Annotated in this window: 61 protein-coding genes and 1 tRNA gene (2 of these 62 running past the window's edge); 13 read left to right on the plus strand and 49 right to left on the minus strand. The window is 45.9% G+C overall.

The annotated features are described in order from the left end of the window. Positions 1-433, minus strand: partial view of a phosphoserine phosphatase SerB gene (serB, locus tag ITJ87_RS13495; protein ID WP_117599649.1) — the 5' portion only. Its footprint begins 797 nt before the window's first position; the window shows 433 of its 1230 coding nt (coding positions 1-433); it begins with the start codon at positions 431-433; its stop codon lies off the left edge, out of view. Between the two features lie 276 nt (positions 434-709). On the opposite strand from serB, the gene ITJ87_RS13500 reads away from it, so the two are divergent. Next, entirely contained in the window at positions 710-1210 is a 501-nt protein-coding gene (locus ITJ87_RS13500; RefSeq protein WP_117964585.1) for a thioredoxin-like domain-containing protein, read from the plus strand. 273 nt (positions 1211-1483) lie between these two features. On the opposite strand, the gene ITJ87_RS13505 is transcribed toward ITJ87_RS13500, so the two are convergent. The 3 genes from ITJ87_RS13505 to lon are packed head-to-tail and all read right to left on the minus strand — an operon-like array spanning position 1484 to position 6224. Beyond that, positions 1484-2620, minus strand: coding sequence for an LptF/LptG family permease (locus tag ITJ87_RS13505; RefSeq protein ID WP_117964622.1), 1137 nt, complete (start codon positions 2618-2620; stop codon positions 1484-1486). Continuing rightward, positions 2617-3747, minus strand: a complete 1131-nt coding sequence (tgt, locus tag ITJ87_RS13510) for a tRNA guanosine(34) transglycosylase Tgt (protein WP_005825470.1) — start codon at positions 3745-3747, stop codon at positions 2617-2619. Before tgt ends, ITJ87_RS13505 begins: the two co-directional genes overlap by 4 nt. After that, positions 3744-6224, minus strand: a complete 2481-nt coding sequence (gene lon, locus ITJ87_RS13515) for an endopeptidase La (protein WP_117964584.1) — start codon at positions 6222-6224, stop codon at positions 3744-3746. The genes tgt and lon overlap by 4 nt, the downstream gene beginning before the upstream one ends. A 170-nt stretch (positions 6225-6394) precedes the next feature. Here lon and ITJ87_RS13520 point away from each other — a divergent pair, with 170 nt between their 5' ends. The 3 genes from ITJ87_RS13520 to ITJ87_RS13530 all read left to right on the plus strand — a co-directional run bounded on the left by ITJ87_RS13520 (position 6395) and on the right by ITJ87_RS13530 (position 8602). Further along, positions 6395-7102 carry a tRNA1(Val) (adenine(37)-N6)-methyltransferase gene (locus ITJ87_RS13520; RefSeq protein ID WP_117964583.1) on the plus strand — a complete coding sequence of 236 codons (708 nt, stop codon included), beginning with the start codon at positions 6395-6397 and terminating at the stop codon, positions 7100-7102. An 86-nt stretch (positions 7103-7188) separates the two neighbouring features. After that, positions 7189-7263: transfer RNA gene (locus ITJ87_RS13525), tRNA-Pro, on the plus strand. A 130-nt stretch (positions 7264-7393) separates the two neighbouring features. Further along, positions 7394-8602, plus strand: coding sequence for a site-specific integrase (locus ITJ87_RS13530; protein WP_119992640.1), 1209 nt, complete (start codon positions 7394-7396; stop codon positions 8600-8602). Between the two features lie 50 nt (positions 8603-8652). On the opposite strand, the gene ITJ87_RS13535 is transcribed toward ITJ87_RS13530, so the two are convergent. From ITJ87_RS13535 to ITJ87_RS13560, 6 genes are all read right to left on the minus strand, one after another. Beyond that, positions 8653-8880 (minus strand): hypothetical protein, encoded by a 228-nt coding sequence (locus tag ITJ87_RS13535; RefSeq protein ID WP_119993390.1) that lies wholly within the window; start codon positions 8878-8880, stop codon positions 8653-8655. Between the two features lie 115 nt (positions 8881-8995). Beyond that, positions 8996-9493, minus strand: coding sequence for a hypothetical protein (locus ITJ87_RS13540; RefSeq protein WP_061411836.1), 498 nt, complete (start codon positions 9491-9493; stop codon positions 8996-8998). A 195-nt stretch (positions 9494-9688) separates the two neighbouring features. Next, a complete protein-coding gene (locus tag ITJ87_RS13545) occupies positions 9689-10150 on the minus strand; it encodes a DUF6808 domain-containing protein (RefSeq protein WP_119962310.1) in 462 nt (153 codons plus the stop codon). Beyond that, on the minus strand, positions 10147-10671 hold the full coding sequence (locus ITJ87_RS13550; protein WP_119962309.1) for a glycoside hydrolase family 108 protein: 525 nt from the start codon (positions 10669-10671) through the stop codon (positions 10147-10149). Before ITJ87_RS13550 ends, ITJ87_RS13545 begins: the two co-directional genes overlap by 4 nt. A 22-nt stretch (positions 10672-10693) precedes the next feature. Further along, complete coding sequence (locus ITJ87_RS13555; protein ID WP_119958097.1) at positions 10694-11035, minus strand: hypothetical protein; 342 nt, start codon at positions 11033-11035, stop codon at positions 10694-10696. 146 nt (positions 11036-11181) lie between these two features. After that, a complete protein-coding gene (locus ITJ87_RS13560; RefSeq protein WP_196096331.1) occupies positions 11182-11781 on the minus strand; it encodes a master DNA invertase Mpi family serine-type recombinase in 600 nt (199 codons plus the stop codon). Between the two features lie 72 nt (positions 11782-11853). Between ITJ87_RS13560 and ITJ87_RS13565 the strand changes: the two genes are divergently transcribed. The 6 genes from ITJ87_RS13565 to ITJ87_RS13590 all read left to right on the plus strand — a co-directional run bounded on the left by ITJ87_RS13565 (position 11854) and on the right by ITJ87_RS13590 (position 14772). Further along, the gene (locus tag ITJ87_RS13565; RefSeq protein ID WP_196096332.1) at positions 11854-12249 is read left to right on the plus strand and encodes a hypothetical protein; all 396 of its coding nucleotides are present in this window, start codon (positions 11854-11856) and stop codon (positions 12247-12249) included. Positions 12250-12410: 161 nt separating this feature from the next. Further along, positions 12411-12707: a hypothetical protein gene (locus ITJ87_RS13570; RefSeq protein WP_196096249.1), complete on the plus strand. Its 297-nt coding sequence runs from the start codon at positions 12411-12413 to the stop codon at positions 12705-12707. A gap of 73 nt (positions 12708-12780) precedes the next feature. Beyond that, positions 12781-13311, plus strand: coding sequence for a hypothetical protein (locus ITJ87_RS13575; RefSeq protein ID WP_117600618.1), 531 nt, complete (start codon positions 12781-12783; stop codon positions 13309-13311). A 74-nt stretch (positions 13312-13385) separates the two neighbouring features. Continuing rightward, the gene (locus ITJ87_RS13580; RefSeq protein WP_196096251.1) at positions 13386-13799 is read left to right on the plus strand and encodes a hypothetical protein; all 414 of its coding nucleotides are present in this window, start codon (positions 13386-13388) and stop codon (positions 13797-13799) included. Positions 13800-13871: 72 nt separating this feature from the next. Beyond that, on the plus strand, positions 13872-14303 hold the full coding sequence (locus tag ITJ87_RS13585; RefSeq protein ID WP_196096333.1) for a hypothetical protein: 432 nt from the start codon (positions 13872-13874) through the stop codon (positions 14301-14303). Between the two features lie 55 nt (positions 14304-14358). Then, positions 14359-14772, plus strand: a complete 414-nt coding sequence (locus tag ITJ87_RS13590) for a hypothetical protein (protein ID WP_196096253.1) — start codon at positions 14359-14361, stop codon at positions 14770-14772. Between the two features lie 89 nt (positions 14773-14861). Here ITJ87_RS13590 and ITJ87_RS13595 read toward each other — a convergent pair whose 3' ends face one another. From ITJ87_RS13595 to ITJ87_RS13645, 10 genes are all read right to left on the minus strand, one after another. Then, positions 14862-15239, minus strand: coding sequence for a pyocin knob domain-containing protein (locus tag ITJ87_RS13595; protein WP_117984029.1), 378 nt, complete (start codon positions 15237-15239; stop codon positions 14862-14864). Positions 15240-15328: 89 nt separating this feature from the next. Next, entirely contained in the window at positions 15329-15772 is a 444-nt protein-coding gene (locus tag ITJ87_RS13600) for a hypothetical protein (protein WP_196096255.1), read from the minus strand. A gap of 12 nt (positions 15773-15784) precedes the next feature. Continuing rightward, positions 15785-20986, minus strand: a complete 5202-nt coding sequence (locus ITJ87_RS18790) for a hypothetical protein (RefSeq protein WP_230391779.1) — start codon at positions 20984-20986, stop codon at positions 15785-15787. 73 nt (positions 20987-21059) lie between these two features. After that, positions 21060-23102, minus strand: coding sequence for a hypothetical protein (locus ITJ87_RS13615; RefSeq protein ID WP_196096257.1), 2043 nt, complete (start codon positions 23100-23102; stop codon positions 21060-21062). A gap of 9 nt (positions 23103-23111) precedes the next feature. Next, entirely contained in the window at positions 23112-26594 is a 3483-nt protein-coding gene (locus ITJ87_RS13620) for a hypothetical protein (protein ID WP_196096259.1), read from the minus strand. Positions 26595-26598: 4 nt separating this feature from the next. After that, a complete protein-coding gene (locus tag ITJ87_RS13625) occupies positions 26599-27018 on the minus strand; it encodes a hypothetical protein (protein WP_119993412.1) in 420 nt (139 codons plus the stop codon). A 111-nt stretch (positions 27019-27129) separates the two neighbouring features. Further along, positions 27130-27402 (minus strand): 5-formyltetrahydrofolate cyclo-ligase, encoded by a 273-nt coding sequence (locus tag ITJ87_RS13630; RefSeq protein WP_117599745.1) that lies wholly within the window; start codon positions 27400-27402, stop codon positions 27130-27132. Then, positions 27392-27604: a hypothetical protein gene (locus ITJ87_RS13635; protein ID WP_151882858.1), complete on the minus strand. Its 213-nt coding sequence runs from the start codon at positions 27602-27604 to the stop codon at positions 27392-27394. The genes ITJ87_RS13630 and ITJ87_RS13635 overlap by 11 nt, the downstream gene beginning before the upstream one ends. Continuing rightward, positions 27601-27876, minus strand: a complete 276-nt coding sequence (locus ITJ87_RS13640; RefSeq protein WP_196096260.1) for a hypothetical protein — start codon at positions 27874-27876, stop codon at positions 27601-27603. The genes ITJ87_RS13635 and ITJ87_RS13640 overlap by 4 nt, the downstream gene beginning before the upstream one ends. Before the next feature lie 496 nt (positions 27877-28372). Continuing rightward, the gene (locus ITJ87_RS13645; RefSeq protein WP_196096262.1) at positions 28373-28729 is read right to left on the minus strand and encodes a hypothetical protein; all 357 of its coding nucleotides are present in this window, start codon (positions 28727-28729) and stop codon (positions 28373-28375) included. A 496-nt stretch (positions 28730-29225) separates the two neighbouring features. Here ITJ87_RS13645 and ITJ87_RS13650 point away from each other — a divergent pair, with 496 nt between their 5' ends. After that, positions 29226-29423, plus strand: coding sequence for a hypothetical protein (locus ITJ87_RS13650; RefSeq protein ID WP_117599675.1), 198 nt, complete (start codon positions 29226-29228; stop codon positions 29421-29423). Between the two features lie 44 nt (positions 29424-29467). Next, complete coding sequence (locus ITJ87_RS13655; RefSeq protein WP_044467566.1) at positions 29468-29884, plus strand: DUF5053 domain-containing protein; 417 nt, start codon at positions 29468-29470, stop codon at positions 29882-29884. Positions 29885-30008: 124 nt separating this feature from the next. On the opposite strand, the gene ITJ87_RS13660 is transcribed toward ITJ87_RS13655, so the two are convergent. From ITJ87_RS13660 to ITJ87_RS13805, 29 genes are all read right to left on the minus strand, one after another. Beyond that, complete coding sequence (locus ITJ87_RS13660) at positions 30009-30242, minus strand: hypothetical protein (RefSeq protein WP_044467563.1); 234 nt, start codon at positions 30240-30242, stop codon at positions 30009-30011. A 1-nt stretch (position 30243) separates the two neighbouring features. Further along, positions 30244-31179 carry an amidoligase family protein gene (locus tag ITJ87_RS13665; protein ID WP_117652831.1) on the minus strand — a complete coding sequence of 312 codons (936 nt, stop codon included), beginning with the start codon at positions 31177-31179 and terminating at the stop codon, positions 30244-30246. A 260-nt stretch (positions 31180-31439) separates the two neighbouring features. Next, complete coding sequence (locus ITJ87_RS13670) at positions 31440-32000, minus strand: hypothetical protein (RefSeq protein WP_196096264.1); 561 nt, start codon at positions 31998-32000, stop codon at positions 31440-31442. Next, positions 31997-32965 (minus strand): hypothetical protein, encoded by a 969-nt coding sequence (locus ITJ87_RS13675; protein ID WP_196096265.1) that lies wholly within the window; start codon positions 32963-32965, stop codon positions 31997-31999. The genes ITJ87_RS13670 and ITJ87_RS13675 overlap by 4 nt, the downstream gene beginning before the upstream one ends. Next, positions 32959-33816: a hypothetical protein gene (locus ITJ87_RS13680; RefSeq protein ID WP_117599679.1), complete on the minus strand. Its 858-nt coding sequence runs from the start codon at positions 33814-33816 to the stop codon at positions 32959-32961. Before ITJ87_RS13680 ends, ITJ87_RS13675 begins: the two co-directional genes overlap by 7 nt. Next, positions 33813-35285 carry a hypothetical protein gene (locus ITJ87_RS13685; RefSeq protein ID WP_196096267.1) on the minus strand — a complete coding sequence of 491 codons (1473 nt, stop codon included), beginning with the start codon at positions 35283-35285 and terminating at the stop codon, positions 33813-33815. The genes ITJ87_RS13680 and ITJ87_RS13685 overlap by 4 nt, the downstream gene beginning before the upstream one ends. Next, positions 35282-35593 carry a hypothetical protein gene (locus tag ITJ87_RS13690; protein WP_196096269.1) on the minus strand — a complete coding sequence of 104 codons (312 nt, stop codon included), beginning with the start codon at positions 35591-35593 and terminating at the stop codon, positions 35282-35284. Before ITJ87_RS13690 ends, ITJ87_RS13685 begins: the two co-directional genes overlap by 4 nt. 252 nt (positions 35594-35845) lie before the next feature. Then, positions 35846-37600 carry a hypothetical protein gene (locus ITJ87_RS13695; protein ID WP_196096271.1) on the minus strand — a complete coding sequence of 585 codons (1755 nt, stop codon included), beginning with the start codon at positions 37598-37600 and terminating at the stop codon, positions 35846-35848. Between the two features lies 1 nt (position 37601). Next, positions 37602-38243 carry a hypothetical protein gene (locus ITJ87_RS13700; protein WP_044467555.1) on the minus strand — a complete coding sequence of 214 codons (642 nt, stop codon included), beginning with the start codon at positions 38241-38243 and terminating at the stop codon, positions 37602-37604. Next, entirely contained in the window at positions 38240-38590 is a 351-nt protein-coding gene (locus ITJ87_RS13705; protein WP_117652836.1) for a hypothetical protein, read from the minus strand. The genes ITJ87_RS13700 and ITJ87_RS13705 overlap by 4 nt, the downstream gene beginning before the upstream one ends. Next, on the minus strand, positions 38587-39897 hold the full coding sequence (locus tag ITJ87_RS13710) for a site-specific DNA-methyltransferase (protein WP_196096273.1): 1311 nt from the start codon (positions 39895-39897) through the stop codon (positions 38587-38589). Before ITJ87_RS13710 ends, ITJ87_RS13705 begins: the two co-directional genes overlap by 4 nt. A gap of 1 nt (position 39898) precedes the next feature. After that, positions 39899-40273, minus strand: coding sequence for a hypothetical protein (locus ITJ87_RS13715; RefSeq protein ID WP_044467552.1), 375 nt, complete (start codon positions 40271-40273; stop codon positions 39899-39901). Between the two features lie 41 nt (positions 40274-40314). Continuing rightward, the gene (locus ITJ87_RS13720) at positions 40315-40932 is read right to left on the minus strand and encodes a hypothetical protein (protein WP_119961571.1); all 618 of its coding nucleotides are present in this window, start codon (positions 40930-40932) and stop codon (positions 40315-40317) included. 77 nt (positions 40933-41009) lie between these two features. Then, entirely contained in the window at positions 41010-42011 is a 1002-nt protein-coding gene (locus ITJ87_RS13725) for a hypothetical protein (protein ID WP_119961570.1), read from the minus strand. A gap of 93 nt (positions 42012-42104) precedes the next feature. Beyond that, positions 42105-44135, minus strand: a complete 2031-nt coding sequence (locus ITJ87_RS13730; protein WP_196096275.1) for a hypothetical protein — start codon at positions 44133-44135, stop codon at positions 42105-42107. 17 nt (positions 44136-44152) lie between these two features. Next, positions 44153-45124 carry a S49 family peptidase gene (locus tag ITJ87_RS13735; protein WP_117652840.1) on the minus strand — a complete coding sequence of 324 codons (972 nt, stop codon included), beginning with the start codon at positions 45122-45124 and terminating at the stop codon, positions 44153-44155. A 51-nt stretch (positions 45125-45175) separates the two neighbouring features. Further along, positions 45176-45520, minus strand: a complete 345-nt coding sequence (locus ITJ87_RS13740; protein WP_196096277.1) for a hypothetical protein — start codon at positions 45518-45520, stop codon at positions 45176-45178. Between the two features lie 95 nt (positions 45521-45615). Next, the gene (locus tag ITJ87_RS13745) at positions 45616-46110 is read right to left on the minus strand and encodes a hypothetical protein (RefSeq protein WP_317133015.1); all 495 of its coding nucleotides are present in this window, start codon (positions 46108-46110) and stop codon (positions 45616-45618) included. Positions 46111-46672: 562 nt separating this feature from the next. Beyond that, on the minus strand, positions 46673-47053 hold the full coding sequence (locus ITJ87_RS13750; protein ID WP_196096279.1) for a hypothetical protein: 381 nt from the start codon (positions 47051-47053) through the stop codon (positions 46673-46675). Positions 47054-47324: 271 nt separating this feature from the next. Then, entirely contained in the window at positions 47325-47834 is a 510-nt protein-coding gene (locus ITJ87_RS13755; RefSeq protein WP_196096281.1) for a phage antirepressor N-terminal domain-containing protein, read from the minus strand. 37 nt (positions 47835-47871) lie between these two features. Continuing rightward, complete coding sequence (locus ITJ87_RS13760) at positions 47872-48444, minus strand: phage antirepressor N-terminal domain-containing protein (RefSeq protein ID WP_196096283.1); 573 nt, start codon at positions 48442-48444, stop codon at positions 47872-47874. A gap of 29 nt (positions 48445-48473) precedes the next feature. After that, positions 48474-52532 (minus strand): DNA primase, encoded by a 4059-nt coding sequence (gene dnaG, locus ITJ87_RS13765; RefSeq protein ID WP_196096285.1) that lies wholly within the window; start codon positions 52530-52532, stop codon positions 48474-48476. Beyond that, positions 52529-52918: a hypothetical protein gene (locus ITJ87_RS13770; protein ID WP_044467546.1), complete on the minus strand. Its 390-nt coding sequence runs from the start codon at positions 52916-52918 to the stop codon at positions 52529-52531. Before ITJ87_RS13770 ends, dnaG begins: the two co-directional genes overlap by 4 nt. Continuing rightward, complete coding sequence (locus tag ITJ87_RS13775; RefSeq protein ID WP_119957877.1) at positions 52890-53162, minus strand: hypothetical protein; 273 nt, start codon at positions 53160-53162, stop codon at positions 52890-52892. Before ITJ87_RS13775 ends, ITJ87_RS13770 begins: the two co-directional genes overlap by 29 nt. Before the next feature lie 47 nt (positions 53163-53209). Then, positions 53210-53569, minus strand: coding sequence for a hypothetical protein (locus ITJ87_RS13780; RefSeq protein ID WP_131225243.1), 360 nt, complete (start codon positions 53567-53569; stop codon positions 53210-53212). 264 nt (positions 53570-53833) lie between these two features. After that, positions 53834-54175 (minus strand): hypothetical protein, encoded by a 342-nt coding sequence (locus ITJ87_RS13790; RefSeq protein WP_131225245.1) that lies wholly within the window; start codon positions 54173-54175, stop codon positions 53834-53836. A 189-nt stretch (positions 54176-54364) separates the two neighbouring features. Then, positions 54365-54709: a hypothetical protein gene (locus ITJ87_RS13795; RefSeq protein ID WP_119961561.1), complete on the minus strand. Its 345-nt coding sequence runs from the start codon at positions 54707-54709 to the stop codon at positions 54365-54367. A 12-nt stretch (positions 54710-54721) separates the two neighbouring features. Beyond that, on the minus strand, positions 54722-55021 hold the full coding sequence (locus tag ITJ87_RS13800; RefSeq protein ID WP_119961560.1) for a hypothetical protein: 300 nt from the start codon (positions 55019-55021) through the stop codon (positions 54722-54724). 179 nt (positions 55022-55200) lie between these two features. Next, entirely contained in the window at positions 55201-55764 is a 564-nt protein-coding gene (locus tag ITJ87_RS13805) for a response regulator transcription factor (protein WP_119961559.1), read from the minus strand. Between the two features lie 90 nt (positions 55765-55854). On the opposite strand from ITJ87_RS13805, the gene ITJ87_RS18905 reads away from it, so the two are divergent. After that, positions 55855-55937, plus strand: partial view of a hypothetical protein gene (locus ITJ87_RS18905; RefSeq protein WP_255425192.1) — the 5' portion only. It continues 40 nt past the right edge of the window; only the first 83 of its 123 coding nucleotides appear in the window; its start codon is at positions 55855-55857; its stop codon lies beyond the right edge, outside the window.

Raw genomic sequence — 55937 nt, forward strand, 5'->3', positions numbered from 1 at the left:
CACATTCGTCCAGCGGAATACGTCCTGTAAGGCGCTTGATGGCATCGATATTCATGCCTTGCTCTGCAAGAATACGGGTCACAGCAGATATTTGACGGGCAGACAACTTGCGCCCCAATAAAGTAAGAATATAGCGGTTCTTTCCCTGCATATTCACCCAATCCTCGTACTCTTTGGCAGTAATAGGGTAAAAACGGACAGTCACTCCCAGGGAGGAAGCCTTGAAAAGCAGTTCCTTCATAATGAACCCCGAATGTTGTTCTTCCGTCTTGCATAAAATGCCCAATGAAAGAGTATTATGAATGTCTGCTTGACCAATATCAAGAATAGTAGCATCATATTTGGCCAGAATTTCCGTCACGGAAGCTGTCAGTCCCGGACGGTCTTCACCCGTAATACGTATCAGGATGAGTTCAGTGTTCAATGGTTGCATAAATCATCTTTTTGATAGAATAATAGGCTACAAAAGTAAGGAAAATTCCCGCTATTTATGCTAAATAACATAAAAATATGACTCTAAAAAGTGAGAAAAATGCTTGTTTATTTGGAAGTTTGTTTAAGAATTACTTACCTTTGCAGCCGATTTCAGAATTAAAAGCTTTGAATATCAATGGGTTTCTACTCATTTCAAGCTCTGAGAAGACGATGTTCCGGGAAGAAATCACTGTTGAAGGACAGTCCCGGATAGTATTAACCAAAACCGTGCCGCATGAAATATGCAAAATGGATTTTTGTTGTATTACTAATAAGTTCCTTGACTTCTTTTGTAGAAAAAGACAAACCTACCGGAGGTTTGAATGTGGGTGACATGGCCCCGGATTTCAAAATCCAATCCATGTCAGCAGAGCAATCCCAAACCGACCTTTCCGATTTGAAAGGAAAGTATGTGTTGCTCAGCTTTTGGGCAAGTTACGACGCGCAGTCCCGGATGCAGAACGCAAGTTTGAGCAATGCGCTTCGCTCTACTGCCCGCAACAATGTGAAGATGGTTTCAGTTTCATTCGATGAGTATCAGTCAATCTTTGAAGAAACCATCCGTAAGGACCAAATAGTTACGCCCACTTGTTTCGTGGAAACTAAAGGCGAATATTCCGGCCTCTTTAAAAAGTATCGCTTGGGCCGCGGATTCACTAACTATTTACTGGATGATAATGGTGTAATTATTGCCAAAAACATCTCTGCTGCAGAACTTTCCGCTTACTTGAATTAAGCTTGCTGATGCCCGGTGCATACAACAGCAACTTAAAGAACCAGTAAGACGAAAGTGAGGGTGTTCCCTGGAAACCGGCGTCTCTTTCCGGCAAAAAAGGGAACAAAACAAAAGAGGAAAATGAATACAACAAAAAGCCCCTCCCACACTTGTAGAACGCAAGAGTGGGAGGGGTTTCTTATTTTAATGGACTTCCGGAGACAAGCATCCTAAACCTCTACTTTAGTACGCCAAACCTCAACTTGAGCAGGCTGAAGTAGAGGTTTAGAATGCTTATTTCGGCGCTTTCCTATATAAATAGAATGCAATGAAGGCATACATTATATTCGGTATCCACACAGCTATGACTGGAGGCATGTTGCCGTTTACGGCAAATGTAGAAGCAATGGTCTGAAACAGAATATAAGAGAAACTCAATGCCAAGCCGATACCCAAATGCAATCCCATTCCGCCTTTCGTTTTCTTGGAAGACAAAGACACTCCTATCAACGTCAGGATAAAGGAGGCGAACGACATGGCAATGCGTTTGTGATACTCTATCTCAAATTCCTTAATATTGGCAAAGCCGCGTTGCCGCTGCCTGCTGATGTACTCGCTCAATTGAGGGCTGGTCAGCATCTCCTGCTGATTCTTCATAATCAGAAAGTCGGCAGGCTCCATGAACAGAGTGGTATCTATGCGACCTCCTTTTATGATACTCTCCTTCATGCCATCCATCTGACGAATCATATAATCCTTGATTTTCCACTTATGCACGGCCGTCGTGTCGTAGGTAATGGAACGGGCTGTAAGGTGGGAAACCAGTTGCTTGTCATTGAACTTGTCCAAAGAAAAACGATAACCGGTCTTGCTGTAGTCTTCAAAACGTTCGATATAGGCAATTACTCCCGAATCCACTTCCAGCTGGATGTTCCGTGCCGTATTCGCCTTACGAGGTTTGTAGTACTTGTCCTCAAAATTAATACGTGTCACACTACCTTTGGGGATGACATAAGATCCGAGGCAGAACGTCACTACCGCAATGATTGCCGCAGACACCATGTAAGGACGCAGCATACGCTTGAAACTCATTCCCGTAGAGAACATGGCGATGATTTCCGAGTTCTCTGCCAGTTTGGAAGTAAAGAAGATTACAGCGATAAACACAAACAGCGGACTGAACAGATTGGCAAAGTAGGGGATGAAGTTCAGATAATAATCAAAGACAATCGCATTCCACGGCGCTTCATGAGACATGAAGCGGTCCATCTTCTCGTTGAAGTCGAACACCACTGCAATGGAGATAATCAATGCAATGGCAAAGACATACGTACCTAAGAACTTCTTAATGATGTACCAGTCCAGCCGCTTCAAGAATTTACCTCTCGGCAGCTTTATATTCTTCCATATCCTCCAGTCCATTTTTCTCATAATCTTGTCGATACGCGTTTCACCATCATCGGTTTCCAAGTTGCAAAGTCGCCTGCAATGATATGCTTACGTGCTTCGCCCGCCAGCCACAAGTAGAAAGCCAAGTTGTGGATAGATGCTATCTGCATGGCAAGCAGCTCCTGTGCGTGGAACAGATGGCGCAAGTATGCCTTGCTGTACATGGTATCCACGTAAGAGGCGCCATCCGCTTCAATGGGAGAGAAATCCATTTCCCATTTTTTGTTGCGCATGTTCATGATGCCGTCCTTGGTAAACAGCATGCCATTGCGTCCGTTTCGGGTAGGCATCACGCAATCGAACATATCGACACCGCGTTCAATGCCTTCCAGGATATTTACCGGAGTCCCGACTCCCATCAGATAGCGAGGCTTGTCTTTGGGAAGAATCCCGTTCACCAACTCAATCATCTCGTACATCTTGTCTACAGGCTCGCCCACAGCCAGACCACCAATGGCATTACCGTCAGCACCTTTAGAGGCAACAAACTCTGCTGACTGCTCGCGGAGGTCGCGATAGACACACCCCTGCACAATGGGAAATAAGGATTGCTGATAACCGTACTTCGGTTCTGTTTCGTTGAAACGCTTGATACAGCGGTCCAGCCAGCGATGTGTCAATCCCAGTGATTTTTTGGCATATTCGTAGTCCGAATCCCCCGGAGGACATTCATCAAAGGCCATCATGATGTCTGCACCGATAGTCCGTTCTATATCCATCACCTTCTCCGGTGTAAAGATATGCTTGCTACCATCGATGTGTGAACGGAATTCCGCACCTTCTTCGCGCAACTTGCGGATACCGGACAACGAAAATACCTGGAAGCCGCCACTATCTGTCAGCATAGGACGGTCAAAGCCGTTGAACTTATGCAGTCCACCGGCTTTCTCTATCACTTCCAGTCCCGGACGCAGATAAAGATGATAGGTATTACCCAATATTATCTGCGCCTTTATGTCCTCTTTCAATTCGGGCAGATGCACGCCTTTCACTGTTCCCACTGTACCTACCGGCATAAAGATAGGTGTCTCAATCTGCCCGTGGTCAGTAGTAATCAGTCCGGCACGTGCATTGGTCTTGCTGTCTGTATATTGTAACTCGAATGTCATTCTTCTTTCTTTTCAGTCTTTTCTTTCTTTACGGACAAGTCGATGGCATCGGCTACTTTTTCATCAGTCAGCGCAATGGCAAACACCTCCTTAATATCTTTCACATAGTGGAAAGTCAGTCCTTTCAGATATATATCCTGTATCTCTTCTATATTCTTGCGGTTCTCATCGCTCAAGATAATCTCCTTGATACCGGCACGCTTGGCAGCCAGTATCTTCTCCTTGATGCCTCCTACCGGAAGTACCTTACCGCGAAGTGTTATCTCTCCCGTCATAGCAAGATTAGCCTTCACCTTTTTCTGGGTGAGGGCAGAAGCGAGGGAGGTAGCCATCGTGATACCGGCAGACGGACCGTCTTTCGGAATGGCGCCTTCGGGCACATGGACATGGATGTTCCAGTTATCAAAAATCTCTTCGTCAAGATTCAGCAGGGAGGCATGCGCCTTGATGTATTCCAATGCCAGCATGGCCGACTCTTTCATTACATCACCCAAATTGCCGGTCAATGTCAAACGTCCGCCCTTGCCACGGCTCAGGCTGGTTTCCACGAAAAGTATTTCACCACCTACGGCAGTCCACGCCAGACCGGTCACTACTCCTGCGTACTCATTACCCTGATACTTGTCCCGGGTATATTCGGGTGCCCCCAGAAATTCATACAAGTCTCCCGGTTTTATTTCGGTCTTCGCAAAATAACCGTCCGTAGCATATTGGCGTGCAGATTTACGGAGTATCTTTCCGATTTTCTTTTCCAGTTCGCGCACACCGCTCTCACGAGTATAATTCTCTATAATGGCTTCCAGCGTGTTCTTCGGAATCTTGATATCATTCTTTTTCATACCGTTTGCCTCCAATTCCTTCGGAACCAGATGGCGGCGAGCAATTTCAATCTTTTCTTCCGTGATATAGCCGCTTACCTCAATCAGCTCCATACGGTCCAACAACGGTCCGGGGATGGTATTCAGATTATTGGCAGTAGCGATGAACATCACTTTAGACAAATCATAGTCCACATCCAGAAAGTTATCATGGAATGTAGTATTCTGTTCCGGGTCGAGCACTTCGAGGAGGGCAGAGGAGGGGTCTCCTTGGCGGTCGGCACTCACCTTATCTATTTCATCCAGAATAAATACCGGATTGGAGGAACCTGCCTTTATCAGATTCTTGATAATCCGTCCCGGCATGGCACCGATATATGTCTTGCGGTGACCGCGAATCTCGGCTTCATCATGCACGCCACCCAGCGACATACGGATATACTTACGCTTCAAGGCAGCCGCAATGGAACGTCCCAAAGAGGTTTTTCCCACACCCGGAGGGCCATACAGACAGATGATGGGGGATTTCATATCGCCCTTCAGCTTCAATACGGCAAGATGTTCCAAAATACGTTCTTTCACCTTCTCCAAACCATAATGGTCTTTGTTCAATGTCTTTTCTGCATTGACAAGGCTCAGATTATCCGTCGTATAAATGCCCCACGGCAAACTAAGCATCGTCTGCAGATAGTTCAGCTGCACGCTATAGTCGGGAGACTGGGGATGGGTGCGTTCCAACTTATCCACCTCTTTTAGGAACGTAGCCTTCACCTCATCATTCCATTTGATGGTCTCCGCCTTCTTACGCATTTCCTCTATTTCCTGCTCTTGACCGCCGCCACCCAGCTCATCCTGAATGGTTTTAATCTGCTGCTGCAGGAAATACTCACGCTGCTGCTGGTCTATATCCTCGCGTGCACGCATCTGGATAGATTCTTTGATTTCGGCAAGCTGCACTTCACGATTCAGAATTTCGAGCAGGCGGTAAGTACGCGCCCGCAAAGAGTCGATACGGAGCAGTTCTATCTTTTCGTCTTTCTTGAGTGGCAGGTTCGTACAGATAAAGTCTACCAAAAACATTGGATTGGTAATGTTCTTGATGGCAAATGCCGAATCCTGCGGAAACATATCGGATGACTTGATGTAGCGTACTGTCAAGTCTTTACACGCCTCTACCAATGCATGGAATTCCTTGTCATTCTTCTCCGGAAGTTCTTCATTCAGCGTAACTATCCGTCCCTTCAGATAAGGAGTCGTATCCGTAATCTCCTTCAGTTCCATACGTTTGGAGCCTTGCAGAATGACGGTAGTTGTCTGGTCTGGCATTTCAAGCACACGTACTATCTTGGCAACTGTACCGATGGTATGTAAATCCTCAAGCAGAGGTGTCTCTGTTTCAGCCACCTTTTGGCATACAACAGCTATATAAGAATTTTTCTTTTCTGCTTCACGCACCAATTTGAGGGAAGATTTCCTTCCTACAGATACCGGCATAAACACCCCAGGGAACAATACCATATTTCGAAGAGGCAATATCGGTAAAACCTCTTCTACCTCAATGTCCATCAATTGTTCCTCATTCCCCTCAAAATCAGCAATTACAGAGAAAGCGTTTCCGCTTCTATCTTCGACATCACTCAGGTAATTTCTTTTCTTCATTTCTTTCTTTTTAGTTTATGTCATATTGGCAGGCCAATAAAGCGCTTGCAAAGTTAAGCTATTTCTTCATAAATAGACATTCTCATCCTTTAAAAAGACAAAAACAGTGCCAATTTTATGACAAATATGCAGGTTTTGATTATTTTTGAACCCAATTAAAGAAGATAAACATGCCGAAATCATCTTTTAAGTTTAAACAATTTACCATATTTCATGATAAATGCGCCATGAAGGTCGGCACAGATGGTGTACTACTTGGGGCATGGGCCCCGGCAGACAAAGCGAAGCGTATACTGGACGTTGGAACCGGTACCGGATTAATAGCCTTACAGTTAGCGCAAAGGAATCCGCATGCCCGGATTACTGCAATCGAAATAGATGCAGCTGCAGCCGGACAAGCCACAGAAAATGTATCTCACTCTCCATGGGCCGGTAGAGTAGAGGTCATATGTCATGATTTCCGAGATTATCAGCCGGAAAACAGATTTGACCTCATCATTTCCAATCCTCCCTATTTTATAGATGCGTTGAAATGTCCTGACGAACAAAGGTGCACAGCACGGCATGCGGGCAATTTGAATTACGATTTACTATTTCGTCGTTCGGCATCTTTGCTTGAAGAGCAAGGAGTCGTAAGCATCATTATTCCAGCGGAAGCTGAAAAAACGGTTGTGGATACAGCTTGGAACCATAAGTTGTTTCCATTGCATCGTGTGCAAGTCTTCACCAAACCCGGAAAACCGTGCAGACGGGTATTGCTGAACTTTGGTTTTGAAGCAAAAGAGTGTAGAGAAGAGAAACTTTGTATTGAGATGAATCACAATGAGTTTACCCCTGAATATGTAGCTTTAACGAAAGATTTCTATCTGAAAATGTAATTTTAATTGCATAAAACTTGCCTAAATATTTGGTTGGTATCAGAATTGTTTTTACCTTTGCACTCGCTTTTCAGAAGTAAAGCATTCGGGGTGTAGCGCAGTCCGGTTAGCGCACCTGCTTTGGGAGCAGGGGGTCGTGGGTTCGAATCCCGCTACCCCGACTTAAATGAATAAGTTGTTGATTTTCAACAACTTATTTTTGTATATGGAAGCGTCCAACAAAAATAACTGTCTATTTAACTGTCTATTGAGTTAGTAAATCATCACCCTTAATTCAAAAAAACAGCAAAAATGGCAAGAAAGAAATCTGTATTTATCCTGCCCAAGCTAAAGGATTGTGGCGGAGATCTAACAAAAAAATGGTATGTGGAATATTCCTTGAGGGATCCACAAACCGGGGAGATGAAGCGGTTTCGGCATTATGAGGGCTTTGCGGAACTGGCAACGGAAAGTGCCAGGCGTGCCCATGCCGAGAAAGTGATATCTACAATCAAAAACAAGCTCAACAGTGGGGAGGATCCGTTCGCTGAAAACCATGTTACCTATCAAGACGAGCTTATGTATCAGGCCATGGTCAACAGATGGGGCAATAACAGCAAGGGTGCCGTCAGCATCAGAGTGCACATTTCAGAATTCCTCCAACTGAAAAAAGCCGAACTTGCGCATTCCTCCTATCAGACTTACTGTTCCAAACTGAGGATCTTCTGTGAATGGGTGGAAGCGGGGTGCTTGGCAAACAAGAACGTGCGTGTAATATCAGAAGAACATATACACAATTTTTTTTATCACATAGTCGGAACTGGACATATCAGTCGCAGGACAGTATTGAAATACAAGCAGTTATTGCATACTTTTTTCGATTACTTACTACACAAAAAGCTTGTTGTAGCTAATCCGGTCACCAATATACCTAATCTTGGCGAGAAAAGAGATGAAGCGGCAAGCCCAATTCCAGACAAGATCCGAAATATATTGATTGGCTATATGAGAGAGCACGACCCGCAACTCCTGCTATTATGTCAGCTTGAATACTATTGTGCAATCCGCCCGAAAGAATGCTTGTATCTGCAGATACGTGACATCAATCTGGAGACAGCATCCATTACCATCCGTCAGGATATCAGTAAGAACGGACTGACAGAAACAGTCAATATGCCAAGGCAGCTTTATGAAGTTCTTGATGACCTGCTGAAGATAGGCAACTATCCGGAAGACTGGTATCTTTTCTCTCGAGACGGCCAGCCAGGAAAACACAGACTTGGGAAAAATACCTTCAGATATAGATTTGACAGAATCAGGGATAAACTGGGATTAAGCAAAAGATACAAACTTTACAGCTTCAAACATACCGGTGGAGTAAAACTGGTCAATGCAGGAGTTAATACATGGGAAATACAAAAGCACTTCAGGCATAAATCAATTACTACTACAGAGAGATACTTGCAAAAAAGATTCGGGGTAAAAAGCTCCCTGATACAAGAGGATTTTCCCGATATGTAGATAATAAATAATGTAGGAGGCTAATATTGGTCTCCTACGCTCCTACAGTCCTACATATTATCTTCCATATGCTCCTTCAACCTATATAACCGGTCAATAGCCGGGTTATAGAATGCATCCGGATAATGCTGCTTTATATCGCAGATATTCGCATTAACATACATGGAGGTATCAAAAATATGTTCTGCCTCACTTAATGTCACCTCTTTGGGTAATAGTGCGTTCTCAGCCCATTTCATTAAGGCATTCACGCTTTCTTCGTCATAATTGTATGCCATATTTTTTTGTTGCAAAGATAAATCATAGCAGAGAGAAGCCAAAGAAAAAAGGTCGCTTATTGGACTGCTTTACCTATCAAAACCTTACGATGTAAGAATGATGGATGCCTATTACCTAATCCCACCAAGAAAACAACTTGTAAGTTCTGATTTTATTATATAGATACCACGCCTTATATCTTCTCAATTCCTCTTTATGAATAATTTCAATATCATAATCATCTGTCGGGAAATTAAATAGGCAGAACCTTGATGCATTTTTAGTGTTAATGTATAGATTCCTACAAGCTATTATATGCGGACTTTCTACCATTTCATACATACCGTCATCTCTACGCATAGTCTTCATTCCTGAAAATTCCAACTGCAAATTATCTTTTTCGAGCACAATATCCAATAGGCCAATGCAAAGTTGCAAGTCTCTTGCCACTATAGGCATTTTATCCGAACGCGTACACTTTTTAAAGTATTCATACATTTCTATTATTTTCTTGCGCTCTATTTCCAATAAAAACGTATAATCCCAATCAAAATCCTTTTCTAAAAGCCTGCACCACGAATTAATCTTTGCACGTTTATAGTTGGACTCAGACCTATTTCTTCTCTGTTTCATATCTAATACTATTATTATTTGTTCTTACTTTCAGATAATCATATCTGAGCTTATATCAACTTAGATATAAAAGAAAGTAGGCACTGGAATACTTTTAACTAATCATTTCTTGTATAAAAAGCCCCGACGGAAGCCGGGGCCACTTATCAAATGAATGATAAGTAAAACTACTACAGCAACAAAGGTATGTTTTTTCTACCACATAAACAAATTATAACTCACCCCACCACCGACATAAAAACCACCCGGATAGCCATATCCTACCTGCAACCCTAATCCCCAACGCTTCTTCTTCGACTTGATGGGAACCGGATGATAGACGTCATTCGTCACTGTCTGATACACAGTTCTTGGGAATATCTGTAAACTATCCAGCCGAGGGTCTACATATCCGCTCACCACAGCCCGATACGAGCTGTCTGAATACACTACTTGTCGGCGATGAAGCAGCGTATCACCTATCCGTGTCGTATCATCCGGCACGAAACGCCAGAATACTGCCATCGGTGCAGAGATAAGCATCGTATCTACCTTGACAACCGTCTTTATCTTCGTCTCTACACGAACTTCAGCCGGAGGCTGCTCATGCGGACGGAACCAAACCACGATACAAGCAATTGCCAGCAGTACAATTAATATCCACGGTAACTTTTTCATTCCTCGAATCTCAAATCATTAATCCGATTCATCCAACCTCTCTTAAATTTATTGTTCGCCGGACGTTTTTTGCATATATCCTCGATGAAATCGAACCGTGCAATCTTGATCTGGTCGAACAACTCACGCGGGTTCCTGGCATTCACCGCAGCAAGTGTCTTAGGACCTACTATTCCATCCACAGTAACACCAAGCAAACGTTGAGGAATCTTTATTCCGTGTGCACCGGATGCCCACACCCAATCGACAAGGATATTAGCAACTGATTGCGATTTAATATCGTCAGCTTTCCATCTGTCCCAATAATGCGGCTTGAGCACCCGTTTAACGACATCCTCACGGGTAAGCAGATGCAGGTCATCTACGTCTATATCACCGTCGCCGTCCTTGTCATAGCCGCATGACTTCCACGTACCGATAGTCACACCCATATTTGTAGCACCTCCAAGGTCTGCCGGGTCATTCACGAAACCGCCTTCCCATTTTAGGATAAACGGTGCAAGTTGATTCACATTCGCCATTTCAATTTTCCTCCTTATTCAATTAATACCCATTTTGCGGTTCTCTATCACCGCACTTCTTTCTCTCACACCGTTTCAGTGCCAGTTCCAGTTTCAAGTCAGAATTAGTTTCCTTCAGTGTAAACAGCTCATCCTGTGCCTTACGGAGCCGGTCAGTCTGCTCCACAAACCGCTGTTCCTTCTCCGAAAGCTGCTTCTGCAGAAACTCGTTGTACTCCCGTAATGCCTTGAACTCCTCTACATCAGCATGTGCGTCCTCAATACGCGCATTGGTTTTGCGCGACATCCACCACTTAATAAGCTGCTTGATGCCCTCGATGCCACCGAGTGCGGTCACCAGCATAACCCAATCATTCATACCCATTTTATTACTTTATTTATAACCATCAAATTGTCAGACAACCACAAAAGTAAGTAAGCCTATGTCAAACATGCTGCCAATTCGGGATTTTCCACTGACACAGAATGTCAATGCAAAGATAGATATGGATGTAGCCTTCAAAAAGGACATTATTTTTTTGACATTCTCCGCAAATGGTCATCCAATGTTTTAGGATTGCATTTAAGCTTACGACAGATAGCAGCCTTCGAATAACCATATTCGAGCATAGTTCTAATGAGAGGTTCCTTTCCTGTAAGCTTGTAATGCGAATTCTTTCCACCCTTATGCCGCCCTAATTTCTGTCCTTCGGCAACACGTCTGGCAAGGCCTTCTTTGGTCCGTTGCGAAATCAAATCACGTTCAATCTGAGCTGACAGACCAAAAGCGAAGGCAAGTATCTGAGACTGTATATTGTTACCCAACTCATACTTCTCCTTTACAGTCAGAACAGTGATTTTTTTTTGCATGAGAGTGTTTAGAATGCTCATCACTTCCATCAGACGACGCCCAAGACGACTAATTTCAGAGCAAATAAGGGTATCACCCTTTTTAAGTTTTTTCAGCAAAGCGCCAAGCTTCCGTTCTTTTGCAGACTTGGTACCGGATATGGTTTCCGACACCCATCTGTCTATTTGCAGCTCTCTTACCTTACAAAACTTCTCTATCTCGAAACGCTGGTTTTCTACTGTTTGCTTATCTGTCGAAACACGAATGTATGCGTAAATCATTTTTGTCGTGAAGATAACTTTAATCATTAGCCTTACCAAAACAGAATTCAATCGCCCCTTAAATGTAAGAATATGGCAGATAAGCAAGATATAGCAATGAATCAGTTTCAAATGGTGACGGATGCACCGTATATATATGTAGAACTGGCAGATGGCTCCCAGGGGAAAATAAAGAAGAGTGATTTGCTTTCCTCTGTTCTAAGTGGAAATTTAAACTATCCGAATGGAGATATTAATGAATTAAAAAACAATGGGATATATTATGTCGGTAGTAACCCTACTGCTAAAGTTGTAGGGATAACGTTTCTGGGAGTATTTGCCGCACCGCCATCAGTTATGCAAATAGGATATGATAGCAATTATGAAGAAGACTCTGCTGCTATTGCTTTGAAAGTACGATTTGTATTGAGGGGGAATGATGCTTCTTATTCTACCTGGTCTAAATGGAGGTCAATTTCACTTACCTAATTTGGTGGTATAATTTGCCTCTTTCATTTCTTATCCAATCTTCTGCCCCTTAAATGTAAGGAAGATATGGCAGAGAAGCAGGATATAGCAATGAACCAGTTTCCGGTAGTCACAAGTATGAAGTATGTGTATGGGAAAAAACAGATAGTGGGCAAGCTAAGATGGAGCTTCCCTCATTAAGTACATTACTGTCTATTAAGGGAATTGGAATCACATCTTTAAACGATTTGAATGAAGCATACAAGGTTTTAAATGAAGGTTTAAGTGTTGTTTATATAGGAAAGACAGAAAATTCACCGATAGAATATGGTGTTTGTATTCATGTGCAGCGTTCATCTAAAGGAGATGCCAGTGGTAGCCAATTTATCTTTCAGATGGTAAGCGGAAGGCTCACGTATATCAGAGAAGGCTATAGCAGTGGGGATGCCATCCTTTATACTAATTGGAGGCAAATATAAATTACCTATAATAAAGCAATTTATTCATTCTACTTTTTCTGCCTTATCTTCTGCCCCTTAAATGTACAGAAGTATGGCAGAGAAGCAGGATATTAGAGAAAATGCGATGGCTGGTGGCACTCCGGCACGACTGCGTGGGTTGGCGGCAAATGGTAATAGCATATCACCAACATTGGCAGAAGTAGTAAGTGCGATGCCAGAGGCTACACATTCTTCCAAAGGAATAATGAGTGCAGATCAAGCATTTTACTTGAGAGAAACGACTATTATTGGTGGAGTAGCAGGAGGATTTTCTAATCGGTATAAACTAATTGGTATTCTGAATTATGATGCGTATGCCCCTTTTCGTGTAAATATTAGTATGGGAAGTTATGCGTCCACTGATAGATATTTAATCGATGCTACACTGACGTATTATAATAGCGCCATGTATGTTTCAGGAGTTTGTCATAATCGGATTGGCTATGTAATTAAAGACAATAAGGCATACGTCTATTTAAAAGAGTATGCAGGCAATTCTTATATAGGTTATGTGATAGGGTCGGAAATACATGAGTTCACGAGTTATGAATCCGAACCCTCCAATATCGTGTATGTTCCATAATATTACATAATTCAATACAAAAAAACAGTTGATGTATTCTCATTAATCTTCTTGCCCCTTAAATGTACAGAAGTATGGCAGAGAAACAAGATATAGCAATGAATGCATTTAAGCTGCTGACGGATGCAGCGTACCTATACGGAGAGGCAACAGACAGTAGCCAAGGGAAGATTGAAAAGGATGTTTTTATTAATATTGTAAAAAGATATATCACCTCTATTAGAAGTAAAGGTGGCATACCAGACTCAGATTTAAATAACATATACAAAAACGAAGACCCTGGAATATCCATATATGATATTGTTACGGGGATTCTAAATTCTCCTGCGACCTATTCATTCTGTATTAATATACAGAGGTCAGATAAAGGCGTTGTTACTGCTTCCCAAAGAATTATTCAAATTGTTCCAGGAGACAATTCGATTAATTTGCGAACGGGGAAAGGTGATGGAAAAAAGATTGTTTATTCATCGTGGAGGCAAATATAAATTACTTATAATAGAGCAATTTATTCATTCTACTTTTTCTGCCTTATCTTCTGCCCCTTAAACGTACAAGGTATGGCAGAAGATATTAAAGAGAATGCAATGGCTGGGGGTACTCCGGCACGATTACGTGGACTGGCGGCAAACGGCAACAGTATATCACCGACATTGGAAGAGGTGGCAAGCGCAATGCCAGTAGCAACTATGGAAGAGAAAGGGATGGCAAGCGCTGGACAAGGAAGAGTCGAATATAGTATTGTAGGGGAAGGCAGTGTAGATATTCCTCTTCCTTATTATGGAATATTTCTATTTGTCAGCGAGGAACTTAATGGCTCCAGTCTCCTATTCCATTTAGCTTATTATAAAAAAGATTTTAAAGCCGTTATTGATTCGTCCAACATCGTAGGGAATTTATTTAATATAGAGCAACTAAAAGACGGCAGTAAAACCATAAGAGTTACAAATTTAAGAAGTAGTGTTCAAAGATTTTCCATAAATAGATTATAGCCAACCAGCATTATGTTTCTCTGCCGAATCCTTTGCCCCTTAAATATGCAATATTATGGCAGAACAAGATATTAGAGAGAATGCGATGAGTGGTGGAACGCCAGCACGGTTGCGTGGGTTGGCGGCGAATGGTAACAGTATTAGTCCGACAATTCAAGAGGTAATGAATGCAATGGAAATATACATCTTTAACCTTACGCTGGCAGCAGGTGAAGAAAAAGACCTTGGTGACTTGGGGTACGGTATGTATTTGCTTGCATCCCCCAACAATGCAGCAACTGCTATATTTGCTTTTGGTTCCTATTCAAAAGGTTTTGTGTCAGATGCAGGTTCAAATTTTTACTGTGATTATACAGATGGGACTAAAGGTGTTGTTTTCGGTCGAAAAACGACAAATGGTAGCTTTTTTATCAAAAACAACAGAAGCACTGAAACATCCATCGTTTTAAAAAGGATTGGTACCTTCTGATAGTGGTTCTGCAAGCCATGTGGATTTTCTTCTGGTTATGCCCGTTCCGGCCATATCGGTCAGAACGGGTAATAAATACTATTATCAGATTAGGTAAGAGTTATTGACTTCCATTCGGTCCACTTGTCCCAATTTCCCGTATTATATACTTGTGAACGAGTATATAACTCCCCAGTTCGTGAATTTATTAGAATTTGGGAAGCCATATCTGTTTCCATGTAATGCAACAATAACCCAGTTACTCTTTCTGGCGAATTCAACGCATTAGCAGAATAATATATTCCATTTTCCGAAATAGTATTAAGGTCTTTATCTTCTCTCAGAAGTCCTTTATATGCAAAAACTCTTGTGAATAAATCACTCTTCTTAATCTTCCCCTGGCTGCCATTCGCTGTTTCTCCATAGATGTATTCTACATCCGTCACCACTTGGAACTGGTTCATCGCTATATCTTGCTTCTCTGCCATAATCTATTACATTTAATGGGCATAATTTCCGGATGGAAATATTACCCGATTTAACATTTTAATAATTAACTCGTTTTGTAAATTATAAATCAAATTTTTCCGTAATATTTGAAGAACTCAAAAGGAGTTCTCACATCAAGATAACCGTCTACCTCTTCGTTGGCTTCTGCCTCCATCTCGAATGCTGAATTTCCGTAAGCCTTATCACCTACATTCACCCAGCACCGGTTACGGCATAAGTGATACATGTAGGATATTGCGTACTCCAATCCATACTGAAGGTAGAACCACAACGGGCAAAGTAGATATACCCATAAGTTGAATCCGGTAAACAGCAGGATTACCGTCAGTAGCACAGCCGAAGCAATCATACATTCTTCCCATTGGCGCACATGAATCGCCTCATGGTTAAGTGTACTCCGCTTCATCTCCTCCTTGCTTTTCTTGGTGAAGACGAAGCATCCCAATGTGATGGTGTTGTAGCCCTGCCACAGCAGCCATTTTGCAATTTTGCTTTCATAAAACACTTTCATAACACTGATATTTTAAGTTTTCGATTCCGCTTTTCCTGATATTAGAACCCATTTCACCTCATCCTTTACTCCATCAGAGTATGTCGCTACGGCCTTGAATTGAGCAATGGAAAGCGACGGAACAATGATTTTAGAATAGTATTCTCCGTCTATGATAAAGCTACCTCCACCTGCGACTTTTATGGATGCAGGTCCAGTGAGACGGGTATAGACACCTCCATTATACAGCATGCACTCTCCACCTTCATATTCTGCCGCATTCGGCAGGTATATTGTTTCCTCTAGCGTTGGAAGTGAGAATATCCGGGATATTTCAAAGTTCAACCCGGTGTCGAAATCTAGGTAGTATTCATTCACGTCGGATTTCGGCTCCAGAAGTTTCAGCTTTCGGAAGATTGAGGCGTCCTGGAACACATTACCTTTGGCATCCCATCGGATATTGCCTCCGGCCAGGAATCCAATGCCACCATTCTCCCCGTCAATCTGGCACATGGCTTTACCGGTTTTATCCCTTGCCAGCACATTCTGCACCACCAAATCATCCACATAGATTTCATCGGCACGTATCTTTCTTATTAAAGCCATATCCATAGCCACAAACATATACTGCTGTGCCGCCTCCCAATTAGCATCACCGTCTATCGAGGTAGGTGCGACAGTGACCGACGTACCGTAAGCCCGTACCCGAAACGGAATGGTACGATTGTTGAATGTGGCCAGTACGATGTCATGGTAATCTTCATTCCAGACATATGTGTTGCCTTTGGCGAAAAAACCTCTCGGACGCGGCTCGCTGGCGTCTCGTCCGCTTGCTCCGTCATAGCTGACACCCACTGATATCTCCGCAATGAAACTGTCATTCCATGCCGAAGCGTCCGCCTGGCTCTGATAACAGCGAACCGAGAAAGTGGAATACCCAGCCGAAGCGTTGACCGTAATCTCGGAAGCCCTCGAAGGCCCTGCGATGGCGCTCCATATCCCGTTGCTGTAGCCTCTCGCTGCCAGATATCCGTCCGGATAAGTCAATGTGGCGCTGCCGAGCGTCCGCTTAGCATAGACGCGGAAAGCTGAAGGCACCAAAGACCCGGCACTGCTCACCCGTATATTGCTGCATGTACTGATGAGATAGACCATGCCGCCATCCTGGGTAAGCTGCTCCCATTCGTCGGTGTTTACTTCTTCCGTAATGATATAGCCGTAACTCTTTCCACCGTTCTGGGTCTGAGTGATTCGCCTCCCGTCATGAGTTGTCTGAGTCCATAGAGGTGGATTCGAAGTATCAACCTTGGAGAGCCAGGAGCGACTCCCCATCGTACAGATGGTGAGCTTTTTATATGGAGTATTAGCGGTTCTCCACTCACCGCCAGCCTTGACTGATTCGCCGTCACCGCCCGGTTTTCCAGGATTACCGTCGGTACCGTCCACAACCATAGGAATAGTTTCCCGGTCCACGACCTGCCCACCCACGTAGAACACGAACTGCAGCTGCGTCGTGAAGTTCTTCGGGGAAATGGCCGTGCCGTTCTGTATTTCGACCTCCGAACCACCGTCCTTACTGTATTTCAGCACACCATCCGTCGTAACAGCTGTACTGCCACCGACCGACTTGGTACGTGTACATGACACCCCGGCTACACTATAAGTGCCGTCCTTCCGCTTGCTTACCGATGAGACGGAAGGCACCAGCCTATAAAGTATCGCATCACTGCCCGGATTACCGGCACGCACCCCGGTAATGGTGAACACCAGCTCACGGCTTATATCCGTATCTTGCACGGTAGCCGTAACGGTTATCCTAACCTCTGAACGTGCAGGCATTGAAATGCCGGAAGCCACGGTAAACGCTATCACACCCGTATTGACATTGTAGCTCTCCGTGACACCTGCCGGGGTCACGCATGAGATAGACTTGAGCTGTAGTTTTTGCGTGCCATACCACATGCCGACGGTCGTTTTGAGCACGGACTGCGCAACGGTTTTCCCCTCATATGTCAAGGCAATGCTTTCCATCTCATTGTCGAAATCGGCTACAATGGCCGACTCGCCGTCAAAGCCCCATTTGGCCCAGATGGCTGCCGGTGAAAACGCACTCCATACACCGTCCTTCTTCGTGCGGCAACAAGCCCACTCGTATGGCAGGCTCTCGCTCACCCCAATCGGATCATCATGCCAGCCGGACGGCACATAGTCATCTACCTGCGAGGTGGCTGGTGTAGGAGGCGTCACATTCTCTGTCGTATGCTTGAATATCCACTCATAGCCTTTTCCATCCTTACCATCCTGGCCGTTCTCCACCAGCAGCTCATACTCAGCGGTATTAAGGTCCCCGGTAATGGTATAACCGTAGGACTTGCCGCCGTTCTGCGTCTGCAGGATGCGGCGCCCCTCATTGGTCGTCTGAGTCCACATCGGAGGATTGTCGGTACCATCAGGAGCGATGCAGAAGAACACACGTCCGGCCATCTTGGTAATACCCATGTAAGGTATATGCTTTCCGGTCTGCCAGTTACCGCAATTGGTAATGCTTGTACCGTCTGCACCCTTGCTGCCAGTCACACAGATGGCGTTCGTTGTAGTGGTAGTGCCATCAGTAAAGACTATCCTTGTCCGAGTCCAGATATACCATCCGTTTTTCCATGCCGGAGAGGTAGTCTGCCACTTGCCTCCGGTTGTGGTGGCCGATGAAGAGGATAGGTAGTATTCTTCGGTAATGGACTTGATGCCCTTGCCGTCAGCTCCCTGCCCACCACTGATACAAGCCGCTTGGGTGTACTTGACTTCGCCATCAGAATAGACAATCTTCGTCCGCGACCAGATATACTTGCCGGCTTCCCATTCAGGAGAGGTAGTCTGCCAACCGTCCACCGGGGCAATGACATTCGACACCGATATCGCGTATTCCACATCGGTAGACTTGATGCCCTTGCCGCTTTCTCCCTTTGCCGCGTATTTCAGCCAGTCGGCATTACCGTCTGCCGGTTCTGTAGACGTGCCTTTCTCGTTTACACATATCCAGGAGCTGCCGTTATGCGTCACCTCATCGTAATAGGCATACTTCTCACCCTTCTGCCACGTCCCTTTGAACAATGGCACCCGGAAAGCCTCGCCGGTGATGTCATCCACCTGGAATATCTTGCCGGACATGATGACGTGGCGAAAAACAGCCGAATAATTGTCTGCAGGAATGCCATGCACGGTACGACCTTTCTTCTTGCCAATCCAAGACATCTCTTGTGCCGGTTCGACATCCCAGGTGTTGGCGTGGTCGAAGAAAGTAATACAGTTGTTGCCGTTAACCGTATCAATCAGGATGTACGTCTGCCTATCCTCATCTGTAAAGTTACCCGTCTGGGCGAGTACCATCGCATCCCCCGGCTTCCAGTCAGTACCTGGCTTCGGCGTCATGACGAATGTCTTGGCTGTATAGTCTGCGGAAGTCACCCGGAACTTCATCTCCTCGAAACCCTGCAGCTTGCCTTCGGCGTTCTTGGTGACGAAGTAAGTAGTAAGTATATCATCGACAAACTGGCTCAGCCCGTCGGCATCGGTCAGGTCAGGAGTTATGGTGTAGCTGCCGTCACCGTTGTCGCTCCATTCCTTAACCGTACATCCACCTCCGGGAGAGGCGCACATTCTGCCTTTGAAATAGGTCACACGGTTATAGGCAATCTCCGGAACAAACAGACGTTTGCGGAAAATGCCCTCTTCCATTTCAAGGATGCCATTCTTGTCGATGCACCCTCCGGAAATGCCGGTGAGGAACTCGCCGAACTTGACCCAATCTCCGAAGGTTATGGGGAAGGGAGTGCCGTCAGCTCGGTCTTTGTGAAGGAACATATCCTCCATTCCATCAACAGAACCAGCTTTGTCCGCATAACCAGCTTTTATCTTTTGGCCATTTACCAGCAGATAACCTTCAATATATGAAAGCAATTCAAGCAAATCATAGTTACGGTGTTTATGGCCGACACCGCCGCCAGAACCAAAGATGCGAGATAAAAAGTCTGCGAGGTAATACCCAATTGCAGCTACATTAGTAGTTGACCATTCCTCTGAATATGGATTTTGTATGGGAAATAAGGCCCCCTCGGAAAGTGGTAAGCGGGAAAATTCAGCAAGCCGAGGGGGCACCGTAAAAGAACCGACTTCGGGAACAGTGATGTTAAGAATATCTGCCGGAAGATCAGTTCTGGGAAGATTTAGTAGAGGACGGGCATCCGCATACTTAAATGTGAATGTATAATTACTCGGTATGTCACGATCCGTAAAGCTGACATTGCTTTCCATTACGACTATCTGCCGCAAATAATTACCTGCATACAGATATTTTTTCTGGGATGGAAAAAAGTCAAGCAACCATTTGCGTTCATTATCATTTAAGTATCCGGTATTCTTTTGAAATTTCCTTTCGGTATCCACACGATACTCTTGGAAACATTCATCAGTTTCCGCTATATTATGAGTGTGCTCCCCATTAAGAGTAGTAACACCGTAAGCCCGAAAGGTATCTATACCGCCCAGAGAATTCTCGAACAGTACCCATTGTTCCTGCTCGGAGCGCATATCCTCAGCATAGTAACGCTGTATATATGTAAGACGCTGGCCGGAGGTGTTCTCGACCCATACATCATAATATGCAGGTAATTTATGCCCCAGCCACCCCGCAACGACAGAGTATTGTAGAGGCATGGTATAAGCTATACCTGGCATCAATTCTGTAACAGTATAATCAGTCTGAGATTTAACAGTTCCAGACTCATCAGTAAAGTATGCGCGGAGTTTGACTGTACCGGCAACCACAGCATAGTAGGTCAGGAACTCCGGAGAATAATAAGTGACCGGCTTTACATTCGGCTGCCAGGTGAGGAAATTCTGTGTCAGGAAATTGGTGGCGGAGTCAGTCAAGCGGTCCACTCCAGAGCGGATAACGCGAAAGGTGATTTCAGTGGAGTCGATGACTGCTGTGAAATCGGCAACCAGGTTGGTTTGCTGATATACCTCTCCGATGTCTTTCAAGCTGTATGACAGAAACGAGTGTACAATTTCATGTATATCTATCTCCATCACTCCGTTTTCATCAGGAGCATATACCTGAGACACCAGTTCTTTGTCGCCGGCCTTCAGAGTGAATGTCGTCTGCCGGGAAGAGCCGATGATGAAATTCTTCAGGTTCATCGAGAGCGACAGCATGTCGGGCTGTTGGATGATATTCATTTTACATTCTGTTTTTGGTGCGAATTTATGTGGATTGATTGCATGCAGAAAGGACAACGCATCATCAACCGCCTTAATCTGTAATCAATTGGGGAGTCATGTAAACGGACACTCTTCTATAACAGATTTCACCTTCTCCCCGGCGTGGATAATACATATAGCTGTAGTAGTCCGTCCGCTTGTGGTACTGTCCGCCTGCGGCATACTGTTTCTCGGTGGGCGGTGCAAGATAAACGATGGTCATGTCCACCAACGCGCCCGCCTCGAAGCCTGCTGCTGTCCATTCGTCTTCCGTCATTTCGGATAGCGTACAGTTTACCTTCCACTTGTAGGCAGGCATCTTCATCCGTTCGCTCTCGTCCATGGCCATGGTTACGGGCTCCTGGAGCTGCGTAGTGAGCAACGTTGTATCCATTGGCATATTGTTGCCTCCGAGAGTGTACTTTAGCACGTCGATGAGGTATTCCGAACCGCCCAGTGCCACTTTCCGGTAGACGGGGAGGGCTTGCTTCATTGTGTTCGTCATCAGTAGCGGAACTGTTACCTTGTGCAGGGCATTGCGCAGCAAGGTGTCGAAGTCTCGCCAGAATTTTTCATAGATACCGATAGGGCCATTGTACAGAAGGGAGTAGCCACGCGCGGCATCGTGGTTTGCCCCGACGGGCAGTCCGGTACTGTCATTCAAGGCGAAAGCCAGCATGGGATTCTGGTCATGGGAGGTTTCGGTCAGGTAGGGATCGCTTGTCGTTTCCTCACTTTCCTCACTTTTCGTACTTTCGTCTGCTACCCGGATAGTACTGTTGAGCATCCTTCCTTCTCCGATATAGGGGGCAGTTACGGAATTCCCGTATTCTCTTCCGTTGATAGTGCCCTGCACGAAAAACATTAGGCTGTCGAAACAGAACTGACTGTCGGGCACCTCCACTTCATAGTCATCCAGTCCTTCTTCTCCGGCATAGAACGGCAGGTTTCCGTCGGACACTACCCTGATGACGCCCTCCCTGCCATAACCCATCCTTACGTATCTGCCGGATGCCATGTCATAGTAGGCCGTGGGGTATTTGCGCTCCAGCTCGGTGGTGCTGTCAAGAGTGCTTCCATTGCTGAGGGAGCTCTTTGACGATAGCTTCAGCTGACGGGCTGTCTCGTAATTGATTTCCGGTTGTCCGGCCAGACAAGACGTCAAGTCTGTCGGGTTGCGTGCGGCTATCATGTCTTTGAAAAACTCTATGCGGACAGTCTTGGCCACTTCGTCTGGAACAAACTCGCAACAGAACTTCTTGCGAAAGACTTCGAGCAGGGTGGAGCATAGGCAGTCGGGCACCAGGTGGGCCAGCAGGATGGTACCGTTCACCAGCGCATCGGCAGTATTGTTGATGAACACCATGCTTTTGAAAGGCTCGGTCTCGGTGAAAAAATTCGGTTGCAAGGTATAGCCGAAATAGGAGAAGATACGTTCCAGTAGGTAGGTGGCACGGATGAAGGGCGTAATGTAGTAACCGGGATCAAGTGTGATTATACGGCTGTCCACCTTCTCTGTACGGGCATATGAGTTGTATAAGCCTTGTTTCCTTGTGACTCTGGGACGGACCTGCATCGGCCTTCCATTCTCGTCCATTACGCAGGTGACGTTCACTCCGCGTTTTTCCCCGTCCAGCTCGATGATGACGGGGAAGAGGGTGAAATGCGGATTGGTGTTGTCGAGCAACGAACGGCACCAGTTGATACCCTGCTCTACGGTTTCTACTCCGGGTACGGTCTCGCTGCCGAAAACGGCCGGTACGGCAACTTTCTCGATGCGCGAAAGGAAACTGCCCTCGTTCATGTAGAATGTCGTCGTTATCTTCTCTTTCCGCTTGGCACCGAGTATGGCTTGCCGGGCGGTCACACAGTAGTCACCGTCTCGGATGCTGCATGTGATGTCTGTCTGCGGCTTTTTACGGTTGGCCACCATATCGGGGTAACCGGTCAGTTCCCGGTTCAGGTCTGTATCCGGGAGATCCACCGGAAGTGACTGCTCACCATAATCATTGAAGAACAGATTCGGACGTTCGATTTCAATTTGCGTGTCAGGTGCCAGTTGATAGGCTTTTCCTGAAGAATGTACTATTTTCATGATGAAATGTTATTTGCTTCCTATTTTACGCGAACGGTTCCGCAATTCCTGCTTGCGTTCAAGTTCAGATAGAGTGACGGATGCCGGGATGCCTTCTTCATCAATACGGATGATTGCATTGGCCAGGCGTTCCATCAGTCTTGGAGGCAGAGAGGTTCCTGATGGCGCAGGCGGTACCGGCACTGCAGATTTCTGGGCATCAATGGAGCCACCGGATGAATAACCGGCCATTCGAGCACGGATTGCCTGGTTAAGGTCAAGTGTCCTTATGGTACCGGCCTGCTGGGACTTGTCCAGTATGTCAAGTATCGGTGCGACGGTAGGGTTGCTTACAGCTGCATTGCTGGCCACCCATTCTTTGGATTGTCCGGAAGGCCCTTCACCTACTATGACAGTAGGACGGTCAATGAATCCCCGTGCATCAGGGTCGTAGTCGGCATCGGGAAAGAGCTTTCCATCCTGAGCGCGCCGGACATCAATCTTGCCTCCGGACTGGCGACCAGTGGCAACGCGTGCGCCGGTACCGGAACTGCCGGAATTACTGCCGGAAAGAGTCAGATTCTTGACTTTTTCCCGTTCCGCATTGGCTGCGGCCAACTGGACAGCTCCGGTGGCAGCCATTACCCCTGCTGCAATCGGTCCGGCAATCGGTCCCAGTTGGGCTAAAGCCATCATTATGGCCATCGCAGTATTGGCAATAATCTGGGAAGCCTTTACTGCAAACTGAACATCTGCATACTTTTTTTCAATATCCAGCTTCTTCTGGGCTTTTTCCTGCTCCAGACGTTCTATTTCTTCGGCATTTCCTTGCGCAGCCTCTATCTCTGCATCATATTTTGCCTCTACATTATCTATTTCAATCCGCTTGAAAGTATTGAAGGAATTGCTCAGCCCACCCAAGACAGAATTTACAATACCCTGGATACTTTGGAGCATCCCCTCGAAATTGGCGTTACTGATTGCCTCCTTCAAATTTTCTATATTATTGTATATATCCGTGAACTGTTGGGAAATATCATTATCTTGTAATGCCCTCAACTCTTCAGATGTTTTCTTGGCGAGTCTTATCTTTTCTTCCTTGTACAGTCTGTCCTGATTCAGCTTGGCCTGATTATATATTTCTGTTACGGCTGCTTCGTCCTCCCCGTGTTGTCGGGCATACACCAGTGAAGCCTGGTAGTATGCTTTCAGCATCTGTAGTCTGGTTTGGTATTCTGTCTCCAGTCGTGCTTCGGGGGTGGTCGGTGTATGTTCTGCCATTTCCCGGATAGCTTCCATGTTGTCCCGGTAAGTCTGCTCTGCTTTCAGACGCGCTTCGAACGATTTTTGTTCTGCTTGTTCCACACGCCTGGCTGCATTTTTCACCGCTTGCCCTTTCAGTTCCCCATTTTTCAATTCCAGCTTCTCTGCTTTGCTGGCGTATTCTTTCTCAATGGCAAGACGACGGTCTGCCAAGTTGCTGCCAAGTGTGGTCATCCATACAGCATACTGTTTTTCCGTCATCTGCCGTCTTGCCAGTAACAGTTTCTGTACATTCATTACGGCGGTAATCTTCCGTTCCTCGTCCGTTAATTCTTGGTCACGTAGAGCCGCGAGGTCTGCCAAGACTTTCTTCTCGGTTTCAACTTGTTCTTTCAGTGCCTTGTCAGCCTTCTTCTTGGTCGCGTCAGAATCTTCTGCCGGAAAACGCTTGTTGTATATTTCCTGGGCTATTTCCACATACTCGCCAGCTGCGTCCTTGTTATTCTTTATCCAGGCTTGCAACTGAACCTTCTCCATCTTGTTGAAGTTCTGGCGTGCTTCTGCAAGCTTCTGCTGGTTCTTGACGGTTTCTTCAATAGTCTGGCCGTTCAGTTGTTTCAATTTCTCTTCGGCACCCAAAAGCATGTTGCTGTAATTCTCAATCTCTTCAGCTATTGCTTTTTTCATTGCATCCGATTTATCTACCGTTATGATGGGAGAAGCAAACATACCCTGGCTAACCATGTTGGTCCTCCCATAGGTGTACAGTTCTTGTAACTCCTTTATTTTTTTCCGATAGTTTTCTATTTGTTTTGTGATTTCTTTTATCGCTTTCTGATTTTCAAATTTGAGCAAGGCACGTTGTTTTATTAGAAATTCTTCGACCTTTTCTCCAGAGATGGCAATTGCACGTCCATACTCATCGAAAGCGGAAACAGCGCCGGGTACCATATTCTTTATCTGGGCGATGACGCTGGCCAGTTCTTTCTGTTCTTCGGCTGAACGTGAGGACTTGCCAACCAGTTCCTCGTATCGGTTCAACAGTCCCGGCAATGCGCTCTCAAGCTGTACCATCTTGTCGAAATGGTTTTCGTAAGTTTCCGTATAAGTGGTGAACATTTCCCCAAGTTTAGTGAAGAATCCATTGGCATACTTCAACATGGATTTCCAGAACGGCTCCAGCTTTTTTCCTACTTTATTGAAAAAGGCATCCATTGTGTCTCCAAGGTTGGATTGGATTCCTTCAAGTTCCTGCATCTGCACGGCCATGGAACCGGCAATGCCGTCGACACGACCGAGAGAAAGAAGATAATCCTTGATGGCATCCTCAGAATTGCGCACTTCGGTAGTCACTCCTCGGAAAGAGAACTTTGTAGTCTCCCCGGATTTGGAAGCCTTGATACCGAACTCCTTCAGACGTTCGTTCTCCCCGGTCATCGCATCAAGTATAGCCTCAATGAGCTGATCGACGGATTTTCCTTGGGAAGCGGCAAGGTCTCCCATGTTGACAAGCTCCTGGCTGGTAGGCTTGACCCCACGATTAACCAGCTTGATATATGCTTCAGTCCATTCCTGCAAGGACGATGGGGTGTCTTCTGCCAATTGCTGAAGCATCTTCATGGCATCATTGGCCTTCTTCTGCGACTGGAAAGTATTCCGAAGGACTGCCTCGTATTTGGCAAATTCCTTGCGTGTCTCGTATGCCTGGTTATGGACATCCTTAAGCCATCCGACAACCTTAACGGCAATGAAAGCCTTGGCTGCCATTTTTAACTTGGACATCCAATTCACGCTGTTGCCGAACTCATTGTTCATGTTGTTACCTGCACTGCGTAACTCGCTCATGCGGGCACGGACTTCTCTGAGACGGGTATTGAGTTTGGCATATTCTTCCGGATTCGCAGATTCAGTCATATCATCCAAAGCAGCGGAAAGCTCCTTAGCTTCTTTCTTGAGCTGTCTCATGGTGAGATCGTTGACTTTCAAGTTACGGGTCAGCAGACTTATTTTCTCATTGTTTTTGGAAATTTTGGCAGTATACTCTTTGCACTCTTTCGCAAGGTTCTGATAGTCTTTCGTGTTCTTTTTGCCTTGGGCTTCGAGCTCCACCATAGCCTTGCGGCGTTCGGCCTCTTCCTTTTTCAAAGCCTTGGTTTCCTTGGTCAGTGTATGTAGCTCTTCCTGAAGCTTAGAACTGTCACCTGAGATTATGAGTTTGATTTCGTCTTCGGATAAATGCTTTTTTGCCATAATGTTACCAGTTTGAGTTTTCATATTGAAGGGCCTGCTCCAGTTCCTTGCGAATATTGGTACGAACTTCTTCCGTGAAACCGTACTTTATTTCCGGGAATGTCTCATGATACAGCACTCCCCAGACCACCCGGTTATAAAGAGCAAGATTACGGCGAATATGACGGGAAATACGGTCACTGGCTCCACGACGATAATAGATGTCAAGGAAGCGGAGATATGGGAATATACGCAGATAATAGGCTTGTTTCGTATCTGATTCCTGGGCAATGAACGGACGTTTTTGAAGATGTGCCACCAGGTCACCAGACCGTGAGTTGAGATATGTACGCACAACTTTTTCTTGTGTTTCATAAATAAGGTTGATGCCTTGAGACATTATATCATGGACAAAACGTTCTCTGACAAGCTGGTCTGTAATCATATTCACTGTTATTTCCAGCAAAGATAGAATAGGGGAGGGGGTACGGAAAGGACATAAAACGAAGGGGCAACTATTCATCACGAACAATTACCCCCTATATGACAGTAGTATTTAGTTTCTCGCTTGGAGCATCCACCGGAAGTCCAGTCCTGATGAACCAGGACGGTTCTGGTATTTATAACCGGCATCAAGCATGGCTTGATGAACCTGCTCCTTACTAATATGCGCTCCAGGATCAATGCGACGAATGGCGTCGTAGACTTCATCCGTAGTGAACCAATGGGTGGCATGGCGTGCATCCGGGGCAGGTTTGAACGATGCGGACAAGGATGCTATATGGATACTGATATCGGTAATTTTCTGTTCTTGCTCTTTATTTTTCATTTTGTCCTCCTTTCTCATTAACATCAAGCGCATGCTGCAGGCAGGCAATGATTTCACGAGCATCCTCCGCAGAGATGTCACACATCACATAGTTGCCATAATAAGCAAGGCAATATTTATACTCACTTGTTTCAGTTCCTGTGCAAAGACGTTCGGCTTGAACATAAATGTCTTTTTGTGTTATAGACTTGATACGGTTCATTTGGCACCTCCTTTCTGGCACTTCTTTGCCTTATAAACGCACAATGCAGTGACCACAACCAATGGTGGGAACACCATCCCGGCACATGCCCATAGGATGGCGCGGAAGTACCAGCGGTCTGCTTCGGTCTTGACTTCGCAGTCGGGAGCCAAAGCACGGTAGTACTTGCGTTGGAGGTTATTCACTTGCTCAGTAAGAGCGTTAACAGATTCGCCCACGGTAGGGATGCCGGAGGCAGGCACGTTGAGAATGCCAGAAATTTGATTTTTCATATACGAATAACTGTTACAGCAAATGGCAGAAAAAAAGAACGGCTACCAAACCCGTTGCTGCAACAGTTGATTCAACCCCGCCGAAGCGTTGGAATAAATGTTCGGGAATGATAGCCGTATAAGTATATGCATCATACTTTACGCAATGTCTTCTTGTTCGTATATGAATTTGCTGGCGACATTCATGTCTGGAGCAAACCTATGGGCATAAAAAAAGCCCAAATTCGTATTTGGACAAATAGCCGTTTGTCCGGTCGGGGTTGAAAAAACAGCTCAACCAACTGTTACAGCACTGCAAATATGGCAAAAGTTTTTGGAATGGCAAAAGAAAAAGGTTATTTTTGTAGCAAAAGAAAAAAAATAATGGAAAGCCCGAACTATTTATTCAACCAACAATGCAAAAAATGCTGGAGCAAAAGATTTTCTATAGATGATGTAATATCCATATTGCTAATCATATTTGAAATATTAGCTATTGTGGCTATACTATTAATTATTATAACAAGAATTCTATTATTGCAAGCGTAGCCGCCATTGTAGATATAACAGCAATTACTACCTTATATAATTTTTCTTTCTTTTCTTTTTTCTTCTTTTCAGCGATAGCCCTGAACCCACCTTCTTGACAGAACCGCATACCTTCCGGTGTCAACCGGCAAAGATAAGCGGTATGATGACTCTTAGGTTTATGTTTGTAAGTTATGTAACCATAAGCATGTAGAGTGAATACCATATCCTCTATCTGCTTGGTATCCATGTCTGATATCCAGTCTGTATCAAAATCTTGGTTACGTTCTGTATTATGAAATCTCATAACATTTAACGGCCCATCTAATAATTCGTCCGCAATCATGTAAATGAAAAATCAATTCCTCATATCGTGCGACCACCGGAACCACCCGGAACCCGATTGAATACGGATTACACGATATGAGGAATTGAATTAGTTGGTTGATATTGGTCGATAGCAAATATCACAAAAGTTTTTGGAATGGCAAAAGAAAAAGATTATTTTTGGAATAAAAGAAAGAAGTTATGCAAGACCAATACAAATTAACTCAGTTGGAGAATAGAATCAATAAAGTATGTACGGATTTCAACTTATTGAAAGAATCTGTCAGCTGGCTTCCAATCATCATCATGATATGCTTTTTATCGGGTCTGATAATAGGACTCCTGATAGGCTTCCTATAAGTGCAAATATACCCCATTTCTGCACATGTTAAAATTTTCATGTGCAGAAAATGCATTTTTGTTCAATAAAGAAGAAATACATAAAATTTTCTTTATGGAATTTGCGCATAAAGAAATGTTTATGTATATTTGCATTGTCATTAAAACAAAGAGATATGGAAAAAGAAACAAAAATGCAACTGGTTGCAAAGCTTACCCAGTTAAAATTGTTATCTAAAATGTATGAACACACTTTCAAGAATGCAGGAAACCAAATGAGTAGGCAGAAGATGGATGAACTCTTGGATGCAAAACTGGAAACAGACAAACAGATAGCACTTTTAGAAAAGGTTTTGAAAGAATTGGAAAAATGAAGTTAAACAAGCTCCCCATAAGGGGAGCACAAAACAATAAGCTTATGGCACTTAAAGATGATTTGAAGAAATTGCATGAAATCGCTCACTCCGGCACACCGGATGCTATGGAGAAATATGTTGCTCTCTCTGATGAAATAACCAGTAAATACACAGATCAAAAAGATGTTGATGCAATAGCCGATTTCCTAATCAATGGCTACAAGGAGGTTTCATCAGAAGCTGAAGAATTGAACAACTATATCACATTGAAGCAACAAATAGCTCCCTATACGGAAATCATTCCATTGGGATACATTGCCAAGAAGTATTTCGGTAAAAGTACCGCATGGCTTAGCCAACGTATCAATGGCAGCAAAGTTAGGGGTAAAGTTTATACGCTCAGCAAAAAGGATTTGGAGACATTCAACTTCGCTCTCCAGGATATAAGCAAACAATTAGGTTCACTCTCCATATCTTGAGAGACGTTTTATGACAACTTATCCCCGTAGTATGAACCGCTACGGGGATTTTTCGTTCTACCGACCACATCAAACAAAAGAAGGCTTTCACACAAGTTGGAAGCCTTCTTTTGTTTGGAGGGGATTATTCTACTTTCATATACCCGTTGGAAAGCAAATCCTCCAAAAAATGCTCCGGGGTATCAGCTCGGACTACATGCCCCGTCTGGTCATGGAAACGGTCGGCGAAATGGTACATATATTCCTGGTCGGTACATTCACTGTCGAAACGGCTGCTTTCACGGAGTTTGGTTACAAAGTCTGCAGGGCAGGAGGCGGCAATTATACCGCCATCCTGCAAAGTGTAAGTTGTCATCATATTATGCTAATTTTTTGGTTCTCAATTTGAAAAATACTTTTTGGTCGGCTGTCAGAAAGGGGATATTTGAAAGCGGGCATCCCGAATTCACCATGCCGTATTTTGCAAAGGTAATCATGTTGGCGGCAAACCGTATCCAATTTTCCATCTTTGTGAAATTGGTGGTACCCGAATGCTGGCGAAATTCAACTGTGCGGTGGCGTGCGTAAGCCTCAAGGTTCAATTTGTGGTAGCGGTCGTTTCCAAAGGCTGAACGTAGCTGCATGATGTTCTCTGCCTCCGTTATACTGCGTTCTGAAATTCCGGTAAGGCATTTGCAATATCTGTTGTTCCGGCGGGTACCCGGCATAAAGGAGTCGATTACCGGTTCGAGGCGGCGGTAAGTTATTGCAAGGTTGCGCCAGGTTTCAATGGTAAAGTCTGCAGCGTCCATGTGTATATGAAGGCCGCAGCTGTCGTTCACCTTCACATTGCAATAATCGAGCACCCAGCATACCTTCTGAAGTTCCTGCAATCCGGCTTCCCCTTCAAGTATTGGGCTTACCAGCTCGAAAGTATCGTTCCCTCTAAGACTTCTGTCTGTAACCAGCTTCCAATGGTCGCGGGTGTTATGGTTGTAACCTTCCACTGCAACTGCAATTCCGGCCTCACGAAGTTCACGGGCAAGAACTCCCTTTTCGCAGTTATATGCCTCTATCTCGATGCCGAAACGTCTGTTGAAAGTATAGTCCAATTCGGGGCAGGCTGCGATGGCCGGTTGCTGGCCGAATCTTCCGGCTTCCAGCATTTTCTTATATACGTTCTGCACGAAACCGTAATTTCCGTTTGTTACCAAATCGGCTACCTGGCGGCGGGTCAGACCTAAAAGAAGGAGCTGCTGTATCTTTGCCGTCTTTGTTATGCTCTGGTTAAGAATGTTTGTAACTTGTTCGTTCATAATGTTTTATCCTTTATTTTTCGTACAGCTAAGGTAACACTATTAACGCGCATAACGTAGTAATATCTTGTTTATTATCAGTGTGTTAGCTTTGTTTAGCTTGAGTAAAAAAATGATTATTTTTCGTGGTAGGGATGACGGAAAAGAGTAATCAGGAGTAGCTCCTGACCGCGAACTTCGACAGCCCACAGCCAGGATGGAAATAAATAGCATGAACAAAAAGTTTCTGAATTATTTAATGATTGGCACAACAGTATCAGCTACTCATTAAGGGAAGGTTTGGCATTGAACAAATCGGTTGCGGTAGAACTGAACATGAGTGTCCAACCTATGGATTTGAATTCGGATGAGACAAAAGGGATAATGTCATGATTCTCAGATATCTTATCAAGCCATGGCAAATCCTCAGACCGTGAATCGAGGATAAGCCTTTTTCTGAGTTCCGCAAGGAGAGACAATGTTATTTCAGAAGCAATGGCCGTCTCAACCATGTCTGCGGAATCCGAAACTTTCATGGCTATGGTGGCGGCAAGTTTCTGGCTGTCAAGAATGGAGTTGTGTGTGTCACGGCTTGATGTGAATTCTCCGAAATCCACGAACAGATAGTTACCGGTAATATTATCGACGCGCCTCTTCACGTACTCGTATGACTGCCCGAAAACAAGATTCTCAAGTTCGGGCATTATCGGTTCCGGGAGTTTTTTGACATGCCCAAGCAGTTCCGCATATTGGATAAAGTCACTTGAGCCGTTGGCGAACATGGAGACAACCCCTTCCTTTTTGGGAAAACGGGCAAAATATCTGAGCAAATCAAGTATCATAGGATTTCATTTATTATGTGAATTGGAAGTCTGGTTTCTCTCGCAATATCCGCTTTATCCATTTTGGCCGCATGCAGGCTGCGCACCGTATCAATAATTTTTTTCCGGAGGATGGTCAAATACTGGATGACATTCATGTGTTCGATGGTTTCAATATCCCCAAACCCGTCTGAACTCAAGTTGTACAGAGACTCAAGTGCACCCGTGGAAATGGCAGAAACTTTGGTCTCCTCAAGTTCTGTAAGCAACTTGAACTCAGTTTTGGTAAACAGATAATTGATGAAGGCCTGAAAATTGAAGGCTATGGGAATAAGCTCATCCATCGGCAGCCCAGTGAACTTCTGTGCCAACTTATGCGCTCCGGCAGATGAATACCAGTCCGGATAGTAAAGGATAGCGGCCAATAACGGAAGCTGCTCTTTCGGACATCCAAGGAGACCACGTGCCTCTATGAACTGGAGTGCCGTAAGCGAGCAAGTAAGACGGTTGAACATGGTTTCTATATTATAGGCAAAAAAAGTTTCATCCTCAAGATGTATCGCCGGAACCAGTTGTTTGCAGAAACATGAGTCTACTGCATATTTGTAGTCCAGTCTGTCCAGATACCTGGATATGGTTATTCCATGCAACCGGTGTGGTGGTATCTTCTTACAGAGTCTGTATGTTTCAGAATCCAATTCCTGGAGTGCTGCATCATTATCCGGATAGACAATCGTGAACGGAAATGTCACCTGCTCTGCAAGCCAGGCCACATTTGCCCATCCATCCGTATTCCTTATTTTTTGAAGATTCCATCCCATAATCCGGCAAACATAATTCGCACGGACCATGCCGACGGATATTTTTCCATCCGCAAACCTTTGTATATCACGCATGAGTGCTTGGAAGTGATAAGGAGTTAATCCATCCCAGGAATTGGGGATGCTGTATTGCATTCCTTTTGCTATAAAATCTATTGTCAACATGGCATCAGCATTATTATGTCGTCCGGACGGTTAAAGGATGTGTTCGTATCTACAGAGCCGGAACTGTCCGTTGACAAAAGCAGATCTATATTGGCCAGTTCCCGCTTCACCTCTTCAAGCAGAGAGTCTGACAGAGCAAGTAAACGTTCTTGCTCTTGAGTACCATATCGCATAACTTTTGAGTCTTCAAATAAATTGCGAATCGTACTTGGAAAATCGAGAATATCAAAACGCCGCAGGGCAATGGCTATGGTCTGCTTGGCGAGGCATCGTTTGAGCAGACGCAGTATCTCTTCCTTTTTTTCTGCCCGCTCAAAATAGGCCGATATCCCGTCATCCAGCGCTTCGCTCTGGATCGGTATAGTCCGGAAAAAGAACAGATAGGACATGTCTATCGTATACAGCATGTCGAACTCCTCCGTACTCTTTATTTTAAGAACATCAAGCATCTTCTTGTATCTCGTTTCTTTCCAGGAGGGCACGGTCTGACTGTTGTCAAGCAATTGGATGACAGTATCCATGGCATTATAATAGTTCTCAATATACGACCTGCGCATGCTTTCCTGCTCATGCTTGTATATATCGACATCATCCTTACGCTTGGATACAACATCAAAAATGAGCTGTTTGGCCATGGTCAGATTGGCCATCGCAAGACGCAGGGCCTCCTTCAATTCGCCCTCGTCTGCCGTCAGTTCGGTGTAGACATCTTTGGTAAGGATGATAACCATCTGCTTTTTCGCAGAAATGGCAGACGAATTGAGCTGGTCGAAAGTGACATTGCTCTCTGCATAGGGAGCATACTTCCGAAATTCCGAAATGGTGGTAAACAGTTCTTCCAATATTCTCATGACTGTTGCTGATTTAGTCTGTTTTGAGGTGAAACATCTTCCTGGCGTGCCGGAACTTCGCGATAGAATCCAAGACGGTACCCCTGGCTGTATAAATGGGGAAAGTTTATCTGTATGGCCATATTGAACGGTTCGGAGCAGATTTCGTCTTCCGATGTCAGTGACATAATGTATATCAGATAGTTGTAATACGCATCGGCTCCTGATTTGGATATGACCCCGTCCTTGCTGACACTGGATATGGAGGAGTCAAGTCCCACGCTTGACAGCAGCACCTCATCGGCGCGTTTGTCATAGGATATCAAGGCATCGATATATTCCTTGTATTTCAAATCAACCGTCTCTATCTTCCAGCGTTCCTCTTCGCCCTGGCTGTTCTTGAAGCTGATTGTCGCATACGCCTTACCCTGGTTGTCTGCACCGGACAGATAGCGGGAGATCTTGCGCAGTTCAGACTGCAGATACTTTATCAGGGTGGATTCCTTGAATTCCGAACCAATCACGATGCCATTGTACATCAGTTCTTCCTCATTGTTTTTCTTGCGCCGTTTATTCTCGTCGCAGAGTTTGGTTATCTGGATCCTCTTGGACTCAAGCCAGGCATTGGGGATGACAATGTGTATCTTGGCGGCAAGCGAATTACGTAAAAAGGAGTTGATATAATCAGCCGTATCGTTGGAACCCTTGATGTAGGAGCGGGTACCGGCATGGGTTTCGTTCACACCGTAGAACTCATCCACGGATTTTTCCCGGTGATGGGAAATGGCCGCGAATCTGTAATTGGCAAGCTCCGAAAAGGAAAACTTCGGATAGATGCGGAAAGTGGATGTGCCATACCCCCAACGCCCTACGGCAATGTAGCGGAAATCCCGGTAGTAGACAACATCTGTCGCCACATCCTTCTTGGTGGTGGCCAGCCGGCAATGTCTGTTCTCCATGGATTCAAGGCCGGCAACGGGCATCGTCCCTCTTGCTTTTCCCTTTGTGAAGCGCCACTTTACGAAACAGTCCCTGAAATAGTAGTAGTTCTTGATGATTGATTTGGCCACTTCCTTATAACCCGATTCAAGACCGCGCTGTTCCCAACTGTTGAGCCAGTCCATGATTTCCGGACAGTCAACCCACTGTTTCTGAAGTTTCCCGTCCACGATTGCCGGCTTGTACACGGCAAGCCCATGGCCATACAGCATGCTGACCTGCTTGGTAATCAGTCTTGGCAGAAGCCGGTTCTTCTTTATGTCGGACGCGACTTCCTCGCATTTCATGTTGTTGAAGCCACGGCTGCACACCTGGAATCCTTGGATGCTCTGCCACTGCGTATCCGGAAGACTTCCTCCACTCAGGGGGAACATCGGGGCCGGTTCCAGGACTGAAGCCATTGGCCTGTCTCCAATCTGGAAGGATATTACATTGTCATCGTCAAGATAGCAACCGAAGTTGCCTACCATTTTGAGATTGCTTTTACTCATAACCAATCTATTTTATGAAGTTTGAAACCATCTTGAGGAAAGCCCATGTACCTGATGAGAATACGGTAGCACATCTTGGGTTCCCCGTCTGCGTCTGTAAACAGAAAGAAGTTGTCACTGTCTATACTGAATCTTTCTTCAGGCAGTTGAGTACGCCATCTGCATCCTTCTTTAACTGTCAATGTGGCTGATGCCTCCCCCTTATGCCTGGAACACGGGAAGAAGGCAATGGTAAAGCAGCCGTCAGGCAGCTTTGAAATCTCTTTGGCCCATTGCATCGCTTGGAGACCGGTCATTGTCATTTCCATGCCCAAAAGTAGCCGGATTCTGCTGTGAGAGAAAGGACGGGAAGCGCCCTCCGTCATATTTCCGAGGAATGCTGGAGGATGCCTTGCAATCCCAAAACTCAGCGGTGCGTGCTGAACAGCGCCTCACGAAGAAAACGCTTTCCTTTTTCAAAAGCATAAAAGTTTGGTTTCCAAACAAAAAGCGTTTGTTTTAATGTCAAACGATACCATTATTGTATCTATACTGACTATTTTTATAGTGAAAAACAGCCGTTATATAGCCAAATTATCAGGTAAATTGTCCGGCATGGACGATAATTCACTCAACACTTTGTTTCCATAACGCCCGAAAAGAAGATAAATCAAGGCACTGGGAAGCTGCGTTGTCAGCCCGGCCTGGTTCTTGAGAGGCACTTTCTTTTCCGAAGATTTGTCCAGCTCGATGCGGCCTTCCGTTTTTTTCAACGGTGACAGCATAATGGCACTGCAAAGGTTCCTGCACTCGTTTTCGTCTATTAAAATTTCCGGCAAGGCATTGCTCCGGCCTCCAAACATAAGAAGCAACAACTTGAACTGCTGCCAATGGTAGACGGTGGCCTGCCCTTCGTTCATCAGTTCCACCTCAAAGCCATAACTTTCCAACTCACGCTTCAAGGCACGGCTGTCGGTGGTTATCTGTTCCAGTTCCTCACGGCGTTTGTTCCCGGCACGGTCAGGGTAGAGAATGATACGCTTATTCAGGGAATCAGCACCGAAAAACTCATAGAACTGACGGGCGAGTTCGGGCTGTTCATCCGGGTAACAGCAATAGAGTTCCTTTATAATACGGAGCTGACGGCCGTATTCCTTTTCCTGCCCGACAACAAGGCTGGAAAAGTGGCCGGGGTCATATCCTACCAGTAGCTCGTCACGCTTGTTGTAGTGCTTCAAATAGCGGGCTGTGAGTAGAAAATGTTCCCGCAGGTCAAGTCGTAGAATGGATTCATAAATATAGCTGTCTGAATACTGATGTTTTTCCTTGTTGTAGTTGGCGAAGAACTTATTGATAACCTCCTTATGGCGGATAGCGCAGATGGAAGTGAGGAATTCGTCCATATCCAAGGTCTCAAGCTGCGTCTTGAAGAACTTCGGACCGAGAATATCCTTGTTGCAGAAGGAACTGGCACGGACGTACAACGTGGCGTTACGACGCATGTCCGCCAGGCGGGGCTGCCATAAAGATATGATGCGATTCTGCCTGATGATTTCAAGACGGATACGTTCAAGGGTAACGGGATTTGTAGTTTCCCGTTGGGAATTTATAAGTTTGTATTTCTGATAGATAGCTGCATTTACATGAAGCGCAACTGTAGATATTTCCTCCATCAGTTTCGTATCCATATTCTTCTCATATTCCTCGAACCAGTCATCTTCGCCGAGGTCCACACGCGCGGTATCGGATACGCCCGTGATTCCTTGGTAATAAGGTGACCGGCGTATTTCGGCACTGGCACCACGGAGGGAAGGGAACAAGCGGGTTTTCAATTTCTCCCCTTTGTTGTGTTTCATCTCTTCAATGATGGCGTGGACGGCAGAGCGTCCGGCAACGGACTCCGGCTGGTCCGAGCTTACCAACTGGATGTGATGGCCATCCCGGAAAACGACACTGTGTTTGGGGTAGGATATGGGATATCGGGGCTTGCGGAAATGAGAAGGGAGCTTATTTTCGCCCACCACATAATCGATGCCATACTCCAGCATGGAACGTACCTTCCCACCTACGGTGACTTCCCTGGAGAAATAAGCCTGAAGGTTGGGCCATACGTTCGTCATCAGGGCAACGTAGGTCTTATGTACCAGAAACGACAGCTCGCCTGGCATGTCATTGGCCACACGGATGATACGTGGGCCGGTGATACCTTCCGTCTTGCCACCTGCACGCGCCACTTCGGCAAATATGTTGTTGGCATCGATGACATTGACCAGTATCTGCATCTGGTTCATGTAGTATTCCTCAAACCGGGAAGTGGTTTCAATATCAGTTTCCATCTTACTCTTCATTAAGTTCTTCGTATTCAGCTTCCTCAATATCCGCATCGCGCAGCAGACGCTTCTTCTCGGCCTTCTCGATGGGAAGGTTCTCTATCAAGTTCAGATAGAAGCCTTTATTGTGCTTGGAGGCAATCTCCTTCAGGGAGGCCTTGCTGTATCCCAGGTCTTCCGGAGTAAGTTCGGGAGATATTAGGAAGACGATCCCCAGGTTACGGTCGGCTTCGGCAATCTCGGCGGCACGGCGACGGCACTCCAGGGCGGCGGCATAGCACTTGCCCTGGGTCTTGTAGTCACCGGCAGCCGCACATAGTTTGGCAAGATCCTCGTACTTGTCGGCATAGTTGGACTCCCACACCTTGATGGACACATTGTTGTCGATATTGAAGTAATTGATGGCCGCATAAATGCGTGCCTTACATGTACGTTCATCCACATTAATCTGCTGCTGGGCATTGATGCGCTGGCGCAGCTGCTTGGCGGCACGGGTGATGTTACGCTCGTATTCGTAAATCTCCGCCGCCCATTGCAGCTGCTTGAGGAATAACTGCACATCGGCAGGAATGCCATCACACTTCCCGGTGGTGAGGAATGCGGATATCAAGTCCGGATGTATCTTATCAAGGGTGTCGAGTCTGGTCATATTCCAAAGAGTTGGTTTCTTAAGTCTTTGACTGTCCGTTCCTGCTTACGTGTTTCCAAGGTCTCAATGGCCGACACATCACCGGTCTCGGCTTTCTTGGCAAGTTCGGCATCGATATTGTATTCTCCCAGGGCACAACCGTTACGGTAGGCGTCGTAATATACATCTCCGGGCATCAACAAGCGGACTGTCAGTGCCGTCCTTTCCTTTCCACGCAGGCCGAGAAGCGTACATATACGGTGGGGAGTGTATCCCAAAGCACCGAAAGTACGCACTTGGGATACATATTCATCGCCTATCAGGACGGCTTTATCAGTGTCTGAAGTTAGAGTGAGTTCCTTTTTCATTTCAACAAGGATTGGGTATCTGTAACAGAAAGAATTTCTCCATTCCGGATTAACTGGACGGGCTGTTCAGGGAACATGGCGCGGTATCGGTGAATGGTGGCTGTAACATATTTCGGGTCTATCTCCATAGCATGACAGATACGGTCTATCTGCTGGCATGCCATGAGGGTTGAACCGGATCCGGAGAAGATGTCGAGGACTATCTGACCGGGAGTGCTGGAATTGGATATGGGGTATGCCATAAGGGCTATGGGCTTCATTGTCGGATGTATGGCATTGCGCTGCGGCTTGTCGAAATTCCAGACGGTAGTCTGCTTACGGTCGGAATTCCATTGATGTCCGGCCCCCGGTTTCCAGCCATAGAGACAAGGTTCATGCTGCCATTGATAATCCTGGCGTCCCATCACCATAGTATTCTTTACCCAGATGCAGCATTGTGCAATCTTGAATCCCGCTTTCCTGAGAGAAGCCCGGAAATTCTCGCCTTCACTGTCCGCATGGAATATATAGTAGGATCCTCCCGGCTTGAGTACGGCGAACATGACAGAGAACACCTGCCTGAGAAAGGTGGCGAACAAGTCGTTTTCCATGGAATCGTTCTGGATGGTGAGTTCCTCCTCTGTACCGCCTTCATAGTTCACGTTGTACGGTGGATCCGTGACGCACAAGTCCGCATGCTGCCCGTCCACCAGCGCCGTGATGTCCGATTTGGAACGGCAATCGCCACACATCAGACGATGGTTACCGAGTAACCATATATCGCCGGGTCTGGCAATTACAGTATCTTCAGATGCAGGAACATTAAAATCGATGGCATCTTCCTGCACATTTTCCGACTCATGCTCTTGGGCAAACAAGGGAGATACCTGCCCGAAATCAGTGGTCTTGACCTCATAACCCAGGTTGAAGCGCTGCAGGGTGTCAGAATCTATATTATATTTTTTGAACAGCAGGGTATCCGGATTCCTGGTGGCAAACTCGGAATTATAGGCTGCGATTTCCTCTACCGCTTCCTTCTTGTCTGCCGCAAAAATGGGTTCATAAGGTATTTCCGGTATTGTAAACCCGGACTTGCGCAATGCAAGCAGTGCCTTCCGTCTCTGATGGGCATCGATAATCCAGAGCTTTCCGTCCGAATCCTGCCAGGCTTTGAATGCATACTTGAAACCACGGGTGATGATAAGCATCTGCAGTTTCGATAATTTGTCAGGATCAGACTTCTTGAAGTCCTCCTGAAGCTCCAAGAACGAATCCAGCGGGGCAGTAGGCAAACCACCCAAATTAAATACTTCTATCAGCTTTTCCATTTTACTTCGAATTGAATTTTTGCAATATTGCTTTGAACAGTGATTCCCGTTCACGGTGACGTCGGAGATTCTCCTTGTCTTGGGTGCGCTTGTTTTGCCTGTCAGCGCGTTTCAGGTAACACTCGTATCTGCGGATATTGTCCGTCACATTCTTATGCAGGCGCAGGAACTCCTGCGGGTCCGTCTGCAGCAGCTTCTCCAGTTGTGCTCTCTCTGACTGGTGGGCTATGAGCGGATGAATGTAGAGGAACTTCCCAGTGTCGTTGAACGATTGCAGCTCATCGAATGCCTGAAGATTACGGATACGCAGTTCCACCATGTCCATGATGTCACGCTTCTGCGGTTTTCTTTCCAGACTTTCGTCGAGCTGCTTCATCTGTTTCCAAGTGACCACGCGGTCGTTGTAGATGAGTGTGGCTATTTGGACTTGCGGGTCGAAGAGGTTGTCCCAGTCGATTTGCGGGTATTCCTCTTGCTTTTGGACTTTACCGGAACCTTGGCCGGCTCTTTTTTTTTCTCTTCTTCCAGCGCCTGCTCAGTCTCCTGGGCACGGGCTTCCGCTTCATCCCTGGCTTCCTCCGCTTCATCGGCACGCTGTTCGGCTTCTTCAGCACGGGCTTCCGCTTCATCAAGCGCTTGTTTCAACTCTTCTGCCGAGTTGTCAGCCGGAACTGTTTCAGGCTTTTCAATGTCGTCATGTGGACCGGTTCCTTCAGCATGTGTTGTTTCCCCTTTGGGCATTTGCTGTTTTTTTTCGGCCGGTTTTTCCGCAGCAGGGGCTTCTGTTTTCTTTTCTCCGGCATCTTCTGCCTCTTTTGCGATCATAGCCCGGCGATACTCACGTATCTTCTCACGTGTAGCACAATCTAACAGTGCATAAAGGATATCATCGGCATAACGTTTGGGATTGCGTGAGAATGTGGCAAGCTGCGGAAATCCAGGAACTTCTTTAGCCAGTAACTCAAGGTCATATTGTGCCACATCCGGATTCCGGAGAGCCACGAAATGTGTCTTCTTTTCTTTGAAACTATACATAACATACAGATTTAAGTCTTACAAGCCAACACGCTGCCTATAAGGGAATTCTGCTGACTTGTAAGAGGTGTTTTTTACTAAGCTGTCTGCACACGGCTGCCGGATACCTCGACAAGTGTAGAGGCATCAAGCACCATGAAGGTGATGGAAGAACCCGCTTTGGCTGTCCAGGTAGCTCCATCCTCAAGCACAAAGCTGTTGCCGTCGGCAATGGTGGCCGCCTTGTCGGTACCGGTACCCTCAAGTGTGATGTAACGTCCCTTATCATTGGCTGTCAATCCGCTGACAGTGGAAATGGCGTATGTGCCTTCATTGCCATCGGGGATGGTATAACGGTTGTTGGTGGATTTAATGGCAAGTGCCGTTGCGCCAGCCGTGTGAGCAGCTGCCGGAGCACGGACAATATCGCCCGTATACTTGTAGTACTGGTCAATGCTTGTACGTGTGAAGGTATAGGTTACATAACGCCCGTCCTTGTCATTTTTGGACTCGAAGGAGGAGAGTACCATCGGACGGTCATAGTTGCCGAGAATATACCACTGCGCATCGCCCACTTCCTTGAAAAGGATGATGAACTTGCCTCCGGCATGCTGTTCAATGAAATCGAGCAGCTGGTCACGCATGCCGCCCATGACGGCAACAAAAGTGTTGGTTCCGCTGGTGGTAATGTCACCTTTCTCACCGGTTGAGGTGTAGGTGGGAATATCGTGCGCCGCAAAGTACTTCATGTATTGTCCGGCTTTCATCGGGATGGTGCTTATCTCACGCTGCTGGTTTGGAAGCGGAAAGGGTACATCGGAATTTATCTGGTCGACATCCACCAGGTAAATCTTGTAGGCTATATTCGAGCCGTGCGTCTTACGGTCGGATACATCGTCCACGTCACCGATGACCATCATGGCGGCCAGTGTGGTACCGGAAAATCCGTAAATTCCCAGCACAGAACCGGGAGACATGACCATATCAAGAATAAACACGAGTGCCAGAAGCACCATCAGCGAAAGGAAAAACCGGACCTGCATCTTACGGGCAGCCTGGTTCCCTTTACGGAAAGGATTTGAAATTCTTTTTGCTTTCATACAATTTTAGTTTTTAAGTTATAAAAAACGGAGCGGGCTTAAGTGGACCCGCCCCGCGCTACCTGAAAACAATCTGTTCTTATAGACAACCAATTATCTGACTCCAGGAATGTTGGGCTGGAGTGCAGCGTTCACCTTGCGTACACCGCCTACCTGACGTTCCAGTTCCAAGAAGTTACCCTTACTGTTCAGGATTACCATTATATAGTCACCCTCTTTGGTCGGAGTATAAGCTTCCGTAATGTCGGCAAACTTGTCCGACTTGGCGATGGTAGTGGCATTCTTCGTGCTGCCACATTCAATGATGTAGGCTACACCGGCTTTGGCATTCGTAATATCCGTAATCGCTTTGGCTCCAGTGTTGGCCGCTGTTATCTGCCAGAATCCCTTTGAAGCATCGACAGTGGTCGCGTCCGCTGCCATATCGACGGTAGGTTTGTTTATGAAGATCTGCTGCCATTCGTAATTGTTGGCCTTCAGTTTTTCCAGGCTGTCAAAACGGCGGCCGGTGAACGAAGCGGCGGTGCCTTCTTTCCAGGTGGACCATGCCTTTACCAGTTCCATGTCCTCTTTCACCTTGATAGAGAGCATCTCGCCCGGTACGAATTCCAGGAACTGGAGGTTGCCCGGAACATCCATGAACATGAGGGGAAGCTGACCGAGGTAAGGCAACCAGATGATACGCATATTTGTGTCAGGTACCACATTGCGGTAACTGTCCGGACCGGAAAAGTCAATGTCCTTTCCATATTTGGCGCGGACATTCTTAATCCACCAGGGAAGATGGGTCTTATTCAGATAGAGGACGTGGCGGTCAAGATCCATGTCTTCTGTGCAGGATGCCACCACATCGCCGACAAACTCCTGAACGGAATCCAACATGTTGGAAGCCGTGTAGCTGCGATAGGACTCATCGTCATGGGGAAGAATCTTAAACTCATGCATGTAGCGGACCAGTGTGTATATGATTCCGGTCGATGCGTTCAGGTAACTGCCTGCGACACCCGTTTCCGGCTTGACATAGATACCCCGCATACGGCGTTTGTTCTGCTCCACCTGCGCAGTTTCCAATGAGTTCAGGATGCAGAACTCGATCATGTTCCACTTGATAGGATCGGAGCCTTCCTTGTTCAGATAAGCGATGTACATGCGCTCCAGTTCTTTCATCGGACCGAACTTGAGCTTAATCATCGCATCATCCACATGACCCATCTCGTTCTCAAGCTTCATGTCACCCTTCCAGATTTCACCCTGCTGGTAAGCTTGGGAAACTTCGGAGAAGAAGGCATTGAACACGAGGTCATGGTCCTGAATCCCATAGCGGACGGGAAAATACTGCGTGAGGTCGCGGACTGCGAGTACACGGGCAATCAAAGCGTCCTGGCGCAGGACCACATACTGGTTGCCCACACCGGCTGTATCCACCCCTTCGTAGTTCGTACTGAATTCTCCGACTGCCAGACGTTTGGCGTCAAGCATGCCGTTTTTGTGCAGATAATCGTAACGTTGCTGCAGTGAACGGGAGAAAGTAACGGCCTGGCGACGGAAAGCGGCTCCTTCATTATCTTCTTCCCATGGACCGTAAGAAGAAGCGGAGGCCGGATTGGCAGCAATTTTGTTCCAACGTTCGGACATGGAGAACATCGGATTTTCAATACCGAAAAGATACCGGGAACGGTCTGCCGGTCCCGTGAACATGATGGAAGCGGCTGTCACTGTCTGGGAAGGGATATCATCCTCCGCGCGGTTGTTCATATTGTCAACCAGGCTCTGCACAGCAGTGGCCAGTTGCACCAGACCTTCACCGTTGGCTGGCTGTGAAATGGTCTGCACCGGTCCATTCCCGCCGTTTCCCTCTTCCGTGGCTGTTGAATTGGTTTGTACCGGATTGACGATACTTCCAAGAATGGACTGTACCTGGTCAATCTGTTCCTGGGTGACGGCAACCGTTTGCCGTTGCGCCGCCTGGTCCGCAGCCAAGTCATCCTGAAGGATAGACTGATACTCCTGATTATAGGAGTTGACTATCTGTCCCCATTCTTCCTGGGTCAGTTGATTGGCTTTCGCTTTGTCCAGCAGATTCAGTTTCTGCAGGACGGTCTGAATTCTTTCCTTTAAATTCATGATAAACAAAAGTTAAGTTATAAATAGTTGAGAGCACTTCTTTTTATATTCTCAATCTCCATATAGCTGCGACCGAGTTCTACAGCCTTAGCCACAGCTTCGGGAAAAGTCATGGAGGCGTCAACCAGCCCTTTATCGATGGCATGCGGAGTATCGAACGTTTCACCACGGAATACCGGATCGTCTTCCGGCAGGTTGCCCAGTTGCGGTCTGGATGCAAGAACGGCGGCAAGGAACTGTTCATTGGGTGGATCCAGTTCTTCTTTGATGTACTGTTCCGGTTTCCCTCTGAGCAAGTCATCCGTCTTTTTATTCTTCAGGTCTGATTTCGTGGCTTTGGCCTGGATGAGTTTGAGACCCATCTTTTCGAACCATCCGTCATAGTTACAAGTGGAAATCATGGTTCCTATGCAGCCGATGGTATCATAGGCCGTGAGTGCGGCAATGAAACTGGAATGGCAGGTTATATAATAGCTGGCCGAACAGTTGCACTGCTCCACCAATGTCATGACAGGCTTGCCGAGTGAGCGCATCGTTTCACTGAGTCTGTCCATATACCATGCTTCCCCTCCCGGAGAGTTCACATGCAGGAAATGGCAGGTTATGGCCGGATTGGCTTCTGCCGCAAGCAGGTCCCGTTCGAACTGCTTGGAGGAGAAATACCACTGACAATCTGAGGTGATGAATCCCCAGATACGGTGATAGGCGATACTGCCTTCAGGAAGTTCGTCAGAAGAGAAGTCATCGGTGACGGTTATACCCTGGAGTTCTGAACGGGCCTTCATTTCCTGCTGAAGAAGTGAAAGGGCCTTTTTCGATGTCTCTTTATATGTGGGAGGATTTTCATTGAAGAAAAAGGATGTCGGCTGCAGACTGTCAGTGGACACCAATGGAAAAGCCTCTATCATGGCAGAAGACAAGCCCTCTGCCGTGATAAGAAGCCGGTGTATATTTAAAGTAAGAAGCTGGCGTAGATAAGTTCTGTTCATTGCGTATCTTTTCAGCGAAGATAGGCAGCCTGCAGAAAGGGGTGAAGGACGCTACAATAGCGGGGAACTGAGCATTTTGCATTCAATTTTCAGAGTCGCCGAATTCAGATTGGGCGATATCGAGACAATGGCGGGTATTTTTTTGTCCCCGATCCGGAAACTCCGGTGCCTGGTGTCAGTGAACTCGACAATGCAGAACCTGCCTGCCAGGAGGTCTTTCATCACTCCGGATGGAGGAAGGCTTATGCTTATATCTTTATTGCAATTGAAACAGCGGCCCGCCTCTGAAGATTCCGGTACCGGAGTAAACTCAAACTCATCGGCCATGAACCGATAGACATCCTGGCGCATGTTACTCACCGGATAGACTTTAATCTGAATGGAAAGTTCTTTCATATTAGGATATTTATTTGTAATTCAACAAGTTCGCCATACATAGGACATTTTGTCCGCCATTTTGGGACAAAACGCATAGTTCGGTCGGTGATTTTTTAGCCGTTTTTTAACTTCTTTTTATATTCGCGGCGTTTTTTCCGCTTGCGGATGTTCTCCCGCCACCGATAGAAGTTCTTCAGCAACGCATCCTCACTGATGCTGTCTATGCAATACGCACATAGGAAATTGTGAACGATATCGAGATTGTTCAACTCATGCCCGTTCAAGTCGTTCTCGTCCATTGCCGTATGAAGTTCCCGGTTGAACATCCTGCGTATTTCCGTTTCTATGATTTTGGCCGACCGTGGAGACAGATAGTTGTATATTTCCGGATCCTTACCGATACGCCTCTCCGGGAGTATGATAGTCAGATTACCGTCATCTATGGGAGACTGGTTCTGATGACGCCGCGACATCAGTGTCCATATCACATGGTACAAGTCCGTATTGTCAGGAATACGGAAAGGTTCATCCGCACCGTTGTTGTACTTTCCACGCAGATATTCAGCCAGGTAAGGTGTAATTGAAATACTCGTCGTAATCATGCTCATTTCCTTAAAAAATTTTTTTGAAACCGTTTTTGTTTTTTTTTGCTTCCAACTGTCCTACAGTCCAACAGCATTATTAAAGTTACTGATTATTATTTAGTTATACAAATTTACTATAAAGAAAATACTGTTGGAGGACGTCCAACACGTCCAACAAGCCGCATTTTTTGCCGTTTTTGTTGGACGGAGCCAGTTGGATGGTTGAAAAATGGCAATCCAACACGTCCAACAGCGTCCAACAAGACAACGCCATTGTAGTATATATATATGATTAAATAGAAAATATATACTACTATACAACAGAGAGTTACATTTTAAAATTCTTTCTCTTGTTGGACTGTTGGACTGTTGGACGCCTCTTTTGAAATATTTTCTTTTCAAAACTCCCTCTATATTGCTTGTCTTTTTATTCCAGGGGGTCCGGGGGATGGAGTAGGGAAGTATCATAAGATACCAGGAGGATGAAACCGAACGAAATGTCCGTAAATCAGAATATAAAAAAGCATTTATTCCCGATGGGGCGGCCACCGGGAATAAAGCATAAAGTTGATGTGAAAGGTGCAAGTCAAGAAAAGTATGCCGGAAGTACCATGGCATCCGGATAACGGTTGATGAACGAAAGCATGTTCCGCTCACGTTTCCGTTCCTGGCACCTCTTATGGTAAGCACGTTTCTCCCGGTATCGTTCCAGCAAATCGACCAGCAAGTGCTCATAGTCTTCAGCACCGACCGTATAGTAGATGCCACTGATATTGAACACACCGGTGATGGCAACACCGTTCTTACGGCGCTTGCCAAGAATACGGATGGAAAAACCTTGCAAATCAATTCCCATACTGTGGAAATACTCGTAAGGGGTGAGTGTGGAGATGTTGATACCCGTTTCGTGGGCGGACGTTCCGAAGCTGTTGTGAGCAGCGGTGGAAACTTTTGCATTGTCAAGCATAACAATAAGTTTTTAAAATGAAAGTATCCGTGCCTTTCCCGTTGCTTATCACATCTCACAAATGCTGTGGGCGCATTAACGCTCCACACGGGGGTACACGGATACCATATATGGTACACAATATGTCCGGGCATAAAAAATGCCTGCACCGAAAATGCAAGCTGACAGCCCGCATTTGTGAGAATATGTATGATAAGCACTGCAAACATAGCGATTATTTTTGAATAGTGCGGCATTCTGCCCGGATTATTTTTTAGAAATCTATTTTCAATTACCTGCTCTCAATATCGTAATCATTCATTGTCAATGAACGCAATTGTTTTAGTTTGGCCTCGGCCTCCGAAAGTATATTCTTTGCAGTGCGAAAGTGTTCTTTGGCATTATCTACAATCGAAAGTTGGCGGTCTATCTCAATTTGCTTTTGTTCTACAAATTGGGCACGGGCGGTGAAATGCAGGAACAGGGCATGATAACATTCGTGCTGGTATTTTATCAACGTAGGTTTTGCATCTTCGTTTACATTGGCCGGATTTATTGTAAAAAGCCAACCGAAGATAAATTCCAATGGAAGGCACAACATTTCCCGCTGTTTTCCATCGGCGGCAACCATTACCCTCAGGGTAACAGTTGAAGAGAGAATCGGATGTTCTTTTATCTTGGTCGTCTGTCTCTCGTAAGCAATGCCCAACGCCTCGCAGATAGGGCGGATGGGTACCATTTGTTCGTCACTCGTAGATACTATATTTACATTGTTCACTCTTGCAATAATCTTTGTTTCCATAATCTGTTCGTTTTTAAAGTTGGCAATCTTTTGATTCTTATTCTCCGGTGACCTCTTCCGTTTCCCCGGTCATTTCTTCAGCTGTGAACGGTAGATTCAACTGGCGGTTGTTCGCCCTCCAGTCCTCGATGGTGAGCTTCATCACCTGATTCAGTTCAGACTTTGCCTCATTCATCAGTTTCTGTGCGTCCTTGAAGCGGCGCTGGCACTCCTGGTACTCGGTCACTTTCTTCTCTATGACCTCCTGTTTCTGTTTGAGGAAGGTTTGCGGCTCGGTGAAGTGCTCGAACAATGCTTTGTAGCACTCCGTCTGATAACGCAGGACGGCCTCTCTGGCATTTTCGCTGACTTTGGACGTGTCGATGGAGAAGAGCCAGCCAAAGATGTACATGTAGGGAATGGCATACATATCATACGTCTTTCCATCCTTTCCAGTTGCGTGTATCATACACGCAACTGGACCGAGTATTTCATTCCGTTCGATGCGTTGTTTTTGGCCGTTTGCATCAATGCCCAGTGCCTCGCATATCGGTCGGATGGGCACCAGTTGTTCGTCACTCGTAGAGACGATGTCCACATTGTTCACTCTCGTAATAATTTTTGTTTCCATAACTCGTTTTTTAAAGTTTATAATAAAAATCAGAACTTCAGCTCTTGGGGGGCACCGATTGCTCCAATAGGATCATTGTCGGGATTAGCGTCAACACGGGATTCTTCCGAACCGCGTTGCAAATCAATGCTATATAATTCTCTGAAAATTTCGTAGTTGATAGCTATGCAACTGGAATTGGTACACTTCTTCTCAACTTTACGCACCATGTCATTGTTGAGCTTTACCGGAATTCCGGTTTCATTGGGAGTATCTTCCTCGAAACCGCCGCGTGGTACCTCCACGACTTCATACCAATTGAACCGGCGTGCATGGACAAAGCCCAGGTAACTGGGATGGGAGCGAAGGTTCTGCTCGATGGTCGACTGCGTTGAGTCTTCCTGATTATAAGAAGAACGTGCGTACTGCGTATAGATGGTACTGACGCGTAGGAATAACACGCGGGTTCCTGCAGGAATAGGAACCTCCTTCTTCTCTCCTCCGGGCAGCTTGATGGTGATTCGTTCCGGTGTATCAATGGCGAAGTCCCGGCCTTCCCTGATAGCCTTGGTATCAATCATCACATCCATAGCCTTGAAGAACGTAGCCAGCTTATCCGTCTTGGAAATCAGTTCCACCTGGAATTTGATTTTATCGCAGGCTATTTTAAAAAACTCCTCATAGGTGAACGGCAATTTCAACTCTGTATAATCCTTAATCAGTCTGCATGTTGCCAGAAACAATGATGCAGTCTTCATGAGCCGGTCAATCTCACCGGCATTCACCAGTGCCTGCTTCAATTCATCATAGGATTTCTGCTTCAGTGCCCGGAAATGCTGCATCACCAGCGGACGCAGCTGAAGGACTTCAAAGAGGACATTCGACAACCCGATTTTGGCCGGATCCTCTATATCCTTGAGTTTGTTGAAAAGCTCCACTTCCTCTTGGGTTCGGTTTTTCGGTTTGGGGACTTCGCAGACTATAATACGTGACATGAGTGCATTATCATCACGTTGGGGAGTTTCCTGGCCGCAAATGACAACCGGCGCGTACACCTTGTCGTTTTCTATCTCCTTGCCGGATGTGCCTTTACGCTTCTGTCTTCCATCGCCATCATATACTATTCCTTTAAGTGCCTGGAACTTTATATCTGATATATCCTTATTGTTGTATTCATCAAGGACAACCGGTACATCCCGGAAAGTGCTCATCAATGTGGACATGGCGGCATCGGTACCGATGTTCAGGTTGAAAATCGGTATCTTGGGAGATATGAACAGGGAACGGATGGATATCGCAATCTGTGTTTTTCCGGATGACATCGGTCCCATAAAGAATGGCGCTGTAAACAAACGGTCTATGCAGTGTATGTTGCTTCGGAAAGCGCACATGATGGCAAAGAGAATGGCCCATTTCCCGTTGTCGTTGATTTTATAGACACGGTCCATCAGTGAGGCCCATTCGTCGAAAGTGCAACGTTTGTCTATAGGGATTTCCTTATAGACAAGCTGTGAAATAAGTTCGTACTTGTCGGACTGCTTGCCGGAACCGGCATATATGGTGGAGAATGCCGGCAGATAATAGTTCTTGCCATTGTGGGTGACCACTCCAAGCTCATTTACCGCATCAAATCTCGGTATTCCGTCAACAACATGGAAGATGCCGTTGGCAAAGGCAAAAAACTGTTGGTCATCCCGTCGGGAAAAACCGTCTTCCTGCTGGTTCCCGTATGTGGAAACCTCTGTGCAAGTAACATAATGTCTGCTCATATATTCACGTATTTTAGTCCAATGTTTCTCTTCACCATTGGTGAAGTTGACTGCTTCCAGCATAATCAGCTTCTCCTCAATAGTGCTTTTCTTGGCCAGGATTTTGGAATTCACCTCAATGTAAAGCGGTGTCTTGTAATAACGGCGGTTTATTCTAAGGACACGCTTGTTTTCCTCGTCGTTGTCCGAGTAAATATGCAAAAGTGGAATCATATAGAAATCACCTACCATGGTATGGCCGGACTTCTCATTCTTGAAAAGGTAGCATACCGGTTCCCCCTGCTTGTTTAACTTCGGATAGTAATTGCATTGCTGGAACATCTGCAGATATTCCGGATTGTCCTGGACATAACGGGGAAGTTCGTCCGGGTCATAATTCTCTTCAGTATAGTCATCGTCCGTCCGTTGTGCATTGATGGCCATGCGTGACTTGCGTTTGGCCAGATAGGGCTTGAGTATTTCATTCAGGGCTTGCTTGGTCAGACCCAGGCAATTCTGAAAGTAGGTAAAGTTGATGATGCGTACCGAATCTTCCGCGTAGCTGATTATTTCGGCACAACGTTCGATATAGGGAGCACGCTCGCCATTATAGGTCTTAAAAAAAGATTTGTGCAGGAATACATAGAATTTCGCGAAATTGAAAGTCTCGATGATATCGTTTGCCTCCCCGTCCATATTTTCCTCGTCGTCACTTCCTTCCTCATCATTATCATCCTGGACATCCCGTTCGACCGTTATGGTGATATTGGAGAGCCCGGCACGGAAAATGGCGGATAATCCGGCAAGGTAACCGGATTCCGTACCGTCCTTTGCAATGGTAAGGCCATCGCTGTCAGAGGTGAACATCTGGCTTGCCTGACGCAACTGCTGTATGTCGTTCATTCCAGGAATGCCATGGACGTATGCTATGGGGGCATCTCCATACAAGGTGAGGAACTCCTGATAATTCGATGTCAGGATGCAAGGCTCATTCCCGCTACGTGCCTCCGCAATCATATCGATACCATATATACCGGGAGCCATCTTGTCTTTCTCCTTGATGGAAGCTGTCTTCCGCTGCCGCAAGATGGAATTCACTTTCCGCTGGATGACTTCCGTGTTGCTGCCGAAAATCCCGGCCATTATCTCTATGCACTTGAGAAGAAGCGTTTCCGAAGGGATGACAGATATGAGGGTTGAAAGCCGTTGCATTGCCTCTTCCTCTCTGTTTGGGTCGGTTCCGGGATTCTTGCCTCGTAAGGAGATGGCAAAATATTGAAGGAAATTCTGTTCCCGGTTTGCAAGCCATTTTCCGGTTTCAAGTTTCTGCTCCTGGGCAATATTATCAGGATCTTTCCCTTCAGGAAGCGGAACTGCACTGACCTGGAAACCCGCACGCAGGAAAGCCTCACAGTTGGCCAGTGACGCTTTCAGCCCGGCTGCATCCGCATCATATACAAGTATCACGCGATGGGTGAACCGGCCAAGCAGCTGTATCTGTTCCGGAGTCAGTGCAGTTCCGCTGGTGGCAACGGTATTGCAGACACCGAACTTGTGCATGGACATGGCATCGAACTGGCCTTCGACTATATACGCACAATCATACCTTGCAATGGCAGTACGTGCCTGGTACAGACCGAAAAGGTGAGTGCCTTTCTTGAACAACGGCGTGTCCCCGGTATTGACGTACTTGCCGGTGTTTTCCTGCGGGGTCAGCCAGCGTCCGGTATATCCGTTTATGTTGCCCTTGATGTCAAAATAGGGAAACATGATGCGGTCCTTGAAAGTGTCGAAGGTGAAGTTCTTCTCGCTTCTCTTCAGGATGTCCGTCTCAAGCAGCTTCTGTTCGGAAAATCCGGCTGCAAGCATCTCCTTTTTAGCCAGGTTGCCTGCCGGGGCATATCCAATTCTGAAATCCTTCAAGACTTTGTCATCCAGGCTGAACCCTCTGTCATGCAGATAAAGTTGCGCCTCCGGAAGATGCTTCTCGAAAAAGAATGCGGCGCCTTTCATCGCTATACGCTGCGCTTCACGTTCTTTTACCCTGGCCGTTTCCTCGTCGGACATCACCCGTTCAGGGAGAGAGATTCCCGCACGGCCAGCCAGCCAGGTGACAGCCTCGTTGAATGACATGTTCTCATGATCCTGGACAAACTGGATGACATCCCCTCCCTTGCCGCAGACGAAACACCTGTATGTCTGTCTTGACGGACTGACGGTCATCGACGGATGCCGGTCTGGATGAAACGGGCAGATCCCTATATAATTGATACCTCTCTTGTGAAGGGATACAAACTGGCCAATCACGTCCGTAATCTCGTTGGCATCCTTTATTCTCTGTTTTAATTCGTCATCAATCATTGTTCTTCAAATATGCAAAGTTGACGCGCTGCGAATGCCTCCTCCAGTGTTATGCCGAAATACTTCGACAACGCGATATATTCTTCTTGGTTTATATTTTTTCGGCCATAGAAAATATCCCACCAGCGCATCTGGTTGATGCCTACCTCCTGGTAGAAGGCACGGTTGGGCATGAAATTTTCCGGATGCCGGAATTTCAGTCGGAGAATCTCCTGCACCAGATTCCGCTTGACTGTTTGTCCCACTACAATATGCTTCCGGTGCATATATAACTGTACAGCCAATGCGGATCTTCCCAAATGCTCCGCCATTTGTTCCAATGTCTTCTTATTGACATTTTCCCGGACGTATCTGTCCTCATCGGGTTGCCATCTTCCATTGTTCATAGCTTTCTTTCCTCCATATCTGTGTATAGTCTTCATTGAATTCGTATTCAGAGTGCCCGGTAATATAGCAGCAACAGAATTTGATAAATAGTTCCTGCTGCTCCGGTATGACCGAGCCCCCGATATCATAGTAATGCATGACCTTGAGCTTGTCGAGGGCACTATATACCCTCGTCTCAAACTCAAGAAAAGCGTCGACGCCAAGCTTCTCCAAGAAACGGTCTATCCAATCAAGATTTTCCATTCTATATTTCAATAGGCTTTCCATATCATCAAGGACGTTATCCGCTCCTACAGTTCCCGCGTTTCCTTCAGGCTCCCAATGAACAAGTTCATCAGTCTCGCATATAGTCCGGAAGCTTCCTTCAGATTATCCGGATTCTTGCCGGTAAGATGCACCTTCATATTATCCTTGGAGTAGTCATGGCATATAGCCAAGTGCAGCTCCCGGTTCCGGTCATCAACTACCGAGACCTTCACTTCCTCCACCACACTCCCCAGTTCTGAGGCATCCAACCACAAATATGACTTTTCATCTGTCTTCAGATGGCAGTACCGATGTACCTTGCCACCTTTACGAATTAACTCCACTTCGACGATTGTCGCTACTTGATTGGTACGCAGGATGCGTACCTTCTGACCTTTCTTCATTGACCTGATTCTTGTTATTAGATTGTTATAACTCTTTAAATTCCTGCTCCATCCGGCACTTTCTTACGTAAAGTCCATCAATAATGTACTGGGTACAATACTTGGGAAGGGGGATGGCAATAATGTCACGAGTACCCCTATCGGCATCGCGATACACACAACATTCCCTGCTGCTTTTTAGAATTGACTCAAGAAGAGAATTACACTTTTCAATCTCTTCCTTAATGGCTTTGGCCCTTTCAAATGATTCATTTTCCATAATATTCAAAAATAATGGTGTGATGTACATAGGGGTGGGAATTGTTGCTTGGTAGAATACCCCATCAGCTCCAGGTTAAAGATGTCCTCTCCGATTTCTTTCCACGCCGAATATACACCATACATACATTCACGCGCATAGAAAGGCGGCTTGTAGGGGTCGCATACACAGATTATCTGCACATGTGATTTTCTGTTGTATGATACCAGCTTCGTTCTGGAACTGTCGAATAAATCTCCAACGACATGTTGGCCAGGGCGGATATTGTAACAGTAACTGTTGTCCTGATACACGTCAAGGGTCTCCCAAAGATATGTCGGGAAATCTGTCATTTTCAAATCTCTCATATTACCGCATATTAGATAAACAACCAATTGCAAATCCTATTATCCCAATATTTATCATCAAGACGATAATATCAAAGAGAAAGAGAATTCGGTAAGATCCGGATGCTTTCCGCATTGCCCAGACACATAGTATCAAGACTGCCACTATCACAATTAGTGATATCCACAAAAAAACAATCACATTACTCATCACTGTCCTATTTTTGCAAATTGATCTATCTTATCTGCCAAGGTATAATAGCCCATCACCTTTTCATAGGATATGATGCAGACAATGCTGTCGCTGTCATGCTCCACAAGAATAGTCCACTGTCCACCCTTGGCATTCTCATATACCTCGAGCCGAACCGGACGGCTGCGTGGGTATTTCTCATTCATAACCTTAATCTGGTGCTCGATGTCACACTTCAGTGCATCCAAAGAACATTCGTCAGCAATCAGATGTCGGTCAAACTGTTGCACGTATATCTGTAATGCCCTGCCTTTTTTGTTGACACTGGCATAAGTCTTGATGTTGTCTATAAAGTATCTCATAGCATTCAGATCTTATGTATTTACCAAGTATTGCTCCATAAGTTCGGGGATATCTTCTATCATCTTCAGCATGCACTCATGCGGTGCATCGAGAAATGAAATAACAAGGATACTAAGGTCCTGGTCTATCTGCCGAACTTCGTCTACCTGCAGGTAGTCCAGCGCATCAACGGCATCGACGAAAGGAAGATGGCTCTTGAGTGCAAAGCCACAGTTGCATATTACTCTGCCCGAAGCCGTCGGACGTGGAATCCATATCCTGAACTGTCCGTCAGGAGTGGAAATGGAGGAAAAACCTTTGTTATTATTCATATATTCTGTTTATTAAGTTAGTAAATCATCGTCTCATATAGGGGAATCGAACCCCAGTCGCGGCAAATCTTAAGTATACCGCTACCATTTGAATGCAGTATGAGGGGCCGGACTATCTTCGCAGACCGCCACAGCCATAGAATACACATTAAACACAGATGGCACACCTCACGGTGGGCTTATTTCATTTGATTCCGATGCCAGTAGGAAATCATCTCACCCACATTGCGAACCTTGATTTTTGCCTTGATATTCTCCCGATGGCGGTTAACCGTACAAGGCGAGATATGTAGCTCTGCCGCAATTTCATCAGTTTGGCAGTTGGAGGCAATGAGCCGGAATACATCCATCTCGCGATCGGTCAGTGCTGTATCAAGCTCCGGTCTGCATATCACCCCTTCATGTTCACATTCACCCCGTAACGGGCATTTGACCTCCTCGAATACAAACTGTCCATCCTTGTTAATGTCAAGATTGTACTGGTCATACTCTCCGAAATTGCATCGGATGAAACGATGAACTACCCGGAATTCATAATGCCAACGATTCATCGTGCTGGCTGAATAGAGCTGCATCAGCCGGGCATGTGCTTTCGGATATCTGTCCCTGATGACAGCAAGCATGTGTTCGATAGTCGGGCGGTCAGCCTCCTTGAGAACAACAGCCGGCTGCCCGAACTCTTTCATCATCACATCACCTTCAGGGGTGTTGTAGAATTCAATATTGGAGATAAATGCTACCATATAATTTGAGTTGCTACACGTCCTTTTCTAATTTCATACCCAACACCTAACAAAGCTCTTTCATATTCAGGTTTTAAATGTCTGCTACTTATGAGGTATCTTGTTTTTCCGCTGCGTACCGCCGCCTCTACTCCAGACATTATACGTTTGAACTCTTTGGGTATCGTTTCCAT

Source organism: Bacteroides sp. HF-162 (assembly GCF_015679285.1).
Classification (GTDB): Bacteria; Bacteroidota; Bacteroidia; order Bacteroidales; family Bacteroidaceae; genus Bacteroides; species Bacteroides uniformis.

What these genes read in the sequence shown, in the direction of transcription:
- ITJ87_RS13665 (WP_117652831.1), bottom strand. Translation starts at nt 31,179, where the DNA reads ATGAACGAACAAGTTACAAACATTCTTAACCAGAGCATAACAAAGACG.
- ITJ87_RS13615 (WP_196096257.1), bottom strand. Translation starts at nt 23,102, where the DNA reads ATGAAAATAGTACATTCTTCAGGAAAAGCCTATCAACTGGCACCTGAC.
- ITJ87_RS13780 (WP_131225243.1), bottom strand. Translation starts at nt 53,569, where the DNA reads ATGAAGAAAGGTCAGAAGGTACGCATCCTGCGTACCAATCAAGTAGCG.
- ITJ87_RS13760 (WP_196096283.1), bottom strand. Translation starts at nt 48,444, where the DNA reads ATGGAAACAAAAATTATTACGAGAGTGAACAATGTGGACATCGTCTCT.
- ITJ87_RS13720 (WP_119961571.1), bottom strand. Translation starts at nt 40,932, where the DNA reads ATGTATAGTTTCAAAGAAAAGAAGACACATTTCGTGGCTCTCCGGAAT.
- ITJ87_RS13690 (WP_196096269.1), bottom strand. Translation starts at nt 35,593, where the DNA reads ATGGAAATGACAATGACCGGTCTCCAAGCGATGCAATGGGCCAAAGAG.
- ITJ87_RS13620 (WP_196096259.1), bottom strand. Translation starts at nt 26,594, where the DNA reads ATGGCAAAAAAGCATTTATCCGAAGACGAAATCAAACTCATAATCTCA.
- ITJ87_RS13775 (WP_119957877.1), bottom strand. Translation starts at nt 53,162, where the DNA reads ATGGAAAATCTTGATTGGATAGACCGTTTCTTGGAGAAGCTTGGCGTC.
- ITJ87_RS13635 (WP_151882858.1), bottom strand. Translation starts at nt 27,604, where the DNA reads ATGAACCGTATCAAGTCTATAACACAAAAAGACATTTATGTTCAAGCC.
- ITJ87_RS13570 (WP_196096249.1), top strand. Translation starts at nt 12,411, where the DNA reads ATGGAGCTTCCCTCATTAAGTACATTACTGTCTATTAAGGGAATTGGA.
- ITJ87_RS13750 (WP_196096279.1), bottom strand. Translation starts at nt 47,053, where the DNA reads ATGCTTGACAATGCAAAAGTTTCCACCGCTGCTCACAACAGCTTCGGA.
- ITJ87_RS13575 (WP_117600618.1), top strand. Translation starts at nt 12,781, where the DNA reads ATGGCAGAGAAGCAGGATATTAGAGAAAATGCGATGGCTGGTGGCACT.
- ITJ87_RS13770 (WP_044467546.1), bottom strand. Translation starts at nt 52,918, where the DNA reads ATGAACAATGGAAGATGGCAACCCGATGAGGACAGATACGTCCGGGAA.
- ITJ87_RS13530 (WP_119992640.1), top strand. Translation starts at nt 7,394, where the DNA reads ATGGCAAGAAAGAAATCTGTATTTATCCTGCCCAAGCTAAAGGATTGT.
- ITJ87_RS13645 (WP_196096262.1), bottom strand. Translation starts at nt 28,729, where the DNA reads ATGATTGCGGACGAATTATTAGATGGGCCGTTAAATGTTATGAGATTT.
- ITJ87_RS13795 (WP_119961561.1), bottom strand. Translation starts at nt 54,709, where the DNA reads ATGAGATACTTTATAGACAACATCAAGACTTATGCCAGTGTCAACAAA.
- ITJ87_RS13505 (WP_117964622.1), bottom strand. Translation starts at nt 2,620, where the DNA reads ATGAGAAAAATGGACTGGAGGATATGGAAGAATATAAAGCTGCCGAGA.
- ITJ87_RS13715 (WP_044467552.1), bottom strand. Translation starts at nt 40,273, where the DNA reads ATGAAGCAGCTCGACGAAAGTCTGGAAAGAAAACCGCAGAAGCGTGAC.
- ITJ87_RS13660 (WP_044467563.1), bottom strand. Translation starts at nt 30,242, where the DNA reads ATGATGACAACTTACACTTTGCAGGATGGCGGTATAATTGCCGCCTCC.
- ITJ87_RS13580 (WP_196096251.1), top strand. Translation starts at nt 13,386, where the DNA reads ATGGCAGAGAAACAAGATATAGCAATGAATGCATTTAAGCTGCTGACG.
- ITJ87_RS13790 (WP_131225245.1), bottom strand. Translation starts at nt 54,175, where the DNA reads ATGAGAGATTTGAAAATGACAGATTTCCCGACATATCTTTGGGAGACC.
- ITJ87_RS13540 (WP_061411836.1), bottom strand. Translation starts at nt 9,493, where the DNA reads ATGAAACAGAGAAGAAATAGGTCTGAGTCCAACTATAAACGTGCAAAG.
- ITJ87_RS13800 (WP_119961560.1), bottom strand. Translation starts at nt 55,021, where the DNA reads ATGAATAATAACAAAGGTTTTTCCTCCATTTCCACTCCTGACGGACAG.
- ITJ87_RS13590 (WP_196096253.1), top strand. Translation starts at nt 14,359, where the DNA reads ATGGCAGAACAAGATATTAGAGAGAATGCGATGAGTGGTGGAACGCCA.
- ITJ87_RS13535 (WP_119993390.1), bottom strand. Translation starts at nt 8,880, where the DNA reads ATGGCATACAATTATGACGAAGAAAGCGTGAATGCCTTAATGAAATGG.
- ITJ87_RS13670 (WP_196096264.1), bottom strand. Translation starts at nt 32,000, where the DNA reads ATGATACTTGATTTGCTCAGATATTTTGCCCGTTTTCCCAAAAAGGAA.
- ITJ87_RS13735 (WP_117652840.1), bottom strand. Translation starts at nt 45,124, where the DNA reads ATGAACAGAACTTATCTACGCCAGCTTCTTACTTTAAATATACACCGG.
- ITJ87_RS18790 (WP_230391779.1), bottom strand. Translation starts at nt 20,986, where the DNA reads ATGAATATCATCCAACAGCCCGACATGCTGTCGCTCTCGATGAACCTG.
- ITJ87_RS13560 (WP_196096331.1), bottom strand. Translation starts at nt 11,781, where the DNA reads ATGATTTACGCATACATTCGTGTTTCGACAGATAAGCAAACAGTAGAA.
- ITJ87_RS13695 (WP_196096271.1), bottom strand. Translation starts at nt 37,600, where the DNA reads ATGGAAACTGATATTGAAACCACTTCCCGGTTTGAGGAATACTACATG.
- ITJ87_RS13730 (WP_196096275.1), bottom strand. Translation starts at nt 44,135, where the DNA reads ATGAATTTAAAGGAAAGAATTCAGACCGTCCTGCAGAAACTGAATCTG.
- ITJ87_RS13805 (WP_119961559.1), bottom strand. Translation starts at nt 55,764, where the DNA reads ATGGTAGCATTTATCTCCAATATTGAATTCTACAACACCCCTGAAGGT.
- lon (WP_117964584.1), bottom strand. Translation starts at nt 6,224, where the DNA reads ATGAAGAAAAGAAATTACCTGAGTGATGTCGAAGATAGAAGCGGAAAC.
- ITJ87_RS13640 (WP_196096260.1), bottom strand. Translation starts at nt 27,876, where the DNA reads ATGAAAAATCAAATTTCTGGCATTCTCAACGTGCCTGCCTCCGGCATC.
- ITJ87_RS13520 (WP_117964583.1), top strand. Translation starts at nt 6,395, where the DNA reads ATGCCGAAATCATCTTTTAAGTTTAAACAATTTACCATATTTCATGAT.
- ITJ87_RS13755 (WP_196096281.1), bottom strand. Translation starts at nt 47,834, where the DNA reads ATGGAAACAAAGATTATTGCAAGAGTGAACAATGTAAATATAGTATCT.
- ITJ87_RS13585 (WP_196096333.1), top strand. Translation starts at nt 13,872, where the DNA reads ATGGCAGAAGATATTAAAGAGAATGCAATGGCTGGGGGTACTCCGGCA.
- ITJ87_RS13600 (WP_196096255.1), bottom strand. Translation starts at nt 15,772, where the DNA reads ATGAAAGTGTTTTATGAAAGCAAAATTGCAAAATGGCTGCTGTGGCAG.
- ITJ87_RS13500 (WP_117964585.1), top strand. Translation starts at nt 710, where the DNA reads ATGAAATATGCAAAATGGATTTTTGTTGTATTACTAATAAGTTCCTTG.
- ITJ87_RS13650 (WP_117599675.1), top strand. Translation starts at nt 29,226, where the DNA reads ATGGAAAAAGAAACAAAAATGCAACTGGTTGCAAAGCTTACCCAGTTA.
- ITJ87_RS13700 (WP_044467555.1), bottom strand. Translation starts at nt 38,243, where the DNA reads ATGACCAGACTCGACACCCTTGATAAGATACATCCGGACTTGATATCC.
- ITJ87_RS13685 (WP_196096267.1), bottom strand. Translation starts at nt 35,285, where the DNA reads ATGAGTAAAAGCAATCTCAAAATGGTAGGCAACTTCGGTTGCTATCTT.
- ITJ87_RS13705 (WP_117652836.1), bottom strand. Translation starts at nt 38,590, where the DNA reads ATGAAAAAGGAACTCACTCTAACTTCAGACACTGATAAAGCCGTCCTG.
- tgt (WP_005825470.1), bottom strand. Translation starts at nt 3,747, where the DNA reads ATGACATTCGAGTTACAATATACAGACAGCAAGACCAATGCACGTGCC.
- ITJ87_RS13545 (WP_119962310.1), bottom strand. Translation starts at nt 10,150, where the DNA reads ATGAAAAAGTTACCGTGGATATTAATTGTACTGCTGGCAATTGCTTGT.
- ITJ87_RS13675 (WP_196096265.1), bottom strand. Translation starts at nt 32,965, where the DNA reads ATGTTGACAATAGATTTTATAGCAAAAGGAATGCAATACAGCATCCCC.
- ITJ87_RS13655 (WP_044467566.1), top strand. Translation starts at nt 29,468, where the DNA reads ATGGCACTTAAAGATGATTTGAAGAAATTGCATGAAATCGCTCACTCC.
- ITJ87_RS13595 (WP_117984029.1), bottom strand. Translation starts at nt 15,239, where the DNA reads ATGGCAGAGAAGCAAGATATAGCGATGAACCAGTTCCAAGTGGTGACG.
- ITJ87_RS13630 (WP_117599745.1), bottom strand. Translation starts at nt 27,402, where the DNA reads ATGAAAAATAAAGAGCAAGAACAGAAAATTACCGATATCAGTATCCAT.
- ITJ87_RS13725 (WP_119961570.1), bottom strand. Translation starts at nt 42,011, where the DNA reads ATGAAAGCAAAAAGAATTTCAAATCCTTTCCGTAAAGGGAACCAGGCT.
- ITJ87_RS13740 (WP_196096277.1), bottom strand. Translation starts at nt 45,520, where the DNA reads ATGAAAGAACTTTCCATTCAGATTAAAGTCTATCCGGTGAGTAACATG.
- ITJ87_RS13625 (WP_119993412.1), bottom strand. Translation starts at nt 27,018, where the DNA reads ATGATTACAGACCAGCTTGTCAGAGAACGTTTTGTCCATGATATAATG.
- ITJ87_RS13565 (WP_196096332.1), top strand. Translation starts at nt 11,854, where the DNA reads ATGGCAGATAAGCAAGATATAGCAATGAATCAGTTTCAAATGGTGACG.
- ITJ87_RS13550 (WP_119962309.1), bottom strand. Translation starts at nt 10,671, where the DNA reads ATGGCGAATGTGAATCAACTTGCACCGTTTATCCTAAAATGGGAAGGC.
- ITJ87_RS13710 (WP_196096273.1), bottom strand. Translation starts at nt 39,897, where the DNA reads ATGGAAAAGCTGATAGAAGTATTTAATTTGGGTGGTTTGCCTACTGCC.
- ITJ87_RS13745 (WP_317133015.1), bottom strand. Translation starts at nt 46,110, where the DNA reads ATGAGCATGATTACGACGAGTATTTCAATTACACCTTACCTGGCTGAA.
- dnaG (WP_196096285.1), bottom strand. Translation starts at nt 52,532, where the DNA reads ATGATTGATGACGAATTAAAACAGAGAATAAAGGATGCCAACGAGATT.
- ITJ87_RS13680 (WP_117599679.1), bottom strand. Translation starts at nt 33,816, where the DNA reads ATGAGAATATTGGAAGAACTGTTTACCACCATTTCGGAATTTCGGAAG.
- ITJ87_RS13555 (WP_119958097.1), bottom strand. Translation starts at nt 11,035, where the DNA reads ATGGGTATGAATGATTGGGTTATGCTGGTGACCGCACTCGGTGGCATC.